We start from the raw sequence: 55686 nt of genomic DNA, 5'->3' as shown, positions 1-55686 counted from the left end.
TGGCCGATGGATCACCTACGTGCGCGCTTTATAGCGTCACCACGTCGCTCGCACCCAGCGCCACCCGATCGGCTCGACCAGCAGTACTCCGCCGGCCCGGGACACGCCGTGCTGCGCCTCGGGCAGACCGCCGCACCGCCCATGTGCGCCTCTCCGGAAGTCCCGGAGTCGTGCGCGGCGGCGCACCGCCCGTAAGCCTGCCCGCCGACCCGTGAAAGACCTCCCGTGCCGCCACTGCCCGCTCGCCGCGCCCTCGCCGTCGGTCTCCTCGCTCTGACCGCCGCGATATCGGGCTGCACTCCCGGTCCGTCCTCGCTCGCCGCCGCGCCGGTCAACAAGCGCGGCACGGTGCAGGCCGCCCAGGACGGTGCGAGCGGGGTCCGGGTCATGCAGATAGTGGCCCACCCGGACGACGACCTGTACTTCATGAACCCCGAGCTCCAGCAGTCCATAGACGCCAACGACCAGCTCGTCAGCGTCTACGTGACCAGCGGCGAGGCCGAGGGCGTCAACAAGGTTCCCGGCCGCAAGGCCCCCAAGCCCAATGTCGCCGACTACGCCGGTGCCCGCCGACAGGGCCTGCGCCAGGCGTACGCGCTGATGGCGACCGGTGACACCAAGGCGCCCTGGACGCGGCAGGCCACCGCGCTGCCCGACGGCACGCCCGTAGAGGTGGACGCCCTCAGCAACCACCCCGGCATACGGCTCGTCTTCCTCGGCGTGGCCCAGCACGCGGCGCTCCCCGGCCGGGCCGCCAACCGTGATCTTCAGCGGCTGTGGAACGACCCCCGGATCCTCACGCGGACGCTGGTCGGCACCGGCTCCCCCGTCCAGGCGTCGCACAAGGTGAGCCGCGGCGGGCTGATAGACGCGCTGACGTACCTCCTGAACAGCTACCGGCCCACGCTCGTGCGCACCATGGACCCGGACCCGGACATGCAGATCCGCGACGCCAAGCACCGCGCCCACCACGACCAGCGCGGCTACTCCGACCACCCCGACCACACGGCCACGGCGCTGTTCACCTACGCCGCGCTCCAGCGCTACCGCGCCCCGCACGCCGTCACCGCCTTCCGCGGCTACTACAACGAGCGCTGGCCGCAGGCCCTGCCCGCGCAGCTGGTCCGCCACAAGGCCGACGTCCTCAACGCCTACGGGGGCTCGCCCAAGGGGTGCGACGCCAAGCTGTTCGGCGGCTGCGGCGACTACGACGTCGGCCGCGACCGCTCGTACGGCACCGGCTGGCTCCAGCGCACCTCGCTGCGCTACCCGACCGCCGCCCCGCAGCTGCGGCAGGCCCCCGACGGGCGGCTCACCGCGTTCGCCGTCCTCGGCGGGCAGGCCGCGATGTGGCAGGAGACCGCACGCGGCAGCGGACAGTGGACGGCCCCCAAGCTGCTGCCCGGCACGGGACTGCTGCCGGGGCTGACGGCCTCGCTGACGAAGGACGGCCGCTGGCAGCTGTTCGCCGAGCGCGTCGTCGCCCTCGGCCCCGGCCCGGGGAACAACCGCCGCGAGATCGTCACCACGGAACAGCCGCGCAAGGGCGCGCAGTTCCGCGCCTGGTCCTCGCTGGGCGCCCCCGACCGCGACCCCGACCACGGCCGCCGGGTCGGCGGCCCCGTCGTGACCCGCGGCGCCGACGGCACCACCTGGCTGTTCGTACGCAACTGGGCCAAGGCCGTCTCCGTACGCAAGCAGGCGCCCAACGGCACCTGGAGCGACTGGACGAACCTGGGCGGCGGCGAGGTCCAGGAAGGGCTGAGCGCCGTCACCGACGCCAAGGGAGCCGTGCACGTCTTCGGCGCCGGCCACCTCACCGTGCACCACTGGGCGCAGCAGGGTCCGAACGGGCCGCTCGTCCTCGTCCCCACCGGCCTGCCCGCCCCGGCCGACCCGCCGACCGCGCTGGCGCGGCCCGACGGTTCGCTCCTGCTCGCCTACCGCGAGGCCAGGACCGCCCGTCTGCTCGTGCGCGCCCTCCCGGCCGGCGGCGGTGCGTGGCGCGACGAACACATCGACCTGGGCAGCCGCGGCTACGGCCCGCTCGCCCTGCACTCCATACCCGGCGGGGTGCTGCTGGCCGCCCGCAACAACGACGGCGGTACGAGCCTGGCCACCCTCGGCACCGGCCGCGCCCCGCAGTGGAGCACCGTCCCCGGCGCCGTGGTCGGCGCGGCGTCCCTGGCGACGGACGCCGCCAACCGCCCGGTCCTGGCCCGCCTGGCCCCGGACGCGACGCTCCACACGTCCGCGTACGCGGTGGACGACCACCGGCTCTGAGGGGCGGGGTGGGTGGCGGGCATCCCTCGGGCATCAGCCCGCGTGACCGCCGCCCGTGAGCACCGGCCCCGATGACCACCGGCCCACGGGCACCGGCGTGGCCGCCCGTGAGCATCAGCCCGGGTGACCACCGCCCCGAGACCTCCCGGGTCCCCGGCTCCCCGGTTCCCCGGACGGCGCCCCGGCCCCCACCCGCCCCGTCGCGCGGCCCGCGCATGGGGCAGCACTGCGGCGCCTGGTCAGGGAACGGCCTGGAGCACGGCCCTCACGCGCCCAACACCCGCCCGCGGGGCCCCCGTTCGCTCCACGAAGCCGCAAGCCCGGCACCCCCACGGCGTACGCGCCCGGCGCCTCACGCGGCCCACGCACCCGGCACCTCCATGAGGCGCGAACCCGGGACCGGACGACCGGGACCGGGTAATCGCGGATTTTCCCTTTTGTGCGCGCGGCGCAGGATTGCTTCCGCCGCCCCGGCCACCGCCGCCGCCATCCGCAAGGAGCACATCCTGTGGGACTCACCGGATTCGATCTGCACGCTCTCGCGCACCCGCTGTTCTACGACTCGCCCGAGCGCGTCGGCGACGCGGAGAGCCGGTGGGCCGCGCCCGGGACCGGCGACGGCCGCCTCACCACGGGGCACGACGTCTGGACCCGGGTCACCTACGGCAGGCCGCTGCCCGCCCAGGGCTGGAAGGTGCACGTCTCGGCGACGCCGGACAACGCCCAGCGGATCCTCGACCTGACCGCGGCGATCTGTGCCGGACGGCGGACGGACTTCAAGTACCTGCGCAGCCGCGCGCTGCTGGGCGCGTTCGGCTCCAAGTACGCGCACCGGGGTTCGGCGGGCAAGTTCCTGGCCCTGTACCCCACCGACGAGGCCGACCTGAAGGACCTGCTGGGCGAACTGGCACGGGCCCTGGACGGGTTCGAGGGCCCGTACGTCCTGTCGGACCTGCGCTGGAACGACACCAGCCCCGTCTTCCTGCGGTACGGAGGGTTCGCCGAGCGGTGGACCACCGGCGGGGACGGCAGGCCCGTCATGGCGATCGCCGCGCCCGACGGCACGCTCGTGCCCGACCGGCGCACCGCCGCCTTCGAGATACCCGACTGGGTCGACGTGCCGGTGTTCGTCTCCGAGCGCATCAAGGAGTTCGCCCGGACCACCCATGTGGACATGCCGTACACGGACGTGGAACCGCTGCAGTTCTCCAACGGCGGCGGTGTGTACCTGGCCACCGATCCCGCCACCGGGGACAAGGTGGTGCTGAAGGAGGCGCGCCCGCTCGCCGGCACCGACGGGCTGGGCGAGGACGCCGTCACCCGGCTGCGGCGCGAACACGACGTGCTCGCCGCCCTCGCCCCCACCGGCGTCGTGCCCCGGGTGTACGGCTACCACGTGCTGTGGGAGCACCACTTCCTGGCCCAGGAGTACGTGGAGGGCCAGACCCTGACCGAAGCCGTCCTCTCCCGCCACCCGCTGCGCAGGCCCGACGCCGCCGCCGAGGACCTGCGGGCCCACACCGCATGGGCGCTGGACATCGCCGGACAGGTCGAGCGGGCACTGGCCGCGGTCCACACCCGGGGGTACGTCTTCGGTGACGTCCACAGCAACAACGTCCTCGTGCGCCCCGACGGCCGCATCACGCTGATCGACGCCGAGGCCGCGTACCGCAGGGGAGAGGCCCGTACGGGGCTGCACGGCGCGGCGGGGTTCGCCGCGCCGCGGCACACCCGCGGAACCGACGTCGACACCCACGCCCTGAACGCGCTGAAGCTGAACCTGTTCGCGCCGCTGCTCGCCCTGTGCCCGCTGGACGCGGACAAGCCCGCGCAACTCGCCGCATGGGCCCACCGGCACTTCCCCCTGCCAGACGGCTACGCGCACCGGGCCGCACGGCATCTGGCCAGGGCCCGCGGCCACGAGGCACGGCCGCACCCGCTCGCCGACGTGCCGCCCGAGGACCGCGCACGGCTGATCGCCACCGCCATCGCCGCGTCGGCGACGCCGGACCGCGACGACCGGCTCTTCCCCGGCTCACCCGGCAGCACCGCGCCCGGCGGCGGCACCGGCGTCCAGTACGGCGCCGCGGGCGTCCTCTACGCCCTGCACGCCACCGGCCAACCCGTCGACGGCGCGTGGACCGACTGGCTCCTGCGGGCCGTCGAGCGGCCCCCGCGCGCCGGCACCAGCGGCCTGTTCGACGGGCTGCACGGCACCGCCACCGTCCTCGACCTCCTCGGCCACCACGACGCCGCCGACGCGCTCCTCGCCCGGGCCGTCCGCCAACGGCCGCACGGGCTCGGCCTGTTGACGGGGCTGCCCGGCGCCGGGCTCTCCCTGATCGGCTTCCACACCCGCCGCGGGGAGCCCGGACACCTCGACGCCGCACGGGACATCGCCGCCTCCGTCGCCGCCGACCTCACCGACCGCCTCCCCCAAGGGTCCGGCCCGACCGCCGGAAGCGCGGGCGCCGCCCTCTTCCTGACCAGCCTGTACGGGGTCACGGGCGAGGCGCACCTGCTCGACCTCGCGGCCCGGGCCCTGCGCTCCGACGTACACAACGCCGGGCTCCTGGCGGCGGACGGCACCCCGGGGTCCGTCTCCTTCGCCACGGGCGCCTGCGGCACCGCCCGCGCGCTGCGCGCCTTTCTCACCCACCGCCACGACGACGAACTCGCCGCAGCGCTCGACCGGTGCCGTGCCGCCGCGCGGACCCCACTGGCGATCGCACCCGGGTTCCTCAACGGGCTGGCGGGCCAGACCTACACCCTGGCCCGCCTGAACGACCCCGCCGACCGCGACGCCGTCACCGAGCGGACCGGCGACCTGTGGCGCTATGCCGTTCCCTGCCACGACGGCGCCGCCTTCCCCGGCGACAACCTCATGCGCCTGTCCATGGACTTCGCGAGCGGCAGCGCGGGCGTCCTCCTCTCCCTGGAGAGCTCCCGCCTGGGTGTGGACCTGCTGGCCCCGCTGCTCGCCGGCTGAGGCCGCCCGCCCCCCATCGAGGCTTCCCGGGCCGATCCGCGTCCCGGGCCACCCCGCCACATCCGAAAGGAGGTACCAGCTGATGGAGATCCTCAAGCTCCAGGCCCTGGAGGCAGCGGTCGACGTCGACGAAGACCATGCTGCCGTCCATCACACGACCAGCGCCGTCACGGTCACGACCGTCGTCACCATCATCTGATCCGTCCCACCGATCCGAACAGGGGGAACGCCGTGGAAATCCTCAAGCTCCAGGCCATGGACGCCAAGGCCGAGACCGAGGAGAGCTACGCGGCCGGTACCGGCGTGAGCACCGTCGTCACCGTGACGACCATCTCCACCATCATCTGAACCGCGGCTGTGAACCACAGCGGAAAGGAAGGAATTCCGTGGAAATCCTCAAGCTCCAGGCCATGGACGCCAAGGCCGAGACCGAGGAGGACCCCGCCGTCGTCCTCGGCGTGACCATCACCACCACCCCTCCCACCAGCACCGCCGTCTGAACAGGAGAACGCTCATGGAAATCCTCAAGCTGCAGGCCATGGACGCCAAGGCCGAGACCGAGAACAACGCGATCCCCACCACCATCACGCTGACGACGGTCACCACCTCGTCGACCGCCATCTGACGCGGCGCGATCCGATCCGGTGCGGGGTCCGCCATGCCCGGTCGTCGCCGGGCCCGGGCGGACCCCCGTACCGGGGAGGCGGAGTCGGAGGAGCGCCGAGGAGCAACAGGAGTCAGGAACCCATCCATGAACGGGCAGAAGAGCTATTTCACGGGCACGCACCGCGTATGCCCGCCGGAGCGGACCTGGGAGCGGATCGCCCCGCTGCTCCCCGCCTTCGGCATCACCCGTGTCGCCGACATCACCTGGCTGGACGACATCGGCATACCGGTGTACCAGGCGATCCGCCCCAACGGCCGTTATCTCTCGGTCTATCAGGGAAAAGGGCTCGACCGGATATCGGCGAAGGTCTCCGGCGCGATGGAGGCGATCGAACGCTGGCACGGCGAGCACCTCGATGTGCGCCCCGACCGGGTGGCGACCGCGCGGGAGGTCTCCCCCGAGCTGGGCTACCGGCTGGACGAGCTCACCCTGCACCCGCGCCACTGCCTCGATCCCACGAGCCGCGTCGCCCTGCGCCGGGCGCGGCGGCTGAGCGACGGGGCGGACACGTTCGTACCGCTGGACAGCCTCACCATCGACCTGCGGGTCGCCGACCGCTGGCAGCCGCCGGTGTTCCGGGGCACCACCAACGGGCTGGCGAGCGGCAACACCCGGGACGAGGCGACCCTGCACGCCCTGTACGAAGTGATCGAGCGGGACACCCTGGCCCGGCTCGGAACGGACCCCTGGTCGGTCGTGGACCCCGAAACGGTGCACGGCCACAGCCGCGACCTGCTCGACCGGTACCGCGCGGCGGGGGTGAAGGTGGTCATCGGCGCCCTGCCCTCGCCGCTGGGCGTCCCCGCCTTCAGCGCCACGGTCTGGAACGAGAGCTTCCCCTCGCCCCGCAACGGCTTCGGCTGCCATCTGGACCGGGACGTCGCACTGTGCCGGGCCCTCACCGAAGCCGCGCAGGTACGCGTCTCCTACATCGCCGGATCACGCGACGACCTCCAGGAGCACGAGTACCGGGACATCCGGCGCGCCATGGCGGGACCCGGCGGGCCGACGGTGGTCGAACCCGCCGCCGGGCCCGGTGAGCACATGGCGCTCGTCGACTTCGAGAAGGTCGAGTCGCGCGCCGTCGTCGACCTGCGCCAAGAGATCGACGAGCTCTGCGCGAGAGTCCTCGACGCCACCGGCCGCTCCCCGCTCGTCGTCGACCACACCCGTGCGGACCTGGGGATTCCCGTGGTCCATGTCCTCTGCCCCGGCCTGACCTTCCCCCTGTGAGCGAGACCGCCATGACGCAGCTCCACCTGTTCCTCGGCCCCACCCTCCCGGACGTCACCGGCCTTCCGGGGATCCGGATCCTGCCGCCCGTCGCCGCCGAGGACCTGCTCCGGCTGCCCTTGCGGGAAGGGGACGTCGTCGGGATCGTCGACGGCTACTTCCACCAGCAACGGCCGGTGCGGCACAAGGAGATCCTCGCCGTCATGGCACGCGGGGTACGGGTGCTCGGCTCCTCCAGCATGGGCGCGCTGCGGGCCGCCGAACTCGACGCGTACGGGATGCGGGGCGTGGGGGACGTCTACGAGGACTACCGCGCGGGGCGCATCGACGCCGACGACGAGGTGGCCCTGCGGCACGGTCCGCCCGAGAGCGGCTACCGGGCGATGTCCGAGCCGCTGGTCAACATGCGGGCGACGCTGGCGGCGGCGGTGCGCGAGGGGGTGTGCGACGGCGCGGGAGCACAGCTGATCGTCAAGGCCCTCGCAGCCGTCCCGTACGCGCGCCGCGACTACCGGATGCTGCCCGAACTGGCCGACCGCGTCGGCATGTCGCGCCAGGACCTCGCCGGGCTCGGCGCGTACTGCGCGCGCCACGCCGTGGACGTCAAACGGGCCGACGCGCTCAGGCTGATCGACCTCATGCGCGAACCGGCGCCGACGCTCCCGCGCCCACAGGTGAACCGCACCACGCACCTCGTCACCTGGGAGCTCGCCGCCAGGCGGCCCCACCGCCCCGGGGACACGGCCGCCTCCGCCTCCGGCCCGGGCGACCTGGAGGCCCTGCGGGTGCTGCAGCTGTTCGCGGCCGACTACCCCGCCCTCCTGCGACGGGAGCGGCTGCGCTGGATCGCCCGGGAGTGCGCCGGGTCGTGCGGGCCGTCCGCCGCGGCAGAGGACCCGGCGGCGACCGCGCTCGCGCACGGCGTGCACCGGGGCGTCTACCGCCTCGACGGCGACCGGCCCGGCGACCTCGGCTTCCTGGACCGCTGGCTCGCCCCGGACGAGCTGACCCGCAGCACCCGGCAGGAGAAGCTGGAGCGGTTCCTCACCCGCAGCTTCCGCACCGCCCCCGGCGTCCTCCCGGACGGGCCGCTCCTCGACCGCTTCCAGCAGACCCCGGGATTCGCGTACGCGGCGGAGATCGCCCAGGCGTCGTACGAGGTGGAGGTGGAGCGGACCCGCCGGGATCCCGCGTACTCCTGCGCCCAGCTGTCACCGGCCCCGATCATGCGGCTGCTGACCGGCCTGTGGGGCAGCACGGAGGCGGACGCGGACTTCCACGCCCTGGACCGGGGCTTCGACTCCCTCCGGGACGCCGCCGAAGCCGCCCGGCCGTTCTACCTCCTCGTCGCCTGCGGCCCCGATCTCGCGAAGCTGTGCGAGCTGGAACGACCGGGCCCGACCGCTCAACTCCCTTGATCTGATTGCCCGTTCGGGCAACCACACGCGGTCCGAACGGGCAACCCGCCTGTGACAGAACGAAGACGTGGCGGACGACCCCCTGTGACTCGGTGCGAGATACAAATACTTCAGACCGCACGCACAGAGCCACTTCTGGGGGAACACCGTGACGTACACCCGCACCGCCGCACTCGCCGCCATCGGCCTCGCCGCCGCCCTCTCGCTCACCGCCTGCGGCGGCGACGACTCCGGCTCCGGGTCCGGCTCCGCGAAGGACACGTCCGCCAACGGCACCCCCGCCGCCCCGGCGGCCGACGGCGGCGCGCAGTCGCAGGGCGGCGCGGGCTCCGGGGGCGCGCAGGCGGGCGACGGTACGACAGGATCCGGCGGGAACGGCGGGGCCCAGGCCGCCTCCAACGGTTCGGCGAAGACCACGGGCAAGGGCCAGTCCGGCGGCAAGGTCACCTTCTGCAAGACGGCGAACCTGGCCATCTCCGCCCGGTACGCCGCGGCCGGCAAGACCGAGGGCAGGATCAACGTCACCATGGTCAACCGGGGTGCGGCCACCTGCTCGGCCACCGGTTTCGCGGGCGTCGACATCAAGGACGCCGACCACACCTCGAACCCCGTCGAGCGCGGCAGCGCCCAGCCGCGCATCACCACCCTGAAGCCCGGCGAGGCCGCCGTCTTCGACCTCGCCTACACGATCGACCCGAGCGGCAAGAGCCTCGCGTCCCCGACCAACATCCTGGTCACGCCCCCGAACGAGACCCACACCGCGAACCTGAAGTGGCCCTCGGGCGCGGGCGCGATCAAGGGCGCCTACACCGACGTGCAGGTCTACCCCACCCACACCGCGGAGTAGCGGTGCCCGCGGGCACGGGACCCACCGTGTGCGCGGCCGACCGCCGACCGCCCCCGGCCAACCTCCGTCAGCCCGCGGCCCGCTCCGCGGGGAAGTCGGCGCCGAGAGTGACCTCCCGCCACTCCTCGAAGCCCGACTTGAGGGTGTCGAGCTTGGCGGTGGCGAGGTCGTACGCGGCCCGGCCCAGCAGCAGGCGCAGCGGCGGGCGTTCGTGGGTGACCGCGCCGATGACGGCCCGCGCGGCCCGCTCCGGGTCCCCGGGCTGGTGGCCGTAGGTGGCCAGGGTGCCGGTACGGCGGGCGCCCGCGGTGGACGCGTAGTCGCCGATGGTGGTGGCGGACTGGCGCATGGAGGGCCCGGACCAGTTCGTGCGGAAGGCCGCGGGCTCGACGATCGTCACCTTGATGCCCAGCGGGGCGACCTCGGCGGCGAGCGCCTCCGAGAGCCCTTCCACCGCGAACTTGGTCGCGTGGTAGTAGCCGGTGGCGCCGAAGCCGAGCAGCCCGCCGAGCGAGGAGACGTTCACGATGTGGCCGGCGCGGCGGTCCCGCATGCCCGGCAGGACGGCCTTGGTGGTGTCGGCCAGGCCGAAGACGTTGGCGTCGAACAGCGCGCGCACCTCGTCGTCCTCGCCCTCCTCGACGGCGGCCAGATACCCGTGACCGGCGTTGTTGACCAGGACGTCGATCCGCCCGAGGACGGTCTGTGCCCGGGTGACCGCGGCGGCGATCTGCCGGGGGTCGGTGACGTCGAGGGGCAGGGCGAGGGCGCGTTCGCCGTGGCCGCGGACCAGGTCGGCGACGGCGCGCGGGTCCCGGGCGGTGACCACCGCCCGCCAGCCGCGCTCCAGCACGGCACCGGCCAGCGCCCGGCCCAGGCCGGAGGAGCAGCCGGTGATGAACCAGACGGGCAGATCGGCGGATCCGTCGGCGGACCGTTCGGCGGCGGGGTCGGCCGACCGGTCGGCGAACTGGTCGGCGGACTGGTCGACAGGCGTGCCGGTGTCAGGGGCAGGGGTGCTCATACGAGGTGTGTCCTTCGGTCGGGATGCCGGGCGAACCGGCGAACGGCGAATCAGCGGAGAGGGGCCCACCAGAAGGGGCCTCAGCGGAGGGGGCTCAGTGGGGGCCTCAGCTGGAAGGGTCGTCCGTGAACGGGAAATCGGCGTAGGGCGCGTCGGCGAGCAGGTTCAGCGACCGCTCGGCGGCGGTGCCGGGCTCGGCGCGGTAGACGACGAGGTGCTGGCCGGGCGCACTGTTGACGGAGAAGGTCTCGAAGCCGAGGGTGAGGTCGCCGGCCAGCCGGTGGTGGAAGCGCTTGGCCGAGGCCGTCTTGGCCCGGACCTCGTGGCGCGCCCACATACGGGCGAAGTCGGGGCTGCGCACGGCCAGTTCACCCACCAGCTCCCGCAGCCGCTGGTCGTCCGGAGCGGGGTTGGCGGCCCGGAGCGCGGCCACGCACCCCTGGGCGACGACGGGCCAGTCCCGGTAGAAGTCGCGGGCGGCCGGGTTGAGGAACATCGCCGTGATCAGGCTGGTGTCGCTGCCGAGCCACGAGAAGAGGGCCTCGCCGAGGGAGTTCACGGCGAGCAGGTCGAGGTGGCGGCCGTAGAGCAGGGCCGGGGTGTCCGCCCACGCGTCCAGCAGGGCCACCAGCTGCGGACCCGCGTACTCCCTGGCGGGCCCGGAACGCCCGGGGTGCGGCGGATCGACCAGTCCGCGCAGATAGGCGGCCTCCTCGTCGCCCAGCAGCAGGGCGCCCGCGAGGGCCCGCAGGACCTGCGGCGAGGGATTGCGCTCGCGCCCCTGCTCCAGCCGTACGTAGTAGTCGGTGCTCACCCCCGCGAGCACCGCGATCTCCTCGCGCCGCAGCCCGGGGGTACGGCGCGCCCCCGCGGGCATCGCGTGGTCCTCGGGCCGCACCAACGCGCGCCGGGCCCGCAGGAACTCACTCAGCCGGTTCGTGTGCATGCGTATCAACGTAGGCGCGGACGGCCCGGGGCGGGTGGCCGTGGCACACCCACCCGGCGGGGGTCCGGTCGAGCACCCCCTGCGGGCAAATCACCCGATTGCCTCTCATTACCCCCGTAACCACCCGAGGGAAGTGGCGTTAGAGGTCACGCTGATACGTGTGTGCGGGGGCCGCCCGCACCTTTCGGGCGTGTGGTGGAAGGGGATTGCTGGTGCGAGGAAGCCTTGTCGCCGGTGGGGCCGCTGTGGTTGCCGGAGTCCTGCTGGCGCTGACCGGTCCGGCCGTCGCCGCCGGATCCGGGGCCGTGACCGCCGACACCGTCGGGACCGTGGCCCCGGACGGGACCGTCACCCTCTCCGGCACCTACCGCTGCACCCTCACGGCCCCCGGCCCGGTCTTCATCTCCAGCAGCGTCCGGGTCGGCAACGTCCGGTACGGCATCGGCGGGACGGCGGCCAACTGCGACGGCGCCGAGCACACCTGGACCAACCACGACAGGCCGGGCTTCGGGGGCCGCGTGACGCCCGGCCCGGCCGAGGTCGACGCCACCCTCGTCCAGCTGGACGGCCGCGGCGGCCTGCCCCTGCCGTCCGTCGTCGCCTCCGACCGCCACGACGTCGACCTGCGGTCCACGGCCGGGTAGCCGGTAGCCCGACGAGACGTCCTCCCCCTGGCTCGGGCATTCCTGCGGGTCCGTGTGGGTCACGGGCTCACACCAGGCCCCGCCCCCGCAGTTCCGTCACGTACCTGCCGATCAGGGCCTGTGACAGGTGGGGGATGGTGTGTTCGCCGTCCGGGGACGCCGCCCGCACCGCCGCGCGGAAGCGGGGCGACGGGAGGGCGGAGCCGTTGTGGGGCTGTTCCGGGGTGGTGAAGGCGTGCAGCAACGGGAGCAGTGAGTGCTGCTTCTGGCGGTCGGGCAGGCTCTTCAGGGCTGTTTCGAAGCGGGTGAGCCACTCGGTGTGGTCCTCCACCCTCGTCAGGGGGTGGCCCGTCGCCGCCAGCCAGTCGACGACCGTGTCCAGCGAGATGCCGTCCTCGTGCGGGTTGACCACGTTGTACGTCCGGAAGCCCTCCCGCACGGCGTCGCCCAGCGCGGTGACGGCCCAGGCGGTGAAGTCCACGGGGAGCGCGTCGTAGTGTGCGGCGGCGCTGTGTGCGGCGGCCTCTGCGGTGTCTTGGGCGTAGAAGCTGCCGGGGGCGATCCCGGTGGCCAGGAGGCTCAGCACGAGGCGGGTGAAGACGTCGGAGACGTTGAGCTGACCGGTGTGGCGCGGGTGCGCGAGGATCAGGTTCGAGCGCAGGACGGTGACCGGCAGGCCGAACGTGTCGTGCGCCTCGCGCAGCAGCACCTCGCCGGCCCATTTGGCCGCCGCGTAACCGTCGGCGTACTCGCCCCGGAGGTCGCGCGTCGCGCAGGCGGTGCGGATGTCGGCGGACTCGTCGGCCGCCGCCGCGTTGCCGAAGACGACGGCGACCGTCGACAGGTAGGTGAACTGCTTGATCCGGGAGGTGACCGCGAGCCGGATCAGCTCGGCCGTTCCCCGTACGTTGGGGCCGAACAACTGGCCGTACGGCAGGACGTGGTTGACCTGGGCCGCCGGGTGGACGATCAGGTCCACGGTGTCGGCCAGCCGCCGCCAGGTCGCCGCGTCGAGCCCGAGGTCCGGTTCCCCGATGTCGCCGGGGACCACCTGGAGGCGTCCGGCGGCGGCCCTGCGGTAGCGCTCGACGAGTTCCGGGTCGCCGCTGTCGAAGGCCGCGTCGAGCCGGGCCCGGGCCGCCTCGGCCGACGCGCCGCGCACGACGCACACCAGCGTGCCGTCGCGCTCGGCCAGCCGCTCCAGCCACTCCAGGCACAGGAAGCGGCCGAGGTAGCCGTTGGCGCCGGTCAGCAGGACGGTCCTGGCCCCGGGCAGCGGACCGGCCGGCCGCTCGGCGGCCCGCGCGAGGGCCTCCGCGCCGAGGAACGCGTCCAGCCGCAGATCGCCCGCGTCGAGCCGGGTCGAGCCGGGGCCGTGCACGCTGTCGGCGGTGGGGCGGCGGTGCTCCTGGGCGAGCGCCCGCTCGATGTGCGCGGCCACTTCCCGCAGCGTGTTGACCGGACTGATGACGACGTCCACGGGCACGTCGACGTGGAAGACCTCCTTCAGCGTCTGTGAGAACGTCAGCGCGGTGAGGCTGTCACCGCCGTGTTCCAGGAAGCGCGTGCCGGGCTCCACGGCCGCGTCCTCCTGCCCGAGGAGCGCCCGGACCGTGCGCAGCACGGTGTCCAGGACCGGCCGGCCGGGGTCGCCGCCGGTGCGGCGCAGGGCCCGCAGTTCGGTGGCCTCGCGGTCGGCCAGCTCGGCGTACAGCGCTTCGAGTCGCTCGCCGTACCGCTTGGTCAGGGCCGGTCGCAGCGGCTTGCGCACGGCGGAGAGCAGGCCGTTCTCCTGGCTGAACGGCTCGGTCTCCACCAGGACGTCCCGGGGCACCTCGTACGCGTCGAGCCCCGCCTCGGCCGCGAGGCCCCGCAGGGATTCGCGCAGCAGCGTCCGTACGCGCCGGACGTCCCCGTCGGCGCCGTCGAGGACGTCCCGCGTGGGGACGACGACGGCGAGCAGATGGGCGCGGGCGCTGTTGCCGTACAGGAAGACCTGCCGGACGCCCGGAGCGGCGTGGAAGAGCGCCTCCAGGCGGGAGACCGTCACGAACTCGCCCTGCGACAGCTTGAGTACGTTCGCGCGGCGGTCCACGTACCTAAGCTCGCCGGGGCCGACGCGGGCCATGATGTCGCCCGTACGGTAGTAGCCGTCCTCGTCGAAGACCTCGGCGGTGGCGTCCGGGCGCCGGAAGTAGCCCGGAACGAGCCGCTCGGACCGGACCAGCAGCTCGCCCCTGGGGTACGGGGAGTCGGTGGCGAAGTAGCCCAGCTCGGGCACGTCGGCCAGCTTGTGGCCGGTCACCGGCGGGGACAGGACGCGGCCGTCGAGGAAGACGATCCCGGCCTCCGTCGATCCGTACCCGTCGAGCAGCCGGACGTGCAGACAGCTCTCGACGAACGCCGTCGTCTCCGCGCTCAGCGGGGCGGAGGCGTTCACGGCCCACAGGAGCCGGCCGCCCATGATCTTTTCGCGCAGGTGGTGGCGGATGTGGTGGTCGGTGGTGGGTGCGGGGGCGGGGTGGGCCGCGGCGCCGGGGTCGGGCGCGGGCCTTGGGTCGGCCGCGGGCTCGGCGCCTGCGTCGGCCGCGGGCCCGGTCGCGTACGTGCCCGTCTCCTCACCGCGTGACACCTCGTCCCGGTAGTGGCGCAGGAGCAGGTCGGCGATGCGGGGCACCATGACGAGCTCGGTGGGGCGCACCAGCGCGAGGTCGTCGAAGAGCGTCGACAGGTCGCCGGACGCCACGAAACAGGCCAGGCCGCCCTTGGCGAGCGTCCCGAACAGCACGCCCCTGCCCATCATGTGACTGAGCGGCAGATAGTTCAGGACGATGGCGGGCCGCGCGGCCTGACCGGGTACGAAGTCGACCCAGAACTGCCGGACCACCCGCTCGGTGTACATGGCGCCCTTGGGGCTGCCCGTGCTGCCGGAGGTGTAGATGAGTGTGCTGAGGGTGTCGGCCGCCGATCCCTCGGGGACGCGCGGGGCCGGGGGCAGGGTCCGCCCGCGCCCGACGACCGACGCCAGGGTTTCCAGGGTCACGCCCCTTCCCCGTACGGCGAGTTGGCGGCGTACGGAGTCCAGGGCCTCCTGGCGGGCGGTGGCTTCGGCGTGGTGGCCGATCACGATGATCCTGGCCAGGGAGGGGGTGCGTGCCGCGAGGTCGAGCGCGACTTCCAGGTGGTCGGGATCGACCGCGAGCAGCCGCGGCGCGGTCTGCTCGACGAGGGGGGCCAGGTGTGCGGCGGAGGCACCGGCCGGCAGGGGCACGGACACCGCGCCGGAGCGGACGCAGGCCAGGTCCACCATGGTGTATTCGGCGCCCGGACGGCCGAGGACGGCGACGAAGTCACCCGGCCGGAGCGGGTGTTCGGGGTGGTGCAGCCACTCGGAGGCCACGGCGCCGACGCGTTCCCAGAGCTCGCCGTAGGTGAGGGTGTCGAACCGCTCCAGGAGCCGCAGCGCGGTCCGGCCCGTGTCCGGATCGGTCACCGCCTCCGTCGCCCGCTCGCCCAGAGCGGGGCGGTCCGCGTACGCCTCCATCACCGTGGCGACGAGAGCGGCGAGCGGCAGCCCGGGCCGCCGGATCGCGGCCGAGACGTCCTCCAGGGGCGCGGTGTCGCGGAACTGCGCGTCGGTGGCGTACAGGTGGGCGGTTCGTACGGCGGTACGTGCGTCGAGTTCGTCGGCGGGGAGGGGGAGTTCGTCGGTGGGGAGGGGGAGGGGTAAGCGGGACATGGGTGGGCTCCTTCGGGGCGGAGGGGGTGTGCCCGTGGGCGGCCGGGGGGTGCGGTCGCCGGGGGCGCCTTGCGGGCGGGGCAGTGGGTGAGCCGGTCAGTGGGCCGCCGGGTCCACGGGCGGCCGGGGCGACGGGCTGCCGGGTCCACGGGCGGCCGGGGCGACGGGCTGCCGGGTCCACGGGCGGCCGGTCAGCAGGCGACCGCGTCAGTGGTCCCCGCTCTCGTACTCGCCGGTGAGCCGGACGATCGCCGCCGCCGCGCCCCGCGCCTCCCCCGCGTCGCGGGCCTCGATCGCGTCGACTAGCCGCCGGTGCAGCCGGGCGTGGTCCTCCGCGTGGGCGGCGTCCCAGGTCATGCCGCCCGGGGACGAGGTGAGCGCCGTACCGAGGTAGTCGTACACCTCGACCAGCAGGTCGTTCCCGCTCGCGCGGACCACGGCCCGGTGGAACAGCGCGTCCACGTTCGTGGCCGCGGCGGTGTCCTCACCGGCCGCAGCCGCGTCGGCGTCGGCCAGCAGCTCCCGCATCTGCCGCAACTGCGCCTCGTCGCGGCGCAGTGCCGCGGCTCCCGAGGCGTACTCCTCCAGCACGGTCCGCAGCTCCAGCACCTTGTCGCGCTCGACGGAACTCGCCCGGCGGACCATCACCGACTGGAGCTCGCTCGACGAGCGGACATAGGTGCCGTCCCCGGCCCGGGGTTCCAGCAGCCCGAGGTGGACGAGCGCGCCGACGGCTTCCCGCAGGGTGCTGCGCCCGACGCCGAGCTCCTCGATGAGGACCTGCTCCGAGGGGATCCGCGTCCCCACCGGCCAGCCCCCCGCCTCGATGTGCGAGCGGAGGCTGTCGACGAGCTGAGCGGACAGACTGGCGGTCCGTCGCGGTGCGTTGATGGGCTTCATGGCACCACCGTACACAAACATCAGACGTTTGAACATCAGATCTGATGAGAGAAACTAAGGCATGCCTAAGCGGCGGCACGACCGCCCGGCGAGCGGCGACACGGCCAACCGGTGGGCGGCGACACGGCCAGCCGGTGGACGAAGATCTCCCGGCGGGAGTCCCGGCGCACCGAGCCCGAGCCGTCCCACGGCGCGGCACCCGGTCAATTGATCCGTTGATCTGTTGATCCGTGAGGGTGAATCCCGCCCCGAAGGAACGATCATGTGAGCCGAATGTCCGGCCGGGCATGGTCTGCTGATGCCCGATCACGACATTCCTTACATCCTCGAACTGGGGTAGACATGCGCATTCGGACGTCCATCGCCGCCCTTGCCCTGGCCTCGGCCGCAGCCCTCTCCGGCGCCGGTGTCGCCGTGGCCGACGCCGGTGCGGACGGCGTCGCGGCGGGCTCGCCCGGCGTTCTCTCCGGCAACGTGGTGCAGATTCCGATCCACGTGCCGATCAACCTCTGCGGCAACAGCGTGAACGTCATCGGCCTGCTCAACCCGGCCGTCGGCAACACCTGCATCAACAAGTAGCCAGCCGCCGGCGAAGGCCGTGGCCCGCGCCGGTGGATGTCGACGACGGCATCCACCGGCGCGTACGCCACGGCCTTCGCCGTGCCCGCCGACGGCTGCCGATGGCTGCCGACGACTGCCGACGACTGCCGACGACTGCCGACGATCGCACTCAGCGTGTCGTCACTCCAACTCCTGGCGCAGCGTCGCGGCGATACGCGTGAGCGCGGCCTCCAGGCTGCGGCGCTGGGCGGCGCTGAGGGGGTCGAACACGAGCCGTTTCACCTGCGCCACGTGTTTCGGCGCGCTGTCGGCCAGCTTCCGCCGGCCGGTGTCGGTCAGGGTCGCGAGGGTGTACCGGCCGTCGCCGGGGTCGGGGCGGCGGGTGGCCCAGTCGCGGGCCTCGAAGCGGTCCATCAGCTTCGACAGGCGCGGCTGGGTGCTGTCGCAGACCCGCGCCAGATCGCTCAGCCGCATCGTGGCGTCGTCCGCCATGGACAGCCGGGCCAGCACTCCGTACTCGAAGTTGGAGATGCCCGCGTCCCGCTGCAACTGGCGGTCGAGGGCCGCCGGGAGGGCGATGACGACGGTGAGGAGCTCCTGCCACAGGGCCTGCTGGTCGTCGTCGAGCCAGGGTGACTGGGTGTTCATGAGCCTCATCATACTTGCCCAGGCAACCTGAATCACTTGCCTGGGCAAGTGATTGTGGGTTAGCTTCTCACTTGCCCAGGCAAGTGAAGGAGCTGATGTCCATGCCCACCGCCCACAGCCCGGCCGCCCCGAACGAGCCGTCCTCCCCGAACGGCCCGGCCTCCCCGAACGGCCCGGCCTCCCCGAACGGCCTGACCTCCCCCTACCCGTTACGCGGACCGGCCGCCGCGTACGACGACCTCCTGGCCCGCGTCCTGCCCGAGGCGCGCGAGCAGCGGGTGTGGACTCCCTCCGACGGCCCCATGCCCAGCCTCTTCGTCAGCCACGGGGCCCCGTTCACCCTCGACGACCCGCAGTGGCTCGCCGAGCTCCACGACTGGGCCCGGTCGATGCCCAAACCCCGGGCCATCGTCGTCGTCTCGGCCCACTGGGAACACGCGCCGGCCGCGATGTCCGGGGCCGCGGCGGGCACCCCCCTGCACTACGACTTCAGCGGCTTCCACCCCCGCTACAAGACCCTCCCGTACGCCACCCCCGACGCCACCGGCCTGGCGCGGCGCCTGACGGGAGTGCTGGGGCGCACGCCGGTGCACGAGTTCACCGACCGGGGCCTCGACCACGGCGCCTTCATCCCGCTCATGGCGATGTACCCGGCGGCCGACGTGCCCGTCGTACAGCTGTCGATGCCCGGCCTCGACCCCACCGCGCTGCTCCGGCTCGGAGCGCGGCTGCGGCCCCTGCGCGACGAGGGCGTACTCGTCCTCGGCTCCGGCTTCATGACGCACAGCTTCGACGTCTTCCACGAGCCGGAACTCGCCGCCCACACCACTGCCTTCGACGCGTGGGCCGTCGACGCCCTGGGCCGCGGTGACGCGGACGCCCTGGCCGACTACCGCGACAAGGCGCCCGGCGCCGCGGTCGCCCACCCGACGGCCGACCACTTCGTCCCGCTGCTGCTCACCGTGGGCGCCGCCGACGACCCCGCGAGCGCGGTGAGCGCCATCGACCGCATGGTGATGGGCAATTCCACCCGTTCCGTGCGACTGACCTGACGGCCTCGACGCACCTCACCCACACACCCACGCCACCCCACGCACCCACGCACCCACCCACCCACCCACCCACCCACCCACCAGATCCGCCCACCCACCGGCGGCATCCGCACCCCCCGAAGGAAGTGCCATGAAGGCCATACGTTTCCACGAGTTCGGCACCAGCGAGGTCCTGCGCCACGAGGAGGTCGACCGCCCGGTTCCCGGCGCCGGGCAGGTGCTGGTGCGCGTGGCGGCCACGTCGTTCAACCCGGTCGACGACCACATCCGCGCGGGTGTGCTGGCCGAGATGATCCCGGTCGCCCTCCCGTACGTACCGGGGATCGACCTGGCGGGAACCGTGGCCGAACTCGGTCCGGGCACAAAGGACTTGGCGGTCGGCGACGAGGTGGTGGCGATGCTGCCCCTCGACTCCGCCGGAGCCGCCGCCGAGTACGTGCTCGCCCCCGCCGATTCGCTGGCCCCGGCGCCCCGGTCGATCGCGCTGACCGATGCGGCGGCGCTGCCCCTGACGGGCCTGGCGGCCTGGCAGACGGTGTTCGAGCTCGCCGAGCTGAAGCCCGGCCAGCGCGTCCTGGTCAACGGGGCGGGCGGCGCGGTGGGCAGCCTCGTGGTGCAGCTCGCCGTCGGCGCCGGAGCCCAGGTGACCGCGGTGGACGGACCGCAGCACGCCGATCGCCTGCGGACCTACGGCGTGGATCGCGTCGTCGCCCCCCTCACCCTCACCGAGGGCCCGGCCGCCCTGGGCGGCCCCTTCGACGCCGTGGTCAACCACGTACGCGTCTCCCCCGAGGACCTCGCGCGGCTGACGCACTACGTCACCGACGGCGGGGTCGCCGCGAGCACGGCGGGCCCGATCCCCGAGGACACCGCACGCAAGGTGCGCAGCGCCGGCCTGTGGGTGCGCGGCGACCGCGGCCAACTGACCGAGCTGGTCACCAAGGTGGACGCCGACGAACTCCACCTCCACATCGCGGCCCACCGCCCCCTGTCCGAACTGCCCACGGTCCACGCGGACGCGAGCGCGGGACGCCTGCCGGGGAAGACGGTGGTGCTGGTTTCCTGATTCCGGGGGGGGGTGACACGGGTTGGGCGGCCTCGGGGATGGCCGCCCCACCTTGATTCCTTCCCGTGCTGCTTGAGAACGGAGGCGCCGGTACACCGAGCAATCATTGCCAGAAATCGCGTGCGCCGACTCTCACCAGGACCGGTCTCACCAGGACCGATCGACAAGTAGGGGCCAGGCGATCGTGCGGGCCCGTTCGTAGAGGTCGCGGGCTGCGGTGTTCTTCAGGTGGGGGCGGATCAGGCTGAACATGGTCCTGATGCGTTCGTCGGCGCGGCCGGACTGGACCATGGGGTAGTCGTCGAGTGCCTGGTGCCAGGTCGCGCAGGCCGCTTCCAGGTGGCCGACCTCCATTTGGCGTTCGGCGAGGGTGGCACGGTGGCGGACGCGAGCACGCCGGTAGATGCCGTAGCGCAGCTGGTCGGAGTGCTGCATGGCCTCGATGGCGCCGTGCACGTCGCCGAGTTCGTAACGGACCTGGCTGACGTGGTAGTTCAGCGACGAAGGGTCGTAGGAGCCGAATGCCTTGCTGCGCGATTCGGCGCGGTCCATGGCGGCTTCCGCTTCGTACATGTACCGGAGGGCGTTGGTGCGGTCGCCGGTCTGCGCCGAGGTGTGTGCCTGCTGTCCGGCGAGGAAGGCCCGCATCCGGGGCCCGGCCTTGGGGGAGGCGGCGGCTGCGGCATCGGCCAGTTCCATCGCCTTGGCCCCGTGCCCCAGGTCCACGGCCTGCACGCTCATGCCCCGCAGCGTCGTGCAGTACGTCAGGTGGTCCTCGGCGGCGCCCGCCAGTTCCAGGGCTTTGACGTAGTAGCGCTGGGCGGGCCCGTGCAGGCCCTCGTCCACGGCCATGTAGCCGGTGAGGTACAGCAGGTCCGAAGCCGCCGACAGCATGGCTTGCCGGACGTTCTCCGGGGCGTCGGCCCGCAGGTACGCAGCCACAGTGTTGACCATGAACGAGGCCGCCATGGGCCGTGCGTGGCGGCCGCCGAACTGGTCGTCCAGCTCCGAGACGCGTTCGGTCATGGCGACCACCATGTCCACCTCGTTCATACCGATCCGCGAGGCACGGCCGCTCTGGACGGCTTCGGCGCGGCCGATGACATCGGGCCAGCCGGGGATGGTGAGCGCGACGGAGAAGAGGCCGGCGCCAAGGACGCTTCTGCGTGACGGGTCCATGTCGAGCCTCCCCAGGTCGATCATCCCTTCCACGGTATCCGTGGCGGTGGGGGAATGACCGGAGGGGAGCGGCAGGCCCGCTTCAGCGTGGGTGACCGGGCGCCCGAGCCGCCGCGACAAGGCTTCGAGGACGCATGCGCGAACCGCTGGGCGCGGCATGGCGCCGTCGAGCCAGTGGCTCACCGCGGATTCCTCGTAGCGCAGCGGGGTGCCGGCCTCCGTGCCGACACGGTTCACGGCCCGCGCGAACTGGCGTTGCGTCCAGCGGGTTTCGGCGAGCAACCGGGCCAGAGCCGCGTTCGGCGTGCGCGTCGCCATGGCCATCAACTCCCCGCGTTCTCAAGGACTTTCAAGGCTTTCAAGTCCCCACGTTGCGGCAACGGTACCGCCGTGTGTGGTCACGCGGTTGCGCAGAGGAAGCAGAGACCGCAACGGAAACGGAGCTGGGGCACCGTGGACACGCACAGCGAAGCGCGACGCATCGGGGCGCAACTCGCCGAGGAGCTGCACCTGGCCTTGCTGGCCCGGGGCTTCTACCTCCCGGTGGGTGCGGCTGCCCCGATAGGGGGACGGGCGTACGTGGACGTGGAGCCGGTCCGGGACGACGTGGTGCATCGGCTGATCGAGGTCCTCGGGCCTCCCCCACTGACCATGCCGGATGCCGGAGATCCGTGGGCCGTCGCGGAGGAGGCGTTGAAGGATCTACGGCGAGCACTCTGCACCGCCAACATCACCCTCCCTTCCCTGGGGATCGATGAGCCTTGCGGGGCCAACCAGACGGTCCTGGTCGAATTGGGCAACGCCCACCCGGCCGTTGTCCGGCAGCTCGCGCAGACCATCGCCAAGGGGGCGGAGCGGTGAGCGCGAGGCCGTGGCTCGCCCTGAACTACGTGATCACACCGAGGCGGGTCGTCCGCTGGTTGTGCGGCCATGCCGCACAACTCGCGGACCTCATGGACCCCCACCCAGTCACCGATTGGTGCCTTGCCGAAGCACTGGGCCAGGTGTCGCCGAACGTACGCACACCCCATGAGCCCCCGCCCGCCTGCCCCGTATGACGGCGGTCGGCAGCCGGGCGGGTCCACCGATGCACCCAACCGAAGGAGAGTGCAGCAGTGTCCGTAACGCTAGTACGACCGGTCCCAGAACGGGTCGCGGAGCGAGCCCGGCAGATCCTGGCGACCGTCGAGGCCGACCCGGAGTACGACCGGCTGCGCACCGCGTGCGCGAAGTACGACGAGGACTGGACCAGCTTCCTGGGCTACGCCCTCGTCGACGAGTTCGACATCGCGCACGACACCGAGCCCCTGTTCCCCGAGGCCATGCGCGCCATGGCGATCAAGTCGGCCGTCTATGAGATGACCGAGGGCGACGAGGAGGCCGCGGAAGTCCCCGTGGCGATCCCGGTGGACGAGATGATCCACGCGCTCGCCGCGCAGTTCACCGTCCTGTCCCGCATCCAGGACCGGACCGGGGTCAAGTTCGTCCACGCCACCGACCGCGAGGCCATCGGCGCGTGGGACCACGGCGACTACACCCACCAGGTCTACCGGGCCGCGTGGGGACCGCTGAACGAGCGGTACTGGTTCGGCAAGGACGAGACCGCCAAGCGCAGGGCTGTCGTCATGGCGCCGGGCGCTGCGCTGTGCATCACCTCGTACAGATACGTATCGAGGGCAGCCGGGCTGTCCGGCAGTTCCAGCTCCACCGTGAACGGGATGCCGTCGGTCTTGTACCGGCCCGGCGGCAGCCCCACCTTGTGCGGGTGCACGCACACCGGGACGCCGGCCGCTGTGTACCGGTGGCCGTCGACGGGATTGAACGGGGCCTCCGCACACGGCCGCTCGAACACGTCGAACTCACCGAGCGGGAAACGGCGCGAGGGGCAGATGCCGCACGACGGGTGCTCGCCACCGGTGACGAAAGCGTCAGCCATGCGCGGCAGCGTAACGTCGTTTCGCCGCACGGAATGAGCGCCTGGACCGAGCGCGCCGAAGCTGACCGGCGGTGCCCCGCGGACCAGGGGCGGACCGGGGGAAGCCGGGAGCAGCGAGGAGGCTGCGAACCTGCGTGCACCCATGTCGTGGGGCCCTTCCCGTACCCCTGAGTCCGGGCAGCACACTGCGGGTGGGCATCGCGCGGCCACGGACCGGGGCCGTTGTGGCCGGGACGGAAAGGAACCGCTCGGGCCCCTTTCCGACCACGGCGCACCATGCCCACCGCCCCCAAGTCACAACACCCGCACAGGATCTCGCGAACCCCGGCAGCGCGGGGCAAAAGTCCCGAGTCCGCCGGAATGCCGGGCCGGGCTCGCCACGATGGGGGTATGAGCCATGGGCATGAGGGGTTGGGCGGGGCGCGGCCACTGGTCGTGCGGCTTCCGGTGGAGCCGGTCGAGGCGGTGGCGGAGGCGGACGCCGTCGACGCGGTGCTGCGGGCGGGCGGCTTCGCGGTGCGCGGCCCGGTGTTCGGGGTGGCCGCGCAGGACGGTCCCCGGTGGCGGGTGGTGGGCGCGGTGGCCGCGGCCGATCCGCAGGAGGCCCGCGACAGCCTGAACTCGCTGTTCTGGAGCCGGGCCAAGAACGACCCCATGGACCGGACGGAGCGCCGCGCGCTGCTGGAGGCGGTCGCCCTGCTGGAGCGCGAGCGCGTCGGCGAACTCACCGTCCTCGGGACCCGCTACCGCGTCATACGCGTGGAGGAGTACGCGGGCGCCGGCCCCGAGGGCATAGAACTGCCGCGGCCGAGCGACCCGGAGCCCGCCGTGCCCGACTGGGACTCCCGCACCACCAAACCGCAGACCGACGACGGCCTGGTCCTGGACCCGGACGCCCCGATCACCCCGGCCCAGGCCGCCGAACGGCTGGCCCTGCGCGAACTCGTCTACTCCGGCGCCCGCTTCCCCGACGACGTACGGGAGGACTCGCGCCGGGCCCGCGACGCGCACCCGGACGTGGTGCTGATGCCCGCGACGTTCACCGTGGTGGAACGCAACAGCGCGGGGTGGCAGCCGGCCGGCATCCCGCACCCCAGCGCGCACGACGCCCGCAGGGCGCTGGCGCGTTCCCTGCTGCGCTTCGAGCCCTACCGGCACGGCCTCCTGGAGGACGTACGCGCCGACGCCCGCGCCACGCTCGCCGCCGGGAACTGCGATGCCCGCACGGCGACGGCGCTGGCCGCGTACGTGGCGGGCGCCGACCGGCTCCGCGCCGCACCGGTCAACGAGCTGGAGGTCCTGGGCCGCGTCTACCGCATCGCCCGCACGCGCCGCATGGTGCGCTGGGGCCCCGAGGGCCCGGAGGGCCCCCGCCCCTCCGACCCGGCGGGCAACGAACCCTTCGCGATCCACGTACCGCTCGACGAGGACGGCAACATGCTGCCTTCCCCGTCTCCGTCGCCGTCTCCGTCGTCCGGGGCCGGTACGGAGACGCCGCCGCTCTGATCCGGCCGGTGGACCGGCGCCCCCTCTGGCCCGGCCCGGTGCGACTCGGGGGTACGCAGGTACGGGGCACGGCTCATCGCATCGGAGGCCGACCCGGCGAACGGGTCAGGGCGTGTCCGCCGCCCCTTCTTCGGGGCCCTGCGGGTCCTCCGGGGCCGCCTCGGTGCGCCACAGGTGGAGTGCGTCGGCGGTGCGGAGTCCTTCGGTGACTTCATGGCGTTCGGCGTCGGTGAGGTCGAGGGCGTTCAGTCGGCGCAGCCACTCCTCGACGCCGTCGGGCTCCTCCAGGGAGGTGGCGAGCTCGACGAGGTGGGCGAGGGCGCGGGCCACGTCCAGGGGCGGGGCGGTGTCCCCGTACCTGCGCATCGCCGTGGTGATCACGCGCAGGGCGGTGCGGTCGTCGCTCTTGAACTCGGCGTGGATACGGGCGTTGTCGAGCGCCTTGGCCAGGCCCGTGAGGCTCTTGGAGCCGCCGTACTCCAGCTCGGCGGGCTCGTCCCGCTGGATGAAGATGACCGTGTTCCCGGACGGGTCGACGAGGGTGAACCGGCTCGCCCCGGGCCTGTACCGGGTGATGCGCGGCCTGCCCTTGGCCAGGACCTTGCCGTAGGCGGCGCGCAGGGCCCGGGTGAACTCCGCGTGGTACGGCGCGACCGCGTCGACCAGGACCAGGCAGGCGCCGGCGTCCTCCCGGCCCGGGTCGATGTTCTTCGGCGGCGTCCCGAAGTGCAGCGCGAAGCCGCTCCACTCCAGCGCCAGATAGACATAGGGCCGGGTCTGCTGGTGGGTGACCTTGAAACCCAGCGCCTGGTAGAACTCCAGCGTCTCCTCCACCGACACGCACGGCAGCACCGGCACCGTCGTCTCGTTCGCCCGCACCGTCGCTTCTGCCACGCTCGACACCTCTTCCGGTCCCTGCCCCGCTTCGGACCGCCGAGCCTGCCGCAGAACCGGTCCCGCCGCCTATGGCGCTTTTACCTCGCCCTTATCGGCGCAGGCCAGGAGGGAGAGCCCGTCCGCCCGGCCCCGGCGCGGCCGGTACGCGACTCCGGGCCCCAGTCGCTTCAGTCGCTGCACGGAACGGCACGACCCCGCCCGGCCGTCGACGCCCCCGGGCTCCGGGTGTGCCCGCACCGTCCCGCGCTGTCCTCACGGCTGAGCGAACCGTCGGCTCACTCAGGCTGACCGAACCGACCGCTCACTCAACAGAGTCCAGCGCTGGGGCAATGGTGGCGAAGGCCCGGTCGGTCAGTTCGGCGGGATCCTCGGCGCCGTCGCTGCCGCTCCACCGTCGCAGCACGGCGTCGAAGGCGTTGAGCGCCATCCCGGCGGCCAGCTGCGGGTACAGATCGGTGCCGGGGTCGCGCCCCAGGCGCTGCGCCAACTCCGCTGCCAGGTCGTCGCGCCACTGGTCCTGGCGCTCCAGGAAGCGTGCGCGCAGGGCGGGGGTGCGCAGGATCAGCTGAACCACGCGCAGTGCCCGGTCGGAATGGTCGGCGCAGGCGGCCATGGAGACCCAGACGGTGTGCCGCAGGGCCTCGGAAGGCTGCTCCTCTACGGGACGGGACGCCAGCGCGGCGCGCATGCCGGTGCCCATGTCGGCCAGGAACTGGACGACCACGTCCTCCTTGGAGGCGAAGTACCGGAAGAACGTTCGCTTGGACACGCCGGCGGTGGCCGCGATCTCGTCAATGGTGACCGCGTCGAACCCCCTCAGCGCCAGGAGCTGCAGCGCCGCTTCGCTCAGCTCGTTGGAGACGAGCTGGCGTTTGCGCTGGGCCATGGTGACTTCAGGGTGGGGGCTCACCGGGCCATCCTATCGCCATGCCATCCATGGCACTCGGTAACCACTTGACACCAAGTGCCATCGAAGGCAACGTGTGCCGCATGAGGAAGAACCAGCGCTGGACCGCCGATCGGATCCCGGACCAGGCCGAGCGGGTGTGTGTCGTCACCGGAGCCAACAGCGGCCTCGGCCTCGCGACCACCCGGGCACTCGCGCGCAAGGGCGGGCACGTGATCCTCGCGGTACGCGACGAGGAGAAGGGCCACCGGGCCGCCGCAGAGATCACCGCCGAGCAGCCCGGCGCCGCCCTTGAGGTGCGCCGCCTCGACCTCGCCGACCTCGATTCGGTCCGGGCCTTCGCCGATCAGCTGCACGCCGACCATCCGCGGCTGGACGTGCTCGTCAACAACGCCGGCCTGATGGCGCCGCCCCGCTCACTGAGCGCCCAGGGCCACGAGTCGCAGTTCGCCTGCAACCACCTCGGCCACTTCGCGCTCACCGGCCTCCTGCTCGACCTGCTGACCGACGGCGACAACCCCCGCGTGGTCACGGTGAGTTCGACCAACCACCGGCAGGGGCACCTCCACTTCGACGACCTCGCCGGCGAGCGCACGTACTCGCCCATGGGGTTCTACAACCAGTCGAAGTTCGCCAACGCCGTCTTCGGACTGGAGCTCCACCGGCGGCTGACCGCGGCCGGCAGCCCGGTGCGCAGCGTGCTCGCCCACCCCGGATACACCGCCACCAACCTCCAGACGAGCGCACCGGTCGCCCTGGTGAAGGTGCTGTTCGGCCGCATCCTCGCCCCGCTCGCCCAGCGCCCGGAGCAGGGTGCGCTGCCCCAGCTGTACGCGGCCACCGCCCCGGACGCGCGGGGCGGTGAGTTCATCGGGCCGGACGGCTTCGCCGAGCTGCGCGGCGGCCCGACGCGGGTGCAGCCGTCCACCGCCGCGGCCGACCCCCGGACCGGCCACCGCCTGTGGGAACTCTCGGAACAACTCACCGACGTACGGTTCCGGCTTCCGGCCGCTCTCTGACGAACCGGCCGCGGCGGCCTCAGCCCCGTACAGCCCTCGTCACCCCGAACCGGCATCGGCGTTGCCGACAGCCCGCAGCCGCACCCGACCTACGCCGTGATCCGCCGGCCGACTGTGTTTCGGGCCTGGGCGTGACCCTGTTCGAGACCCGTCAGGCTGCTCACAACCGCTTTGACCGGCCACCGCGTTGCACGGCCGCCCCGACCGACGTATTCGGCCGCGCAGCACGAGGCGTCCGGCCGCGCCGCACACGCCGACCAGCGTCCCGGCCCTCACCACTCCCTCGTCGCGATCAGCTCCTCCACATCCGCGTCCGCGAACCCGTACGCCGACGCCACGAACCAGAAGTCCTCGGCGATCTCCTCGCGCGCCACCGTCTCCATCTCGCTCCCGGCCGCCTCGAACTCCGCCTCCAGCAGGTTGAACTCCTCCGTCGCGGCCTGCGTCAGTACGTACAGCGCCGCCAGGTCCGACGGCCGCTCGGCCTCGATGCGCTCGCAGAGCCGTATCAGGATCGCCCTGCCCAGGTCGACGACGTGGTCGGGGTAGTAGTCGGAGGCGTACAGCGGTCGCAGAAACGCACGTTCCGCCGCCTGCTGGTTGGTGATCGGCATGGTTGTCCCCATCCCCGTGGAAGCCCCGAGATCCTCGTGGAAGAACCGCGAAGCACTGACACACCGATCATGCGGCACCCCACTGACAACGCCCCGTGCGCCGGGCGGACGGCATCGTTAGTCCGGTTGAGTGGGTCCTGGCCGCAAAGGACGCTTGCGCGGGCCGAAAGCCGGGCCCGGTGTGGTGTTCTGCGGGTTACCAACGTGAATGACCACGACGTTCGTTGAACTGGGGTAGCCATGCGCATGCAGACCGTCCTCTCCACTGTCGCCCTGGCCTCGGCCGGAGTTCTCGCCGGTGCGGGTGCCGCCGCGGCCGACGCCGACGCCCAGGGCGCTGCCGCCCACTCCCCCGGCGTCCTCTCGGGCAACATGGCCCAGGTTCCCGTGCACGTTCCGGTGAACGTCTGCGGCAACACCGCCAACCTCGGCGGCGCGCTGAACCCGGCCTTCGGGAACACCTGCGTCAACAACTGACCAGCAGCCGCGCAGGCCGTGGCCCGACCCGTGTACGGGGGCGGGCCACGGCCTGCGGCATTCCCGTGCGCGAGCACGTCCCCCCGCCCCCGTGCGTACGTGGGAGAGCAGGTCCGCGTACGTACGCGTACACGTCCGCGCAGCCCACCCCACCCCCCAGCGCCGCCCCGGACCCTCCCGCCGGGCGGGCGGCGCCCCGGCGCGTTGCACGGGCGTGCGTGACGGACGGGGAGCCGGAGCGTTAGCTAGGCATGATCGATGTGAAGCACGTCCTCGCAGCCGTTGTCCTCGCGGGAGCGGCCCTGTCCGCGACCACCGCCACCGCGCAGGCCGCGGTCGGGCCGAACCCCTCGGCCGGAGGCGACCTCGTCGGCGGCCTCCTCAACGGCCTGCCCACCGGCCCCGTCGCCTCCAACCTCACCGGCGGCCTGCCCCTCGGCGGCTGACCCGGCCCGCCTCCCGCCGTTCCCGGCCCTTGGGGCCACCCGCCCCAAGGCGCCACCGGGATGGTCCCCCGCCCCCACTCCCCCCCCCTCAAGCCACCAGCAGACGAAGGCCGAGATCGGCCGCGTCGAGGGCGGCGAGGCCGCGGTTGCGTTCGGCCCAGCGGCCGGAGTCGAGGTCGGCGCGGAGGTCGCGTACCGCCCGCTGCTCGGCCTCCGGTCCGACCCGCGTCCACACCGACATCGCGCGGCGGACGCGGTCTTCCAGATACGCGTCCGGGCGCGCATCGGGATTGCCCAAGAGCGGTCGAGGTGGGTCGCGGTGGATCTGCCCGCGTCTCAGACCAGTTGGGACTAGTGGGGAGGGGCGGCAGCGGTGGTTGCCCCGTTCAGCAACCTCCTGCCGAGCCGCGTCGGGGCGTGGTGGACCGATTGGCCGTTGCGGAGGGTGGCTATCAGGCCGGCGTCGCGCAGGACGGAGGCGTGGCGGGAGGCGGCGGCGGGGGAGATTCCCAGGGTGGTCGCGAGTTGGCCGGTGGTGAGGGCCGGGGTCCGCACCACCGCGAGCAGGGCCGCCGCCCTCGTCGCCCCCAGGACCGACACCAGCGCACGGGCCGGGGTGTCGGCGTCGGGTGCGGTGGAGTCGTCCGGGGCGGTCGCGGTGGTCCGGCAGCGGGTGGCCGTTCCCGACTCGCCCGGCGGATCGATCCGTACGCGCGCACTCGCGCCGCCATGGACCCGCAATCCCAAAGTCCGCCCCACGAACGCCTCTTCGGGGTCGACGGGCCCGCCCCGGCGCGGCTCGCCCTCGTGCCAGGAGACGCCCGGCAGCGGCAGCAGGTTCAGTACGTCGTCGAGGCGCGCCGCCGCCCCCGGTCGCGGTCCGGGCGACGGCGTCCGCCCCGGCCGTGTCCGCTCGCGGTCGTCCCTCGTCAAACTGACCCTTGTCACCCTGGCATCCCCCGTGCGTCGGTGAGTTGGCCGCACAACATTTGCATCCTTGCGCAAAAGTCTATCCACGCGGATACCGGGCGGTCGATCGTTGAACCGCGCCTTTCGCACCTCCGGTCATGACCGGCCGGCTCACCGCCGGGCCTTCCCCTCGTCCGGGAGGGACGCGTACGCGGGGCGTCGCACAACGGGGGCGCCCGCCCTCGCCCGCCCCGTACCCATCCACAGCGGGCGAGGGCGGGGCGGATGCCAGGTCCACACCGGTTGCCGCACCACGCATCCCGCCCCGCGATCCCCCTAACTCCCCACCCCCACACCCCCACGCCTTCCGCTCCCCACGTCCGAGACAGGAGCTCGCACGCCATGGAGACCTCCCGAGCCGTCGGCGCGCCCGGCGTCTCCGCCGCGCAGGAGGCAGCCCCCGTCTCCTCACCCCCCTGCCCTTGACCTCAACCATGCTGGAGGTACGACGATGATCCACATGACCACGGAAACCTCGGCCCCCACGGCCGACATCGAAGCGATCCACCAGCTCCTCGCCACGGTCGAGCACTCTCAGCAGAACAAGGACCCCGAGGAGTTCCTCGGGCTCTTCCACCCGGACGCGGTCTGGACGACGGCCCGCGGCAAAGTCCTCATCGGGTTCGACGCGATCGCCGCGTTCACCCGCAAGGTCCTCCCCGCCGCCAACTGGGACGGCAAGGTCACCTACGAGGTGGCCCACATCCTCTTCATCCGCCCGGACGTGGCGGCGGTCAAGGTCCGCCAGCGCTATCTGACCCCGGGCGAGGAGAGCGAGGGCGCGCCGCTGTACGTGGTGTCGAAGCAGGCCGACGGCCGCTGGCTGCTGACCGCCTGCCAGAACACGGGGGTCGTGGCCGAGTAGCGGAGTACGGGGTGGCGCCGTACGCAGCGGCCGAGGCCGTGTGCGCCCTCAGCGCACGGCATGCCCGTACTCGGCGACGAGCCCGCCCAGCTCCGGCTCCCCGAACACCGCCCTCAACTCCCGGAAGGCGACCGTCTTGTCGGCGCCGAAGCGGGAGACCTTGGCGGCGTAGCTGTCCGCGGTGAGGAACGTGGGCGGTGTGGTCTTGCTGTGGAACTTGTCCGCGTACATGACCAACCGCTCCTCGACCGTCCGCGCGAGGTAGTCGCCGGGCGGCAGCGGCAGGCGCTGGTGCTCGATGTCGTGCCTGGTCAGTCCTACCCCGGTGTGGCAGGAGCAGAACCGGCACAACGACTCGGGCCAGCCTTCCTCGGCGAGGAGCCCGTGGCCGAGCACCCCGTGGCGTAGGTAATTGGCTTGGTCCAGGCGGCCGTTGTCGTCGTAGAGGCGGTAGACGCCGATGTCGTGCAGCAGACATCCGGCCCGTACGAGCGCACGGTCCACCCCCGCTGCCATTTCCGGGCCCGTCTCCTCCCAGCGGTCCAGCAGCCCTTCGGCGATCCGCCACACGATCTCGCAGTGGGTCCAGACGAGCGCGAACGCCTCCCGGGAGGGGGCGTGCTTCTCGTGCAGCGCGCGGATGTCCTCCGGCGAGGGTACGGTCACGGCTGCTCCGCCCGCCCCTCGGCCCGCTGACCCGCCCGCTCGCCCGTCTCCTCCACGTGCGCGGCGCCGGTGCGGGAACGGCGGCGGCCCATCACCGCGCACCCCACCGTCACCAGGCCGATGGCGATGACCTTGGCGGCGCCGTAGTACCCGGTCGGAGGCTCGTCCGGGGTGCCGGGCAGCCGGAGGAAGACCCATATCGCCGCGAGAGCGCCGAACGCGATGAGCGCGACGGCTCCCCACGTCCCGAGGTCCGCCCACCAGGGCTCCAGGGCGTGACCGGTATGCCCCGGCTCGCCACCTCCCTGCTGCCCGGCGCGCTCCTTCTGCGCGGCTCGCTCCTCCTGCTCGGTTCGCTCCGTCGGCTCGGCGTCCTCGTGCGGCACGTTCTGTTCTCCTGGGCGGTCGGTGGGCGCTCGCGTGGGAAGACGCGGGACCGGTACGGCAAGTTCACCAGGTCGGGCGTTCCTCACCAACGCCGGGTCCCGGGCCGAGTGCTCGCCGCGCGGGCGAGGGGAGCGTGGTGAAGGGCGCCGCTGTGACTGGGTGGGGTCCGCCCATGGACCCCCGGCACCCCCCCCGGTCCCCCCCCCGGCACCCCGGCACCCCGGTCCCCCCGGTACGGGGCCGTTCTGGGATGGGCCGGACCCGGGCCCGGGAGTTTATGCGCGGGCCGTGTCGATCACGTGGAGGCCGGACAGGCCGCACGCGTCCGGGACGTCGGGGCTCTTGTGGTGGCGGGCGATCCGCTGGCGGCCGTCCACCCACACCCCCTGGTGGCACCCGGGGCAGCGCAGGGCCAGGACCTGACCGGACCACGCGTCACGGGTGATCCGGTGGCAGTACCCGAGGCCGTGGCGGCTCGGGCCGATCACCATGAACCGGCTCACCACTCCGCCCGCGGCCGTTCGTGTTCCTCGGCGGTCTCCGGCTCCGGCCGGGGACCGCCCGCGCGCCGGGGCGGGTCCTGATGGGTCGTCAGCACCACGCAGGCCATGTCCTCCACGCTGCGCGCGAACAGGGTGTGCCCGGTCCCGGCCGTGTGCTCGATGATCGCGACACCTCCGTCGTCCAGGTCACTGGTCGCGTCCAGTTCCCAGGAGCAGCCGTCACCGGACATGCAGCGGGCCGTGAGGGTCACCTCGCTGTCCGGGTGCCGCAGGAGCCGGTGGACCACTCCACGCGGAGTGCGCCACACGCTCACCGCACCGCCTCCCCGCCGGGCCATGTCCGGTGGTCGGGATGGCGGACGAGCTCCCCCGCCGCCCGCCGCACCCGCCCGTGCTCCCGCTCCTGGCGCGCCGCCTCCCGCTCCGCGCACCATGCCGCGCACAGTTCGCAGTCGGCGGCGCCGGCCGAGCCCACGTCGTACGCGGGATCCGGTCCGCTCACGGGCCCCGAGCCGTGCTCCGGTCCCGTGAACGGCGGCCCCACCGACCACGCCCACATCACCCCCGCCCCCGCACCGGGGTGTCCAGCACCCGGGCCCGCATCAGCTCGTGGCGGGTCGGGCGGCGCAGGGACTGCGGCGCCGTCGCCCACTGCGTCCCCCCGCCGGGCGGACGCAGATACACGCTCCCCTCGTACCGTTCCTCCACCACCCCGACCCGATCGCCATTCGCGGTGTCCACCACATACTCCGGGCTCTGCATGACAGCCGTCCCTCGTCAGGGGTCATAACCCCCCGACCGTAGGCCGGAATTCGGGCGCGGCCAGGGACAGCCCGTCCCCGGGTCCCAAGGGGGACAGGCCGTCCCCCTTGGGACCCGGGCGGGCACCGTCAGGCGGCGACCGCCGTGATGTCGTCGGCCAGGCGGTGGGCCGTATGCGACAGGACGCCGGTCGTGGTGCGCGCCAGGTCGGCCGCCAGCGCGCGGCCGGAGGGGACGTAGCGCACCGCCTCCGGCGACGTCTCGTAGGCCAGGCGCAGATAGGTCAGCGCCCCCGATGTCTCACGCCGTTGGTACTCGGCTTTCGCCGCGTCCAGGAACAGTCTGCTGCGCCGCTCGGTCGAAGGGATCGCGTCCGGCTGCGTACGCGCCAGTGTCTGCACTGCCGCGCCGGGCGTGTGCAGTTCGGCCGAGATGCTCACCGCGTGGACGGCCACGTTGCCGGGGCCGAACATCGTCCACGGATGCACGTAGGAACCCAGTTGCTTCGCGGTGCGGTCGGCCTCGTCGTGCCAGCGCCACGCGTCGCCCTCCCGGCGCTCCTGGGCAGCGGTGACCGCCGCGTGCAGACACAGGCTCCCGAAGGTCGCGCGCAGCCGGTCCGAGCCGCTCTCCAGTTGCGGGCGCAGCGTGTCGGCGGCCTCCCCCACCATGCGCAGGGCCTCCTCCGTGTGGCCCGTCACCCGCAGGCCGTTGCCCACGATCCACGCCGCCCCGGCCAGGGCCACCGGATCGTCGGCCTGTTCGGCCGCCATACGCGCCCGGTCCACGATCACCCAGTACAACTCCGGCTCCACCGTGTGCGCGGCGTACTGCTGCGCCAGGGCGTACGTCTCCGCCAGGGCGACCGCCGCCCGGCGTTTCTCCGCCCCCTCGGACGCGCGCACGGTGGCGTGCCCCGCCGCGATCAGGCCCGGCAGCACAGCGGCCGTGGCAGTGCGCTGGTGACGGACGGTATGCCAGACCTCCCACGACTGGCGCACCCGCCCGGCGAGCTCGCCCACATCCTCCGCAGTACCGGAAACCGTCGCGAACAGCGGGGCATGGACCGCCGCCCGCAGAGCGACCGCACCCGGATGCGACATACGGCCGCCGACATCGATCGGGATCGACATCTCGGCCACGCCGGTCAGCTCGCTGATGTCCGTGCAGCCCAGCACGTGCCCCAGCCGCATCATCATCGCGAGCGTACGCACCGAGCGCTCGCCCCGCTCCGCCTTCTTCACCCAGTCCTCGGTGCGGGCCACCAGACCACCCAGCGCGGCACGCGTCAGCCCCCGCCGCTCCCGCAGCACCCGCAGCAAATCGCCGTCGACCGTCAACTGACCATGCTCATCGGGCATTTCAGGCCCCCTTCACCAGGGATATATCCCCAGCCTAGACCCGCTTCGCGCCCCCGTCCGCCCGGCGTGCAGGGATGGACCGACCCGTGAAGCGGCACGGTCCGCTGCGTGGGCCCGCATGCGCACGCGACGCCCGGCCACCGCCTACGCATGCCCCCAGGTGGCGTGCCCCCGTACCTGCTCGCGCGTGAGGTCCTCCAGGGCCAGATCCTGCTCCTGCCCGCCCCCCTATAGGAGTGCTATGGTCCATCTATGGCCAACACCACGATCCAGGTGACGAAGCAGACTCGCGACCATCTGGCCGAGCTCGCCGAGGAACGCGGGCTGAGCATCGGACAGCTCGTCGACGTCCTCGCCGCTGCGGAGCCCACCGCCGCGCAGCGCGCCGAGCAGGTGGCGGCGGCACGGGCGCACGCCCGTCAGGTCGTCGGCGTCGACATCAGCGATGAGGAGTTCGCGACGCTCGACGTGCTGGGGAATCTGCGGCGCATCGCGGCGGAGAAGGTTCTGGCCATGCCCGGCAGGGACGCCGCGTGATCATCCTGGACACCAGCGCCGTCGTCGCCATGGCAGCGGGGCACAAGGTGCTCAACGCGCTCGCGGTCAACGTCACCGCGTCCGGCGACCGGCTCCTCGTGCCGGCGCTGTGTCTGGCCCAGGCCGAGGCCACCCAGCCGCACGCCGCCCAGGCCGTCCTCGGATATCCGTGCACCGACGTCGAAACACTCGGACAGATCGACGCCCCCGCTGTGGGCGCGATGTTCCGCGACGGCTACGGAGGGATGGACACCTGCCACGCCCTCTACACCGCACTGCGCCGCACCGGCACCGGCGGCATGCCGATCCTCCTGACCGCCAACGAGGACCAGTACCCCCCGGGCATCCTCGCCATCGGCATCGACACACCCGGCATGCTCGGCTTCCACTGACCCCCGCATCGACCCGCACCAACCGCGTCCCGCTCGCCCCGGCTCCAGGGTCCCGAAGCCGAACAACGCCCCCGGCCCACTTCGGCACACCTCACGCCTCCGCGTGCCCCAGGACCAGGAATCGCGTGCCCTCCAACCGCCGCACCTGGTCCACCAACCGGTTGCTGAACAACCGTCTCGCCGACCCTTCCCCGTACCGGTCCATGTGGTCGAGCACCACCCGGTGGTCCTTCAGCCCCCGTACCCGCCAGCCACGCACCTGCTCGCGCGTGAGGTCCTCCAGGGCCAGTTCCTGTTCCTGCTCGTGCTCCGGGGCGGGTTCGGCGCGGGGGCGCGGGGGCATCGGCGCCGCAGGGGGTGCCGCCGCCCCTGTGCGCGCCTTCGCCGTCGCCGCCCGCCGCTCGCGGATCTCGGCCCACCCGCGTTCGCGGATCCACGCCCGCGCCGTCACCTCCGCGTGCAACTGCCGCTCCGTCGCCGTGCGGCGTTCGCCCTGTGAGGCGTGTGGCATCTTCGCCTCGATCGTGGTCGCGACCGTACGGCGCTGGGCGCGGCGGTCCGCCTGTCTCTCCTCGCAGCGCGGGCAGCCCCGCCCCGAGTCGAGCAGCGTCCCGTCGTCGCACCGCACATCGCCGCACCCCTGACGCTGCGGCAGGCCCCGGCCCATCAGCCAGCCCGCCGGGTCCTGGATCGGTCCGCCCAGTCGCAGCTGGTCCTCCAGGCGTCGGGCCAGCCGGGCCGCGAGGACCTGCGGTGCATCCGTCCGGCCCGCGAAGCCCGTCACCCGCGCCAGCTCACTCCGGGTCGCGGTTTCCACGCGTCTGCGGGTGGCCGGGCGTTCCAGGCGGGCCCAGAGCAGGTCCACCGGGGCCAGGGCCGCCCGTAGGTCCTGCGGCGGGGCGGGCACCCTCCCGCGCTGCCGCCCGGCCCGCGCCGCAGAGCCACTCGTCGGGCCATGGCCCGGCCCTCCGCTGATCGACGCCGGGGACCTCCTCGGCTGTTCCCCGCGCAGCGGGCCCTCGTCCTCGCGCACGGGCGCGCGGTCCGGCAGACCGCGGTTCCCACCACGGCCTTCGCCGGAAAAGCCAACGGAGAGCGAGAGGGGACCAACGGCAGCAACCGCAGAAGCGTGACTGGTGTGAAAGTGTGCGGCATCGGTGAGGTCTGGCGGACCGGACCCCTCCTCTTCCTTCCCCGCTCCTGCGGCCCTCGCCCCAGCCGCCGCACGGGCCACCGGAGTTACCGCCTCCTCCTGCCCCTCATGATCTCCGGGTGCACTGTCGGCGAGGTCGGGGAACCCCGCTTCGTTCGCCTCGCCCGCCTCCCGGCCCCGTACGCCTGGTACGCCATGGGCCCGCGCCACCGGCAGCAGCCGCACCCGGCTGCGGGCGTTCAGACCGGACGCCGTCGCCCGCCGCTCCACCGCCAGCACACCCCGCTCCTGGAGCCGGGACAGCACCTTCGCCCCCGCCGCCGGTGAGCAGTCCAGCAGCCGTCCGGCCGTCGCCGCCGGGCGGCCCCGTCCGGTGTCCACGCCGCCGGGGCAGAGCCGCAGCCAGCCCTGGGAGTTGGCGGACAGCACCAGCAGGAGCAGGGCGAGCCGGTCGGTCGCCGCGCCGCGTCCCGTACGGTCCGCGAGCATGCCCGCCGGGATCGTCCGGCCGTCCTTGTGCTCCCAGCCCGGCGCGAACAGCACCTCGGTCAGCTTCAGCAGCACGATCAGCTCCACCCGCGACAGCGCCAGGGCGTGGCGGCGGTCCCCGCCGTGCTGCGCCCGGTACATCGGGATCACCCAGCACTCCAGACCGGTCACCCGCCCGGTCGCGCTCGTCGTCTCCTTCGTGCCCAGTACGCCGCGTTCGCGCAGCTCCGGCAGTACCTGGTGGGCGACGCGGGACAGCTTCAGGCCCAGCCACCGGCCGAGCTCCTTCGCGGTGATCCGGGTGCCGTAGTCGGCGGCCACCCTGGCCTTCGCCATCAGCACCACGGCCGCCAGGCGCGCCGGGTCGCCCGCGCCCTTCAGCGCCGGGTCCGTCACCAGCGCCCGTACGGCCGCGAGCAGCCGGGTGCGCATGGTCTCCGTCAGCCGGAGCGGGTTGCCCAGTTCGAGCGGGGCGGCCGGGCCGGGCTGCGCCGGGGCGGGCCGCGGGGGACGGCGCGGGGAGCACCTGACCTGCGAAATCGCGACTACCTCCGGCTCAGAAGGCGGGTACGGCGAAGCGGCTCGTGGCGCTTCGTCTGCTGGAGCGGGGAGTTGAGGCGTTCGCACGGCTGCCGACTGTGCGTACGTCATGCGTACGGCTCCTCAAGAGGTCCCGGGGGCCGGTCCCGGGGAAAGGGGACGGCCCCGCACGGGACGGGTGGTTCACGGTGGTGCACACCTGGGGCCGGGGCGGCCCGCGACACCCCGCCGCACTCGGTGCCCTTGGGCCGGGCGATCGCGGGGGTGTATCCGCGCGGGTGTATATCCGCGCAGGTGTGTTCGCGCGGGTGTGTTCGCGCACTTCTCTACGGGCAACGCCCTACCGGACGCCGGGACTTGGCGGTACGGCACGGCACGGCACGGCACGGCACAGGCCCCGGTGCCGGCGGCGTGTGCCTGCCGGCACCGGGGCCTGTGGGCTGGTTGGTCCCGCGGGCGGCTGGTCATTCCGCCCGCGGGACGCGTCCTGCGAAGTGTGTGCCGCTCTGGTGCCGGCTCAGCCTCCCCAGGAAGTGTCGGTGGAGCACTTCGGCTGGGAGTTGGGGCCTCCCAGCTGCACGTTGGTCGCCTCGGCGTGGGCGGCGACCAGCATGACGGCGCCGCCGCCGGAGTGCTTGCAGTCTCCGGCCGAGGCCGGTGTGGCCAGTGCGGTCAGCGCGGCCAACGGGACGAGAGCGGCGGCGATGGCGGCGGTGGCTCGGGCAATGCGCTTGAGCATGAGATCCCCCCGGGTCTGTACGTCGTCCTCTGGGCGACGACGCGTGTGCGTTGTGTGATGCCAACGTTGCCCGAGGTGGCGGTGTGACGCGAGGTGTCTGCCCCCTCACTATCTTGCGTGGCCGCAAGATGGCGGGGTGCATATCGGCACAAGGCAGGGAAGAGCCGGAAAAAACTCCTCGCCGGGACGGCTGGACGGCTGGACACCCGCATGTCCACGCGTCCGCCGCACCCGGCGAGATGAAGGAACGGGGCGGCGCGCCCCGGGCGGTCGGCCCCTGGCGGTCGGCCCCGCGACAGTCAGCACGGCGACCGGCGACCCTGCGACGACCCGCCCTGCGACAGTCGGCCCGACAACGGTCAGCCCGGCGACGCTCCGCCCGTCGGCGGCTCCAACAGGTCCGTCGCCGTCCGGCCGGTCCGCGTCATCGCGCCGGCCCCGGCACCGCCCTCGGCGCCGACGCCCTGACCGCCGATGTCCTCGGCGCCGAAGCCCTCACCACCGCCGTCACCTCCCTCGTACGGCCCCAACCGGGTCAGCAGCAGTTCCGCGCCCGCGGTGAGTTCGGCCTGCCAGCTCCAGCCCGGCGGGACGTACAGCACCTCGTTGGAGCGCAGGCGGCAGCGGAAGGACTCCTCCGCCTCTCCGTCCGCCCGCGCGTCCCCGTCCGCGGGCGGGGCGGACTCGGTGCGCAGGCGCCAGGAGCCCGCCCCCGTCTCCTGGTGCACCAGGAGGTGTCCGGGCGAGGCGTCGGCGTGCGGCCGGGTGCCCTGTTCGGCCGCGCGGTGGCTCTCGATGGCCACCGGCAGCGCCGTCAGCTCCGCCAGTACGCGGGCCTCTGCGTCGAGGGCGGCGGTGGCGTCCGGTCCGTCGTGGGCCGGGCGGTCGTGCTCGGGCCACAACAGGCCCGGCCCCTGATCCTGGTAGAGGTGGAGGAACTGGAGCAGTTCCCGCACATGGGCCGGGGCCCGCTGGTCTGCCGATGACGCGCTGTACATGGGTCCCCCGTGCCGGTGTGCGGCCCGCTCGCGCCCAGGCGGTCCTGGGCGTGTCGTGTCCGTCCCCGCGAGCATGCCGCACCGCGGGCCGCCGGGACAGTCACGAAGAATCGTTGTCTTCGCGCTCCTGCCCACCGCTCCCGTACTCACTCACGGCTCTCGCCGACCGCGCGGGACCCACCCGGCGCGGCCGTGGTTCCCCCAGCCGTCCGGGGTGGAGGACGTCAGGGAGCGGCCGGCGGTTCCGTCGGGGCGGGGTCGTCCAGGAGCCCCTGGGCGGCGGCGCGGACACCGGCCTGGAACCGGCTCTCGGCGCCCAGCTCCTCCATGATGTCGGCGATGTGGCGGCGGGCGGTGCGCAGCGACATGCCCAGGCGGCGGGCGATGGCCTCGTCCTTGAGTCCGGCGGCGAGCAGCCGGATGACGGTGTCGTGGATCTCGCGGGCGACCGTCTCCAGCTGCTGGCCGACGGCGGCGGTGAAGGGGGTCGCCCGGTCCCAGGTCTGCTCGAAGACCTCGCACAGGTAGGCGACGGTGGACGGCTCCCGGATGACGACGGCTCCCCAACTGCCGTCCTGTACGGGGATGAAGGCGAGCTCGCGGTCGAAGGCGATCATCCGGCCGAACAGCTCGTGCGCGGTGCGGTACTCGCCGCCCAGCGCCGAGGCGGCCGCCACGTACGCCTGGCTGGGGCCGTTAAAGCGGGCGGTGTGGTGGTAGAGGGTGCGCATGCGGACGCCGCGTTTGAGGATGGCCTGGTCGCGGATCAGGGCCTCCTGCATCGCCTCGGGGACGCGGGAGCCGCCGCCGGGCTGGCTGGCGATGATCTCCTCGCGGCAGCGCTCGGACGCCTGGTTGAGGGCGCCGCGCACGTCCTGCACGTTCTCCAGGAGCTCCAGCGCCTCCGAGGAGGAGCGCCGCTGGTTGTAGAACGGCATGAAGCGGTGCAAGTCCTGCTGGAGTTCGGCCAGTTGCCGCTGCTGCTCGCGGATGTGGGCCTCGACGGGGGCCGCGACCTGGGCGGAGGCGGTCTCGGGCGACACCGCGAAGAAGACGGCCGGATCGTCCGGGTCGGTGTGCAGCAGGCGCAGCCGCAGCAGCCGCTCGACGCTGTCGGCGGTCTCCTCCTGGCTCAGCCCGGTGGCCGCGGCGATCGCCGGCACGTCCCCCGACCGCCGCTCCAGCACCCCCACGTAGACGGCTATGTCGGAGTCCCGCAGCCCCTGCGCATCACCCGACGCGTTGTTCTGTCTCAATGTCTTGCCCTCGCCGATGCCGACCGGCTCTCCGGCGAGCCGTGTGAATACACAGCGCTCAGCATAGGCCGAGGGGGTGACGAACCCCATGAAGCGGCGGTGTCCGGCGTGTGGCCCGGCCGGGGCGTCCGGATGCCGCCCCGGCCGGCGCCCCCGGACTGCACTGATCACGGCGATTGCCGGATTTGCCCCTCGTTCTCTTTGCTGCCATGCAGTTTGGTGACGGGTGGAACCCATGGTGCGCGCGTGGTGGCGGCGGCCAAGCTGGAGGCGTTCCGGGGCGAGACGTTCACCGTCAAGACCAGTGGGGATTCGTGATCCGGGGCCCGCACACCATCGACATCCATCCACCGGAGACCGGTCATGACCGACCCCGTCCCCCTCCAGACGCCGTTGACCGCACGCGAGAAGGAGGTCCTCGGCCACCTCGCCCAGGGCCTCACCGACCGCGAGATAGCCCGCCGTATGGCGCTCAGCCCCCATACCGTCGACACCTATCTGCGCCGCCTGCGGCGCAAGACCGGCACCAGCAACCGGGTGCAGCTCGCCGTCCTGGCGCCGGCACTGTTACCCGCCCCCCTGCACCACCCCGCTCGCTGAGCGGGGTGGCCGCACCCCTTCGAAGGCAGGAGAACACCATGACCCGCCCCTCCCTGACCGTACGGCTCGTCCGGGCCGCGGTGCTGACGGCCGCCTGCGCCCTTCCCGTCCTCGCGGTGACGGCGCGGCCCGCCGCGCCCGCCGCCGTCACGACCGTCGAGGCCGCCGAGAACGGCGCCCAGAACCACTGTCCCCAGCCGCCGGGCCTGCCGCGCACCAAGTGCGACGACACCTCCTGGGGCGGCTGACCCGGGGCAGCGCCCGCACCGCACCGCAGAGATGGCCCGAGACCGGACGACACGTGGAGGAACGATGCAATTCCATGTTCTGGGACCGCTGGCGGTCGTCCGGAACGGCGCGGGACTTCCCCTGGGAAGTACCAAACAGCAGGCGCTGCTGGCCTGTCTGCTGCTGCGCGCCAACCAGCCGACGCCCATGGCGGACCTCGTCGACGCGCTGTGGGGCATGGCGCCGCCCGCCTCCGCCGTCAAGAACGTCCAGCTGTACGTCAGCCGGCTGCGCCGCACCCTGGGCCCCGGCGGCGAGGAGCGCATCCGCACCGCGCACGGCGGCTACAGCCTGGCCGTCGGCCCCGGTGAGCTCGATCTCGACCGGTGCCGGGCGCTGGCGGCGGAGGCCCAGCTGGCCCGCCGCTCCGGGGCCCCCGAGCGGGCGCGCACCCTGCTGCGCGAGGCGCTCGGGCTGTGGCGGGGCGGTCCGCTGCCCCGGCTGGCGGGCACGGTGTGGCTGGAGGGCGAGATCCGCTCCCTGGAGGAGATGCGCCTCATGCTGCACGAGGACTACTTCCAGGTGCTCCTGGACACCGGGCGCCACCGCGAGGCGGTGCCGGAGCTGAAGCGGATGGTGATCGCCCATCCGATGCAGGAACGTTTCCGCTTCCAGCTCATGCTGGCGCTGAGCCGCGCCGGGGACCGCTCCGCCGCCCTGGCCGTCTACCGCAGCGGCTACCAGCTGCTGGTCAACACCCTGGGCATCGAGCCCTGCCGGGAGCTGCGCAACCTGCACGACAGCATCCTGGCCGACACCGCGGTGACCAGTCCCCGGCCGCTGCGCCGCGCACCGGGCCCGCTCGCCGCCGGGGCCCAGCGCGCCGTCCCCGTCGCCCTGTGACCACACCGCACGGGTGACACCGCACACCGCACTTCTTCGGGAGCAGAGATGGAACTGCGCGTCTTCACCGAGCCGCAGGAAGGCGCCACGTACGACACCCTGCTGAGGCTCGCCCGGGCCGCCGAGGAGCTGGGCTTCGCCGCGTTCTTCCGGTCCGACCACTATCTGCGCATGGGGGGCGGGGACGGGCTGCCGGGCCCGACCGACGCCTGGACGACGCTGGCGGGGCTGGCCCGCGAGACCCGGCGCATCCGGCTGGGCACCCTGATGAGCGCCGCCACGTTCCGGCTGCCGGGCGTGCTCGCCGTCCAGGTGGCGCAGGTGGACCAGATGTCCGGCGGACGGGTCGAACTGGGCCTGGGCGCCGGGTGGTACGAGCGGGAGCACACCGCGTACGGCATCCCCTTCCCGCGCGAGCGGGTCGCCCGCCTGGCGGAGCAGCTGGCCATCGTCACCGGGCTGTGGAACACGCCCGCCGGCGAGGTCTTCCACTTCGAGGGCGCCCACTACCGGCTGGCGGACTCGCCCGCGCTGCCCAAGCCGCTCCAGCGGCCCCTGCCCGTGATCGTCGGCGGCCACGGCGCCGTCCGCACGCCGCGGCTGGCCGCCCGGTACGCGAGCGAGTTCAACGTCCCCTTCGCGTCCGCCGACGTCACGGCCGAGCGCTTCGCCCGGGTCCGCGAGGCCGTGGCGGAGTACGGGCGCCCGGCGGACGACCTGGTGTACTCGGCCGTGCAGATCGCCTGCGTCGGCGAGAGCGCCGCGCACGTGTCCCGGCGCGCGGCCGTCATCGCCCGCGGCACCCCCGGGGAACTGGCCGCCGGCGGCGCGCTGGTGGGGACCGTGGACCAGGTGGTCGACGCGATCGGCCGGTACGCCGAGGCCGGGGCCGCCCGGCTCTATCTGCACCTGGGCGACCTCACCGACCTCGACCACCTGGAGCTCATCGGGCAGCGGGTCCTGCCCCAGCTGCGCTGACGGCCGCCGGCCGGGGGCCGAGCGGGAAGCGGGCGAAGGACGTGATGCTCAGGACGGGCTCACGCACCACACCGCCCCGGTCCACCCGGCCCAGGACCCCGGCCTGCTGCAACTCCTCCAGCACCACCCGCAGATGCAGCAGCGCCAGCGGCGCGCCCAGACAGAAGTGCCGGCCCTTGCCGAAGGCGAGGTGGCGTCCGGCACCCGTACCGCTCGCGGTGACCGCGCCGCCCGCGCCGCTCCCGGTGACCGGGCAGGTGCCCGGCTGCCGGGGCGGGCCGGAGGTGTCGTGGCCCGCCGAGGCGAGCAGCAGCACGACCCGCTGGCCCGTGCGCAAGCGGTGGCCCCGGAAGTCGAAGTCGGCCTTCACCTCGCGCGGCGCGTAGTGGAAGGGCGGGTCCAGGCGCAGGGCGGTCGTGACGGTCTCCTCGGACCACGCGGGCAGGTCGTGGCCGCAGGGCGTGGCGGGCGGCGGCGGCCGGAGCGCGGCCACGCACGTGGCCGTCGCCATCGGTTCGATGCCGCCGGTGACCAGCTGCGCCACCATCGCGACCACGTCCGCCGCGCTCACGCCCTCCTCGTCGAGGGCGCGCGCCAGTTGGATGGCGACGGGCCCGGACGCGGCGGGCAGCAGCTCGCCGAGCACGAAGTCGGTCAGGCCCGCGACGGCGGGCGCGGCGGCGCGCGCGAGGCCGGCGTCCGCCCCGGAGTGCCCCAGATACGCGATGAGCCGGTCCGACCACTCCTCCAGGAGCGCGCCCGCCTCCTGGGCCGGGGCCCCGAGGAGGCGGGTGACGGTGCGTACCGCCGCGGGCCGCGCGAAGTCGGTGAGCAGGTCGCACGGCCCGTCCGGCAGGGCCGCGGCGAGCGCGCGGGCGTCCGCGCGGATGCCGTCGGCGAAGGGGGCGACGGCGCCGCGCGTCAGCGCGGGCTGGAGCAGCCGCCGCACCGCGGCCTGGGCCGGCCGGTCGGAGAAGACCGGCCAGCGCGCGAGGTGGTCCTCCACGGGCGCGATGACGGCGTGTTCGTCCTCGGGCAGCTCCTTCATCCACTCCGCGTCGTCGTGGGCGCCGAGCCGCCGCTCCAGCAGCAGCTCCGCGACGTCGTCGTACCGGCTGACGTACCAGGACCGCCTGGCAGGGTCCCAGTGGACGGGCGCGTGCTCGCGCAGCCGGGCGAAGAGCGGGTAGGGGTCGAGCCGGTGGGCGGGGGTGTCGACGGGCGGCAGCGTCGGCGCCGTCACCCGACCGCTCCCGCGCCCGCGTCGGCTCCGGCCCCGACTCCCGTTCCAGCGGCGGCTGTTGTGGGGGCGAGCCCGGACGCGGCTCCGGCCGCTTCGTACTCCAGGCTCTCCATGGCCTGGCAGTCCGTCCAGCAGACCGCGCAGTTGCCCTTGCCGATGCGTTCGCGGGCCTGCTGGGCCTGGAGTCCGGTCCAGATCGGCAGGATGTCGAGGTCGGTGTCGCGGATGTTGCCGACGACGTCCTCGGTCATGGTGACGCAGGGGGCGACGCCGCCGTAGGGATCGATCCACATCGAGGCGAACAGCGCGTAGCACGGCAGGATCAGCCGGTCCGGCTCGCGCACGCTCTGCGGTATTTTCTCGATGAACGGCAGGGTCCGCCGGAAGGCGTACTTGTCGCAGAGCCGCTGCACCGCCGCGGTGATCTTCTCGCGGTGCGCGACCGTGTTCTCCTTCGCGTAGTAGTGACCGGAGGCCACGGGCCGGAAATTGAAGTCGTCCGGCTCCCGGATCAGGCCGGTTCCCAGCGCGTGCTCCATCAGGGGTTCGAGTTCGTCGACGTTCGCGTCCATGATGGTGAAGCTGATCTGCTGGCTCAGCTGCGGGTATTTCTCGCGCAGGGCGACGAGTCCGCGCAGCAGCTTCTCGGCGCGCGCGAATCCGTTCTTCACCCCGCGGATTTCCGCATAGGTGTCGGAGAAGCCGTCGAGGGAAACACTGACGACGAACAGCGAGTCCTTCGGCGCCCCTTCCAGGATGCGCTCGACTTCCGTCAGGATGCGCCGGGGCTGGAGGGCGTTGGTGGTCACCGCGACGAATCCGGTGCGCCCCAGGACATGGCCCAGCAGCTCGGTCACGCCCTCCTTCAGGAAGGGCTCGCCGCCGGTCACGTCGATCGACCGCACCCCGTGGTCGATGGCGAGGTCGGCCACGCGCAGCCATTCGGCGCCCGTCAGTTCCTGCCGGTAGAGGGCCTTGTCGTCGCGGTAGATCTCCCAGATCGAGCACATCGTGCAGCGCGAGTTGCAGAGGTTCGTGATCTGCATGCTGAGCCGGCGGGGCGAGGCCCCCGGCTGAAGGGATTGCCGACGCTTCCATATGTCCAGCGCGAGGGGGTCAGTCATGGCGGCCACCGTAGTGGCCGCCGGTATATTTCTGGCACACGCGAACGCCGGTATATTTCCGGCACATTGTCAAGGGCAGCGCGTTGACATTCACCGGGCCGGGCGGCCAAGAATGATCCAGGCCGAGCCGCATCCGCTCCGCCCCGTCCCCACCCCCCTGCCTGGAGGCACCCGTGCACGTCAATGTCGTTGAAATGGCGCCGTCCGCCGACTTCGAAATAGTCGAGCGAAAGGGCATCGGGCACCCGGACTCCCTTTCGGACGGGCTGGCCGAGGCTCTTTCGGTGGCGTATTCCCAGTACACGCTGAAGGAGTTCGGCGCGGTACTGCACCACAACTTCGACAAGGTCGGCCTGCTCGGCGGTCGCAGCGAGGTGGACTTCGGCAGCGGGCGGATGACCTCCCCGATCCGCGTCCTCATCAACGGCCGCACCTCGGACCGGTTCGGCGACCGCGACATCCCCGTCGAGCAGCTGATCGTCGAGACCACCCGCGAGTTCCTCGGCGCCCGCCTCCCCAAGATCGACCCGGCGAACGACCTCACGTTCCTGTGGAACCTGAGCAGCGGCAGCAGCCCCGGCCAGGTGGACGCGAGCTCGGACGAGACGGCCTACCGGCGCCACTGGTTCGCCCCCCGTGACCTGTCCGACCTGCGCGAGCTCTCCCACCTGGTCTGCAACGACACCTCGATCGGCTCCGCGTACGCGCCGTTCAGCCCGCTGGAGGCGTTCGTGCTCCAGGTCGAGGACGAGCTGCACCGGGTGCACGCGCTGCCGTGGCTGGGCACCGACATCAAGGTCCTGGCGGTGCGCAACGGCCTGTCGGCGGACATCACCATGTGCCTGCCGCAGATCGCCGACGAGGTCCCGGACCTCGCCGCCTACCTCGCCAACGTCCAGACAGCGCGCGGCATCATCACCGAGCTGGCCGAGCGGATGCTGCCGGGCCACGCGATCACCCTGCACACCAACACCCGGGACAACCCGGAGATCCCCGAGCTCTACCTCACCGCGACCGGCTCGTCGATCGAGAGCGGCGACGAGGGTCTGGTCGGCCGGGGCAACCGCCCCAACGGGCTCATCGCGACCACCCGCCCGTACTCGATGGAGGGCGCCTGCGGCAAGAACCCGGTCTACCACACCGGCAAGGTCTACTCGGTGGCCGCCCAGCGCATCGCCGACGACCTCGCCGCCACCTTCGGCACGGCGTTCCGCGTGTGGGTGATCGGCCAGGCGGGCCGCGGTCTGGACGACCCGTGGCAGGTCATGGTCGGCCATGAGGGTCCGGTCGACGCCGCGCTGGTGGAGGCCGCGGTCAAGTCCTCCATGGCCAACGTGTCGTCGATCACCGGGGACTTCCTGAACGCCTCGGTCCGGCTGTACTAGGGGACCGCGGTGACGCTTACGAGAACGGCCGCTCCCTCCGCGGTGCTGGAGAGCTGGCTCCTTGACCGTCCGCAGCTGCGCACCGGACCGCACGCCGGCGGGGTGCTGGGCGGCACGGGCGACGACACCGCCACCGCGTACGCCTATCCCGAGATCACCGGCTACTACCTCACCTGGCTGGCCTTCCTGGAGACCACCCGGGACGCCCCGGACACCGGGGCCGTCGAGGAGCGCCGTGCGGCGGCCGTCACCTGGCTGGCGGAGCAGCTGGCCGCGCCGGGCGGGCCGCGCACCCGCAGCTTCCTGGGCGCGGGCGACGGCACCGACTGGCGCAACTCCGCCCTGTTCAGCTTCGACCTGGGCATGGTCTACCGCGGGGCCTGCGCCACCGGTACGGGCGGGGGCCCGGCGGACGGTACGGCCGCCCACCGGCTCAGGGAGCGGACCGGCGCCGCCCTCGACGGCCTGCGGGATCCCGACGGCGCCTGGGCGGCCTGTGTGCCGCTGCCGGGACGGGCGGCGCCGCCCGCGCGCTGGTCCACCGTGCCGGGGCCCCATCTGCTCAAGGTGGCCGGCGGAGTCCTGGCGCTCACCCCGGCCGACGAGATGCCGTCCGTGCGGAGCGCGGCCCGGGCCACCCTGGCCCGGCACGCCACCGGCCTGGCGGCGGACCTTCCCGCGATGAGCCATCCCGCCCTGTACGCCCTGGAGGGGCTGCTGCAGGCCGAGGCGGGCGGGCACCGCGAGCACCACGGCGAACTCGTCGCGGCCTACCGGCTCCTGAGCGACCGGGCCGCCGACGGCGTCCTGCGCGAGGAGCACGGGCGCCCCGGCAGCCAGGTGCGCACCGACGTCCTGGCCCAGCTGCTGCGGATCGGCTGCGTCCTGGCGGGCCGCGACGAGCTGGACGCCGCGGGGGCCGAGCAGCTCGACGCGGTCGCCGCGGCCCTGGTGGAGCACATCGGGGAGGACGGCGGACTGCCGTTCACCCGCGCGGAGTCGGGCAGCCTCCACAACACGTGGTGCGCCATGTTCGCCCACCAGGCGCTCGCCTTCCACGACCGGCTGACGGCGGGTCGCGCCATCCCCGACAGCTGGATCCGCCTGCTCGTCTGACACCCGCCGCGCGGTGTCCAGGACGGGCCGAACCCAAGCGTGAGGAGCATCATGCGACGGCGTGTCGCCGTGGTCATCGGCACCCGCCCGGAGGCCATCAAGATGGCCCCGGTCATACAGGAGCTCGCCGCCGACGGCCGGTTCGATCCGCTCGTGGTGTCCACCGGGCAGCACACGGACATGCTGGACCAGGTGCTCGACGAGTTCGGCATCGCGCCCGACGTCGACCTCGCGGTGCGGCGCGGCGGGCAGACGCTCGCCGAGCTGACCGGGGCCGTCATCAGCGGTCTGGACGCGGTGTTCGAACGGGCCGCGCCGCACGCGGTCCTGGCGCACGGCGACACCACGACCGCGCTGGGAGCGGGCCTGGCCGCCTTCTACCGCGCGATCCCCCTCGCCCACGTCGAGGCCGGGCTGCGCTCCGCCGACAAGTGGGCGCCGTACCCGGAGGAGGTCAACCGCCGCACGCTCGCCCTGCTCGCCGACCTCCATCTGGCGCCCACCGCGCGCGCCCGGCAGAACCTGCTGGCCGAGGGCGTCCGGGCGGACGCGGTCGTCGTCACGGGCAACACCGTGGTGGACGCGATGCACGGCATGGTGCGCCGGGCCCGCGGCTGGGCCGATCCCGCGCTCGCCGTGCTGGACCAGGACCCGCGGCGGGTGCTGCTGTTCACCTGCCACCGGCGCGAGGCGTGGGGACCGGCCATGGAGGGCGTCGCCCGGGCCGTGCGCGACGCCGCCGACCGCCACCCGGACATGCTGGTGGTGGCCGGTGTCCACGCCAACCCGGTGGTGCGCGCCGCGCTGCTGCCGGCCCTCGGGCGGCGCGACAACGTGGTGCTGACCGGGCCCCAGCCGTACTCCACCTTCCTGAAGCTGATCCAGCGCGCCCATCTGGTGCTGACGGACTCCGGCGGGATCCAGGAGGAGTGCGTCGGCCTGGGCACGCCCGCCCTCGTCCTGCGCGAGGTGACGGAGCGTCAGGAGGCGGTCGCCGCCGGGGGGATCGAGGTGGTCGGCACCGATCCCGCGCGCATCCACCGGGCCGTCGACGCCCTGTGGAGCGATGCCGCCCGCCATGGGGCCATGGCCTCGGCGGACAACCCGTACGGCGACGGCCGCGCGGCCGGGCGCTGTGTGCGGGCGCTGGCCCGGCTGCTGGAGTCGCACACCGCGCGGACCGCGGGTCCCGCGCCGCTGCCCGAAGGCGTACTGCGGTGAGCGCGCCCCACGACGCCATCGTGGTGGGCTCCGGGGCGGCGGGCGGCTGGGCCGCCAAGACGCTGGCCGAGCACGGCATCCGGGTCCTGGTCCTGGAGGCCGGACCGCTCCTCGCGGGCGACCAGCGCGTCGACCGGGCCGCGCACAGCGGAGCGCGCCAGCCGGTGCAGTCGCGGTGCTCGGCCTACGAGCCGGGCAACAGCCATCTGTTCGTGGACGACCTCGACCACCCGTACCAGACCCCGCAGGACACCCCGTTCCACTGGTTCCGCGGCCGTCAGACGGGCGGGCGGCTCCCGCTGTGGGCGGGGGTCTGCCTGCGGCTCTCTGACCGGGAGTTCAGCGGCGAGACGGGCCGGCACCTGGGCGCGGACCACCGCTCCTGGCCGATCCGCCACGCCGAACTGGCCCCCTACTACGCCCGGGTCGAGTCGTTCATGCGGGTGTCCGGCGGCGGGGAGCACTCCCCCGGCGTCCCGGCCCCCGCCGCCGCCCGCGCCCGCGAGCAGACCCGCGGCGAGCGCCGGCTGGCCGCGGCCGTCGCCGCCCGCTGGCCCGGACGGCAGCTGCTGGGCGGGCGCGTCGCCGACGCCCCGGCCGACGCCGTCCTCAGCCGGGCGCTGCGCACCGGCCGGGTCACGCTGCGCACCGACGCGGTCGTCTCCCACCTGGAGACGGACAGCCGCGGCGGACGGGCCACCGGCGTCGTCTTCGTGGACCGGCGCACCGGTGCCACGCACCGGGAGCGGGCGGCGACCGTGGTGCTCGCCGCCTCCGCGATCGAGTCGGTGCGCATCCTGCTCAACTCCCGCTCCCGCCACCACCGCGACGGCCTCGGCGGCAACCACGGGCAGCTCGGCCGGTACTTCTTCGACCACGTGGCGGGCGCCTCGGTGAGCGGGGTGGTCCCCGGCCTCGACGTCCGCCCGGTCCCGCGCCCCGACCCCGGCTTCGTGCCGGTCTGCCACATCCCGGACTTCCGCGACGGCGAACGGGGCTTCCCCGGCGGCTACGGCATCACCGTCTTCGCCCCCGAGGTGCTGCCCCTGAGCCGCGCCAGCGCCGCCTGGGCGCTGGAGCACGACGCCGCCCCCTTCCGCATGTGGGCGAGCGGCGAGGTGCTGCCCGGCCGGGACAACCGCGTCACCCTGGCGGACGAGAGCGACGCCTTCGGCATCCCGCAGGCCCGTGTCCGGCTCGCCTACGGGAGCGCCGAGCAGGCCATGGCGGCCCACCAGGCGGCCGAGATGCGGGCCATGGCGGACGCCGCCGGGTTCACCGTGCACGAGGTGGGCGACCGGCCGGCGACGCCCGGCACCTCGGTGCACGAGATGGGCGGCGCCGCCATGGGCACGACGGCCCGCGACTCCGTGGTGGACCGCGCGGGCCGGCTGTGGGAGGCCCCCAACGTCGTGGTCGCCGACGCCGCCTGCTTCACCACCGGCGGCTGGCAGAACCCGACCCTGACCATCATGGCGCTCGCCGCCCGCGCGGGCGACCGGCTCGCGCGCGCGGCCGGAGCCGGCGAACCGGAGTGCGAAACCACATGAAAGTGCTGCTGATCAGCGACGTCGACGAGGAGAGCGGGCGGGGCCCGGTGACCCGGCTGGCCCGGGTGCTGCCCGAGCTCACCCGCCGGGCGGAGGTGGTGCTCGTCGCGCTCGGCCCGCCCGACGCGCTCTGCCGGGGCGCCATCGACCGCAGCGGCGTACGGGTCCACCCGCAGGAGTTCTCGATGCGGGGCTGGCGCGTTCGGGAACTGCCCGCGCTCGTCCGCGCGATCGAGGGGAGCGTGCGCGAGGAGCAGCCCGACCTCGTGGTGCTCTACCGCGAGATCTGGGACCTGATGCACGGCCTGGCCCCCGTGCTGCGCCGGCTCGGCGTCCCGTTCCTGGTGATGCCGCACTCGGTGCCCTTCCTCGACGCCATGCCGCGGCCGACCCGCTCCTTCGCCTGGGACGTGGGGCGGCGGCTGCTGAGCGAACGCCGGGGCCACGCCCTGCGCTACCTGGTGGGCCACGTCCACCAGGCGCGCCTGATGCGGACGCTGCCGCGCGTCGTCATCAACGAGACCGTCGACTTCTACCTGCACCGCTACTTCCCCACGGCGCCCACCGTCCGCGCGATCCCGGGATACGCCGTCGACCTGCCGTACATCACCTCGGCCCGGTCCGCCACGAAGGAGTACGACGTGGCGTTCATGGCCAAACTGACCAAGGGCAAGGGCCTGTTCGACGCCCTGAAGGTGCTGCGCCGGCTGCGGGCCACCCGGCCGCAGGCCCGTATGGTCGTGATCGGCTCCTTCGAGGGGCCGCGGGCCGAGCGCGCCTTCTGGGCGGCCGTCGACCGGTACGGACTGCGCGACGCGATCCATCTGGCGGGCTGGCTGACCGGGCGGGAGAAGTACGAAGTCCTCAGCTCGGCCAAGGTGTTCTGCTACCCCTCGCGGTCCGCCGACACCTTCTCGCTGTGCCTGCTGGAGGCGCTGGCGTGCGGGCTGCCCGCCGTCTGCTACGACGTTCCCTTCGCCCGCGCCGTGTACGGCGGCTCGCAGGCGGTGCGGCGCGTGCCGTACGGCGCCACGCGCGCCATGGCCGCCGCGCTGGAGGGCCTTCTGGCCAGCTCAGAGGAGCAATACAGCGCTGCGGCCGAGGCGTTCGCCAGCCGATACTGTTCATGGAGTTCCGTGGCCGACGCGGAGATCGCCGCCTACCGGGACTTCCTTGACAGGGCTGCTGCCGGACGCGGCCCAACGACCCACCAGAACATGAGGGCTGACCATGCTTGATGCACACTTCATCCTGCAGCACCCCGAGGAAGTGGCGGAGAACTGCGCGCGGCGCGGCTATGCCGTGGACATCGAGGAGATAACCCGGCTCGACCGCGAGCGGCGCGAGGGCATCCAGCGCCTGGACGCCACCCGGCACCGCATCACCGCGCTCGGGCGGGAGTGGAAGGACGCCACCGACCAGGACGCCCACCGGCGCGAGGCGGCCTCCCTCAAGGAGCTCCGGGCCGAGCAGGAAGCCCTGTTGGAGGACGTGGAGAAGCAGCTGCGCCACCACCTGGAGCGGCTGCCCAACATGCTCGACCCGCGGGTCCCGGTCGGCGGCGAGGAGAAGAACACCGTCGTGCGCACCGTCGGGGAGCCGGCCGCGCTGCCGTTCACCCCGCGCTCCCACGAGGAGATCGGCCGCCTCACCGGCACCATCGACATCCCGCGCGGGGTCAACGTGGCGGGCTCCCGCTTCTACCTGCTGATGAACGAGGCCGTCCAGCTGCGCCAGGCGCTCACCGACGTGTTCGTCAAGCGCACCCGGGCGCAGGGCTTCGACCTGGTCTCCCCGCCGTACCTGGCGCGCCGCGAGACGCTGTTCGCCTCCGGCTACCTCCCCTTCCAGGGCGAGGACAGCTTCGCGGTCGCCGACAGCGACCTGTCCCTCATCGGCACCAGCGAGCAGTCCCTGCTGGGCATGCACGTCGGGGAGACCCTGACGCAGCTGCCGCTGATGTACCTCGGCGACTCGATGTGCTTCCGCACCGAGGCGGGCAGCTACGGGCGCGACACCGCGGGCATCCTGCGGGTCCACCAGTTCTACAAGCTGGAGCAGTTCATCTACTGCCACCCCGACGAGAGCGAGCACTACCACCAGCTGTGCCTGGACAACGAGGAATGGCTGATGCAGGAGCTCGGCGTCCCGTACCAGGTCGTGCTGACCGGCTCCAAGGACCTGGGCGCGCCGGGGCGCATGAAGTACGACACCGAGGCGTGGCTGCCGTCCCAGGGGCGCTACCGCGAGATGACGTCCAACACCAACATGGGTGACTTCCAGGCCCGGCGCGGCGGCATCCGCTACAAGATCGACGGCGAGAAGGGCCACCCGCACACCATCTCCGCGACGGGCTTCTGCGACCGGCTGATCATCGCGATCCTGGAGAACTTCCAGCAGGAGGACGGCTCCGTGCGGGTGCCCGAGCTCCTCGTGCCGTACCTGGGCACCGAGGTCATCCCGGTGCGCACCGGCGAGCGGCGACGACCCGCGGTGACCCGCTCATGACGGACGCTCCCGGGGACCGCTTCGTCGCGGTGCTGGCCTCCTACCTGCTCGCCCGCGGCTGGTTCCGGGGCAGGTGCGCCCCGTGCGGGCGCACCTACTTCAGCAAGGAGGCCCGCACCTGCGGAAGCCCCTGGTGCCCCGGCTCCGGCGCCGCCGCCACGGCGCGCCGGAGCCCGGCCCGGCCCCAGCACCGGTCGGTGGCGGCCCAGTGGCGGCGGCTGCGCGGCACGTTCGAACGCCGGGGTCTGACCCCGTTCGCCCTGTCCGACCTGGACCGGACCGCCGTCGACACCGATCTGGTCGTCTCGGCGCTGCAGTACCTCGACCCCGTGGTGCACGCGGCGGCGCCCGCGCCGCGCGGCATCCGCGTCCTGGCCCAGCCGTGCGTGCGCTGGCAGTACCAGCCCGAGGCCGGCCGCCAGCAGGGCGTCTCCACCTCGTTCGTGAACCTCTCCTCCCTGGAGGTGGGGGGCCCGCGGCTGGTCGAGGAGGTCGCCACCCACCTCGACCACTGGCTGGAGGGGCTGTCGGCGATGGGCATCCACGCCCGGGAGGTGGTGGTCGCGCTCACCGACGAGGAGTGCGCGTACGGCCCCTACCGGGGCTGCCGGGCCGATCTGAACTGCGCCGGGGTCGAGATCGGCGAGATCAACTGGTACCACCACGTGGAGAACGCGGCCGACCCCGCCATGTCGGTGATCGACTTCGGGTTCTCCTTCGAGCGGATCGCCTGGGTCGCCGCCCGGCCGGACGACTACCACGCGCTGCTGTCCCCCATCTTCGTACCCCCCGGCACCGAGGGCGCGGTGCTCAACGACCGCATCCGCACGCTCGCCCTGCTGAGCCTGTTCGGTCTCACCCCCGGCAGCCGGGGCGCCCGGCGCCGGCTGCGCAACGTCGCCGACGAGCTGGCCGTGCCGTTCCTGCGCGGGGTCAATCTGCACGGCTGCCTGGAGCACGCGGGCCGGTTCTGGCGGCAGTTCGTCCCGGCGGACGCGCTGCACCCCGACGGGCTGCGGGCGGCGGGCGAGGCGGTGGAGCGGCAGGCCATAGCGCGCCTGGCCACGGCGCTGGAGCTGCCCGCGCCACCGGGCAACCTCGCCTTCGCCGAGGCCGCCGACTTCCTGAGCGCGCGCTCCGGCGCCCCGGGCGCGGTCCCGCGGGCCGTCGCGGCACTCGCCACCGCTGCCTGAGAGACGGCCGGCCACCACAGAAAAGAAATACCAAAAGCGCGGCAGACCCCTGGTCTGCCGCGCTTTTTCTTATGCCCGCACCAGGAATTCACGGCCTTTTTCGCACGACTCTTGAGCACCCTGCGGCGAATTGTTCCCGCCAGCGGCCCCCCACAGACACCCATCTCGCCGGCGAGACGTGCCGACGGGCAGGAAATCCCTGGTCAGCGAAGTACTCTGAGGCCCCCAAAGGGCCGCCAACCCCCTATTTCCTGTTCCGTGATGCCGGATTCATGGTATCTCCGGAGCGGTTTTCCGGGGTTTTCGAGGCCGATTCAGAATTTCTCGCCGTCCGGCCTTGATCGAGCGAGAAGCGGCCCCTAAAGTTGAATTCAGCAAAGGGAAAACAAGCCCTTCGCACCAGTTATCGAAAGGAATAATCATGACCGAGAACCAGGTTGACATCGCCGCTCTGACCGACGAGGAGCTGGACGACATCGTTGGCGGCACGCAGTTCGTCGCCCTCGGCTGCATCTGATCCGCCTCGCGCTGATCCGATAGAGCAGTTCCCGGTGGGCGGGCCGGCAACGCCCGGCCCGCCCACCGGTGTTCGCCGACGAGGACAGAGCCCGACAAGGACAGTCAGGATGACCAGCAGACCGCGCTTCCGCTCCGAGGCCCTGGAACACCGTCATCGCCAGGACGGCCTGGGCCCCGTGCTCGGCCACGAACCTCCACCCGCGCGACCGGACGGCGTCCGCGAACGCGCCCGCGCACTGCGCGAGCGGGTGCGCCGGCACGCCGGGCGCCGCGTCCCGGTGTGCTTCCAGACCCAGGTCAGCGACTGCGGCCCGGCCTCCCTGGTGATGACGCTGCGCCACCACGGCGTCGAGGTCCAGCTCGAAGAAGTACGCGCGCGGGCCGACTCCGGCCGCAACGGCGCGTCGGCGCGCACCCTCCTGGAGGTCGCGCGCGGATTCGGGCTCCAGGGCCGCGGGGTGCGCACGGACCTGGACGGTCTGGCGAAGCTGTCCGCCGGGGCC

54 protein-coding genes and 1 pseudogene (1 of these 55 only partly in view) are annotated in these 55686 nt (G+C 73.1%); 31 read left to right on the top strand and 24 right to left on the bottom strand.

The features are described from left to right. Positions 1-225 precede the first annotated feature (225 nt). The 6 genes from AB5J87_RS38735 to AB5J87_RS38710 all read left to right on the top strand — a co-directional run bounded on the left by AB5J87_RS38735 (position 226) and on the right by AB5J87_RS38710 (position 9437). Positions 226-2283, top strand: a complete 2058-nt coding sequence (locus AB5J87_RS38735; RefSeq protein ID WP_369384019.1) for a PIG-L family deacetylase — start codon at positions 226-228, stop codon at positions 2281-2283. Positions 2284-2791: 508 nt separating this feature from the next. Then, positions 2792-5272, top strand: a complete 2481-nt coding sequence (gene lanKC / locus AB5J87_RS38730; protein WP_369384018.1) for a class III lanthionine synthetase LanKC — start codon at positions 2792-2794, stop codon at positions 5270-5272. A 514-nt stretch (positions 5273-5786) separates the two neighbouring features. Beyond that, entirely contained in the window at positions 5787-5897 is a 111-nt protein-coding gene (locus tag AB5J87_RS38725) for a class III lanthipeptide (protein ID WP_369384017.1), read from the top strand. Between the two features lie 126 nt (positions 5898-6023). Next, positions 6024-7172, top strand: a complete 1149-nt coding sequence (locus tag AB5J87_RS38720) for a YcaO-like family protein (protein ID WP_369384016.1) — start codon at positions 6024-6026, stop codon at positions 7170-7172. Beyond that, a complete protein-coding gene (locus AB5J87_RS38715; protein WP_369384015.1) occupies positions 7169-8590 on the top strand; it encodes a TfuA-like protein in 1422 nt (473 codons plus the stop codon). The genes AB5J87_RS38720 and AB5J87_RS38715 overlap by 4 nt, the downstream gene beginning before the upstream one ends. A gap of 148 nt (positions 8591-8738) precedes the next feature. Then, the gene (locus AB5J87_RS38710; RefSeq protein ID WP_369384014.1) at positions 8739-9437 is read left to right on the top strand and encodes a DUF4232 domain-containing protein; all 699 of its coding nucleotides are present in this window, start codon (positions 8739-8741) and stop codon (positions 9435-9437) included. A 67-nt stretch (positions 9438-9504) separates the two neighbouring features. Here the strand turns inward: AB5J87_RS38710 and AB5J87_RS38705 are convergent, their stop codons facing one another. Then, positions 9505-10461 (bottom strand): oxidoreductase, encoded by a 957-nt coding sequence (locus tag AB5J87_RS38705; RefSeq protein ID WP_369384013.1) that lies wholly within the window; start codon positions 10459-10461, stop codon positions 9505-9507. 106 nt (positions 10462-10567) lie between these two features. Then, positions 10568-11407 carry a helix-turn-helix domain-containing protein gene (locus tag AB5J87_RS38700; RefSeq protein ID WP_369384012.1) on the bottom strand — a complete coding sequence of 280 codons (840 nt, stop codon included), beginning with the start codon at positions 11405-11407 and terminating at the stop codon, positions 10568-10570. A gap of 245 nt (positions 11408-11652) precedes the next feature. On the opposite strand from AB5J87_RS38700, the gene AB5J87_RS38695 reads away from it, so the two are divergent. Next, a complete protein-coding gene (locus tag AB5J87_RS38695; RefSeq protein WP_369384011.1) occupies positions 11653-12051 on the top strand; it encodes a DUF6299 family protein in 399 nt (132 codons plus the stop codon). 67 nt (positions 12052-12118) lie between these two features. On the opposite strand, the gene AB5J87_RS38690 is transcribed toward AB5J87_RS38695, so the two are convergent. Together AB5J87_RS38690 and AB5J87_RS38685 are read right to left on the bottom strand one after the other, a co-directional pair. Then, the gene (locus AB5J87_RS38690) at positions 12119-15790 is read right to left on the bottom strand and encodes a thioester reductase domain-containing protein (RefSeq protein WP_369384010.1); all 3672 of its coding nucleotides are present in this window, start codon (positions 15788-15790) and stop codon (positions 12119-12121) included. 207 nt (positions 15791-15997) lie between these two features. After that, on the bottom strand, positions 15998-16690 hold the full coding sequence (locus AB5J87_RS38685; protein WP_369384009.1) for a FadR/GntR family transcriptional regulator: 693 nt from the start codon (positions 16688-16690) through the stop codon (positions 15998-16000). A gap of 342 nt (positions 16691-17032) precedes the next feature. Between AB5J87_RS38685 and AB5J87_RS38680 the strand changes: the two genes are divergently transcribed. Further along, on the top strand, positions 17033-17269 hold the full coding sequence (locus AB5J87_RS38680) for a chaplin (RefSeq protein WP_369384008.1): 237 nt from the start codon (positions 17033-17035) through the stop codon (positions 17267-17269). A gap of 162 nt (positions 17270-17431) precedes the next feature. Here the strand turns inward: AB5J87_RS38680 and AB5J87_RS38675 are convergent, their stop codons facing one another. Continuing rightward, complete coding sequence (locus AB5J87_RS38675) at positions 17432-17899, bottom strand: MarR family winged helix-turn-helix transcriptional regulator (protein WP_369384007.1); 468 nt, start codon at positions 17897-17899, stop codon at positions 17432-17434. A gap of 101 nt (positions 17900-18000) precedes the next feature. Here AB5J87_RS38675 and AB5J87_RS38670 point away from each other — a divergent pair, with 101 nt between their 5' ends. Next, positions 18001-18951 (top strand): dioxygenase, encoded by a 951-nt coding sequence (locus tag AB5J87_RS38670; protein WP_369384006.1) that lies wholly within the window; start codon positions 18001-18003, stop codon positions 18949-18951. Between the two features lie 130 nt (positions 18952-19081). After that, positions 19082-20017 carry an NADP-dependent oxidoreductase gene (locus tag AB5J87_RS38665; protein ID WP_369384005.1) on the top strand — a complete coding sequence of 312 codons (936 nt, stop codon included), beginning with the start codon at positions 19082-19084 and terminating at the stop codon, positions 20015-20017. 147 nt (positions 20018-20164) lie between these two features. Here AB5J87_RS38665 and AB5J87_RS38660 read toward each other — a convergent pair whose 3' ends face one another. Continuing rightward, positions 20165-21514: a tetratricopeptide repeat protein gene (locus tag AB5J87_RS38660; protein WP_369384004.1), complete on the bottom strand. Its 1350-nt coding sequence runs from the start codon at positions 21512-21514 to the stop codon at positions 20165-20167. Positions 21515-21649: 135 nt separating this feature from the next. Between AB5J87_RS38660 and AB5J87_RS38655 the strand changes: the two genes are divergently transcribed. From AB5J87_RS38655 to AB5J87_RS38645, 3 genes are all read left to right on the top strand, one after another. Then, complete coding sequence (locus AB5J87_RS38655; protein ID WP_369384003.1) at positions 21650-22057, top strand: hypothetical protein; 408 nt, start codon at positions 21650-21652, stop codon at positions 22055-22057. A gap of 254 nt (positions 22058-22311) precedes the next feature. Next, positions 22312-23169 carry a hypothetical protein gene (locus AB5J87_RS38650; RefSeq protein ID WP_369384002.1) on the top strand — a complete coding sequence of 286 codons (858 nt, stop codon included), beginning with the start codon at positions 22312-22314 and terminating at the stop codon, positions 23167-23169. A gap of 353 nt (positions 23170-23522) precedes the next feature. Continuing rightward, the gene (locus tag AB5J87_RS38645; RefSeq protein ID WP_369384001.1) at positions 23523-24638 is read left to right on the top strand and encodes a DUF5954 family protein; all 1116 of its coding nucleotides are present in this window, start codon (positions 23523-23525) and stop codon (positions 24636-24638) included. 105 nt (positions 24639-24743) lie between these two features. Here AB5J87_RS38645 and AB5J87_RS38640 read toward each other — a convergent pair whose 3' ends face one another. Then, positions 24744-25532 carry a glyoxalase gene (locus AB5J87_RS38640; protein WP_369384000.1) on the bottom strand — a complete coding sequence of 263 codons (789 nt, stop codon included), beginning with the start codon at positions 25530-25532 and terminating at the stop codon, positions 24744-24746. A 304-nt stretch (positions 25533-25836) separates the two neighbouring features. Next, entirely contained in the window at positions 25837-26421 is a 585-nt protein-coding gene (locus AB5J87_RS38635; protein ID WP_369384195.1) for a TetR family transcriptional regulator, read from the bottom strand. 104 nt (positions 26422-26525) lie between these two features. Between AB5J87_RS38635 and AB5J87_RS38630 the strand changes: the two genes are divergently transcribed. After that, positions 26526-27461 (top strand): oxidoreductase, encoded by a 936-nt coding sequence (locus tag AB5J87_RS38630; protein ID WP_369383999.1) that lies wholly within the window; start codon positions 26526-26528, stop codon positions 27459-27461. A gap of 272 nt (positions 27462-27733) precedes the next feature. Here the strand turns inward: AB5J87_RS38630 and AB5J87_RS38625 are convergent, their stop codons facing one another. After that, on the bottom strand, positions 27734-28075 hold the full coding sequence (locus AB5J87_RS38625) for a DUF5713 family protein (protein ID WP_369383998.1): 342 nt from the start codon (positions 28073-28075) through the stop codon (positions 27734-27736). A gap of 246 nt (positions 28076-28321) precedes the next feature. On the opposite strand from AB5J87_RS38625, the gene AB5J87_RS38620 reads away from it, so the two are divergent. After that, entirely contained in the window at positions 28322-28552 is a 231-nt protein-coding gene (locus AB5J87_RS38620; RefSeq protein ID WP_369384194.1) for a chaplin, read from the top strand. Positions 28553-28803: 251 nt separating this feature from the next. Continuing rightward, on the top strand, positions 28804-28998 hold the full coding sequence (locus AB5J87_RS38615; protein WP_369383997.1) for a hypothetical protein: 195 nt from the start codon (positions 28804-28806) through the stop codon (positions 28996-28998). 88 nt (positions 28999-29086) lie between these two features. Here AB5J87_RS38615 and AB5J87_RS38610 read toward each other — a convergent pair. Together AB5J87_RS38610 and AB5J87_RS38605 are read right to left on the bottom strand one after the other, a co-directional pair. Then, positions 29087-29278 (bottom strand): annotated as a pseudogene (locus tag AB5J87_RS38610) (MerR family transcriptional regulator); the annotation flags it as partial. 71 nt (positions 29279-29349) lie between these two features. Then, the gene (locus AB5J87_RS38605; protein ID WP_369383996.1) at positions 29350-29931 is read right to left on the bottom strand and encodes an ArsR/SmtB family transcription factor; all 582 of its coding nucleotides are present in this window, start codon (positions 29929-29931) and stop codon (positions 29350-29352) included. 496 nt (positions 29932-30427) lie between these two features. Here AB5J87_RS38605 and AB5J87_RS38600 point away from each other — a divergent pair, with 496 nt between their 5' ends. Then, positions 30428-30832 (top strand): SgcJ/EcaC family oxidoreductase, encoded by a 405-nt coding sequence (locus AB5J87_RS38600; protein ID WP_369383995.1) that lies wholly within the window; start codon positions 30428-30430, stop codon positions 30830-30832. A gap of 48 nt (positions 30833-30880) precedes the next feature. Here the strand turns inward: AB5J87_RS38600 and AB5J87_RS38595 are convergent, their stop codons facing one another. From AB5J87_RS38595 to AB5J87_RS38565, 7 genes are all read right to left on the bottom strand, one after another. After that, positions 30881-31498: an HD domain-containing protein gene (locus AB5J87_RS38595; RefSeq protein ID WP_369383994.1), complete on the bottom strand. Its 618-nt coding sequence runs from the start codon at positions 31496-31498 to the stop codon at positions 30881-30883. After that, a complete protein-coding gene (locus AB5J87_RS38590; protein WP_369383993.1) occupies positions 31495-31884 on the bottom strand; it encodes a hypothetical protein in 390 nt (129 codons plus the stop codon). The genes AB5J87_RS38595 and AB5J87_RS38590 overlap by 4 nt, the downstream gene beginning before the upstream one ends. A gap of 276 nt (positions 31885-32160) precedes the next feature. Beyond that, complete coding sequence (locus AB5J87_RS38585; protein WP_369383992.1) at positions 32161-32388, bottom strand: hypothetical protein; 228 nt, start codon at positions 32386-32388, stop codon at positions 32161-32163. Further along, complete coding sequence (locus AB5J87_RS38580; RefSeq protein WP_369383991.1) at positions 32385-32702, bottom strand: hypothetical protein; 318 nt, start codon at positions 32700-32702, stop codon at positions 32385-32387. The genes AB5J87_RS38585 and AB5J87_RS38580 overlap by 4 nt, the downstream gene beginning before the upstream one ends. Beyond that, positions 32699-32890, bottom strand: coding sequence for a hypothetical protein (locus AB5J87_RS38575; RefSeq protein ID WP_369383990.1), 192 nt, complete (start codon positions 32888-32890; stop codon positions 32699-32701). Before AB5J87_RS38575 ends, AB5J87_RS38580 begins: the two co-directional genes overlap by 4 nt. A 56-nt stretch (positions 32891-32946) precedes the next feature. Then, a complete protein-coding gene (locus AB5J87_RS38570; RefSeq protein ID WP_369383989.1) occupies positions 32947-33150 on the bottom strand; it encodes a hypothetical protein in 204 nt (67 codons plus the stop codon). Positions 33151-33278: 128 nt separating this feature from the next. Beyond that, on the bottom strand, positions 33279-34511 hold the full coding sequence (locus AB5J87_RS38565; protein ID WP_369383988.1) for a multiprotein-bridging factor 1 family protein: 1233 nt from the start codon (positions 34509-34511) through the stop codon (positions 33279-33281). A gap of 252 nt (positions 34512-34763) precedes the next feature. On the opposite strand from AB5J87_RS38565, the gene AB5J87_RS38560 reads away from it, so the two are divergent. Together AB5J87_RS38560 and AB5J87_RS38555 are read left to right on the top strand one after the other, a co-directional pair. Beyond that, positions 34764-35048 carry a hypothetical protein gene (locus tag AB5J87_RS38560; protein ID WP_369383987.1) on the top strand — a complete coding sequence of 95 codons (285 nt, stop codon included), beginning with the start codon at positions 34764-34766 and terminating at the stop codon, positions 35046-35048. Next, positions 35045-35440 (top strand): hypothetical protein, encoded by a 396-nt coding sequence (locus tag AB5J87_RS38555; RefSeq protein WP_369383986.1) that lies wholly within the window; start codon positions 35045-35047, stop codon positions 35438-35440. The genes AB5J87_RS38560 and AB5J87_RS38555 overlap by 4 nt, the downstream gene beginning before the upstream one ends. 91 nt (positions 35441-35531) lie before the next feature. Here AB5J87_RS38555 and AB5J87_RS38550 read toward each other — a convergent pair whose 3' ends face one another. The 4 genes from AB5J87_RS38550 to AB5J87_RS38535 all read right to left on the bottom strand — a co-directional run bounded on the left by AB5J87_RS38550 (position 35532) and on the right by AB5J87_RS38535 (position 40705). Further along, positions 35532-37514, bottom strand: coding sequence for a hypothetical protein (locus tag AB5J87_RS38550; RefSeq protein ID WP_369383985.1), 1983 nt, complete (start codon positions 37512-37514; stop codon positions 35532-35534). A gap of 625 nt (positions 37515-38139) precedes the next feature. Then, positions 38140-38361: a hypothetical protein gene (locus AB5J87_RS38545; protein WP_369383984.1), complete on the bottom strand. Its 222-nt coding sequence runs from the start codon at positions 38359-38361 to the stop codon at positions 38140-38142. Between the two features lie 359 nt (positions 38362-38720). Next, the gene (locus AB5J87_RS38540) at positions 38721-39359 is read right to left on the bottom strand and encodes a hypothetical protein (RefSeq protein ID WP_369383983.1); all 639 of its coding nucleotides are present in this window, start codon (positions 39357-39359) and stop codon (positions 38721-38723) included. A 224-nt stretch (positions 39360-39583) separates the two neighbouring features. Beyond that, positions 39584-40705, bottom strand: coding sequence for a LuxR C-terminal-related transcriptional regulator (locus AB5J87_RS38535; RefSeq protein ID WP_369383982.1), 1122 nt, complete (start codon positions 40703-40705; stop codon positions 39584-39586). 273 nt (positions 40706-40978) lie between these two features. Between AB5J87_RS38535 and AB5J87_RS38530 the strand changes: the two genes are divergently transcribed. From AB5J87_RS38530 to AB5J87_RS38515, 4 genes are all read left to right on the top strand, one after another. Beyond that, complete coding sequence (locus AB5J87_RS38530; protein WP_369383981.1) at positions 40979-41215, top strand: response regulator transcription factor; 237 nt, start codon at positions 40979-40981, stop codon at positions 41213-41215. A gap of 38 nt (positions 41216-41253) precedes the next feature. Next, positions 41254-41463, top strand: a complete 210-nt coding sequence (locus AB5J87_RS38525) for a hypothetical protein (protein WP_369383980.1) — start codon at positions 41254-41256, stop codon at positions 41461-41463. Positions 41464-41527: 64 nt separating this feature from the next. After that, a complete protein-coding gene (locus tag AB5J87_RS38520) occupies positions 41528-42346 on the top strand; it encodes a BTAD domain-containing putative transcriptional regulator (RefSeq protein WP_369383979.1) in 819 nt (272 codons plus the stop codon). A gap of 48 nt (positions 42347-42394) precedes the next feature. Continuing rightward, the gene (locus AB5J87_RS38515; RefSeq protein ID WP_369383978.1) at positions 42395-43324 is read left to right on the top strand and encodes an LLM class F420-dependent oxidoreductase; all 930 of its coding nucleotides are present in this window, start codon (positions 42395-42397) and stop codon (positions 43322-43324) included. Here AB5J87_RS38515 and AB5J87_RS38510 read toward each other — a convergent pair. Then, complete coding sequence (locus AB5J87_RS38510; protein WP_369383977.1) at positions 43290-44567, bottom strand: cytochrome P450; 1278 nt, start codon at positions 44565-44567, stop codon at positions 43290-43292. The genes AB5J87_RS38515 and AB5J87_RS38510 overlap by 35 nt on opposite strands. Beyond that, positions 44564-45691, bottom strand: a complete 1128-nt coding sequence (locus tag AB5J87_RS38505) for a radical SAM/SPASM domain-containing protein (RefSeq protein ID WP_369383976.1) — start codon at positions 45689-45691, stop codon at positions 44564-44566. The genes AB5J87_RS38510 and AB5J87_RS38505 overlap by 4 nt, the downstream gene beginning before the upstream one ends. Before the next feature lie 194 nt (positions 45692-45885). Here AB5J87_RS38505 and AB5J87_RS38500 point away from each other — a divergent pair, with 194 nt between their 5' ends. The 8 genes from AB5J87_RS38500 to AB5J87_RS38465 all read left to right on the top strand — a co-directional run. After that, positions 45886-47076: a methionine adenosyltransferase gene (locus AB5J87_RS38500; RefSeq protein WP_369383975.1), complete on the top strand. Its 1191-nt coding sequence runs from the start codon at positions 45886-45888 to the stop codon at positions 47074-47076. A gap of 9 nt (positions 47077-47085) precedes the next feature. Further along, complete coding sequence (locus AB5J87_RS38495; RefSeq protein WP_369383974.1) at positions 47086-48192, top strand: hypothetical protein; 1107 nt, start codon at positions 47086-47088, stop codon at positions 48190-48192. Between the two features lie 51 nt (positions 48193-48243). Then, complete coding sequence (wecB, locus tag AB5J87_RS38490) at positions 48244-49413, top strand: non-hydrolyzing UDP-N-acetylglucosamine 2-epimerase (protein ID WP_369383973.1); 1170 nt, start codon at positions 48244-48246, stop codon at positions 49411-49413. Next, the gene (locus tag AB5J87_RS38485; RefSeq protein ID WP_369383972.1) at positions 49410-50963 is read left to right on the top strand and encodes a GMC oxidoreductase; all 1554 of its coding nucleotides are present in this window, start codon (positions 49410-49412) and stop codon (positions 50961-50963) included. The genes wecB and AB5J87_RS38485 overlap by 4 nt, the downstream gene beginning before the upstream one ends. Beyond that, positions 50960-52201: a glycosyltransferase family 4 protein gene (locus tag AB5J87_RS38480; protein WP_369383971.1), complete on the top strand. Its 1242-nt coding sequence runs from the start codon at positions 50960-50962 to the stop codon at positions 52199-52201. The genes AB5J87_RS38485 and AB5J87_RS38480 overlap by 4 nt, the downstream gene beginning before the upstream one ends. Next, entirely contained in the window at positions 52194-53471 is a 1278-nt protein-coding gene (gene serS, locus AB5J87_RS38475; protein WP_369383970.1) for a serine--tRNA ligase, read from the top strand. Before AB5J87_RS38480 ends, serS begins: the two co-directional genes overlap by 8 nt. Continuing rightward, positions 53468-54664, top strand: a complete 1197-nt coding sequence (locus AB5J87_RS38470; protein ID WP_369383969.1) for a hypothetical protein — start codon at positions 53468-53470, stop codon at positions 54662-54664. The genes serS and AB5J87_RS38470 overlap by 4 nt, the downstream gene beginning before the upstream one ends. A 626-nt stretch (positions 54665-55290) precedes the next feature. Beyond that, a protein-coding gene (locus AB5J87_RS38465) for a peptidase domain-containing ABC transporter (protein ID WP_369383968.1) crosses the window boundary here: on the top strand, positions 55291-55686 show its 5' end (the start). It continues 1893 nt past the right edge of the window; only the first 396 of its 2289 coding nucleotides appear in the window; its start codon is at positions 55291-55293; its stop codon lies off the right edge, out of view.

The sequence above is a fragment of the Streptomyces sp. cg36 genome (assembly GCF_041080675.1).
GTDB lineage: Bacteria > Actinomycetota > Actinomycetes > Streptomycetales > Streptomycetaceae > Streptomyces.
The sequence above is the reverse complement of the archived record's forward strand: the minus strand, read 5'-3'. Positions and strand labels throughout refer to the sequence as shown.

What these genes read in the sequence shown, in the direction of transcription:
- AB5J87_RS38725 (WP_369384017.1), top strand. Translation starts at nt 5,787, where the DNA reads ATGGAAATCCTCAAGCTGCAGGCCATGGACGCCAAGGCCGAGACCGAG.
- AB5J87_RS38720 (WP_369384016.1), top strand. Translation starts at nt 6,024, where the DNA reads ATGAACGGGCAGAAGAGCTATTTCACGGGCACGCACCGCGTATGCCCG.
- AB5J87_RS38705 (WP_369384013.1), bottom strand. Translation starts at nt 10,461, where the DNA reads ATGAGCACCCCTGCCCCTGACACCGGCACGCCTGTCGACCAGTCCGCC.
- AB5J87_RS38700 (WP_369384012.1), bottom strand. Translation starts at nt 11,407, where the DNA reads ATGCACACGAACCGGCTGAGTGAGTTCCTGCGGGCCCGGCGCGCGTTG.
- AB5J87_RS38690 (WP_369384010.1), bottom strand. Translation starts at nt 15,790, where the DNA reads ATGTCCCGCTTACCCCTCCCCCTCCCCACCGACGAACTCCCCCTCCCC.
- AB5J87_RS38685 (WP_369384009.1), bottom strand. Translation starts at nt 16,690, where the DNA reads ATGAAGCCCATCAACGCACCGCGACGGACCGCCAGTCTGTCCGCTCAG.
- AB5J87_RS38680 (WP_369384008.1), top strand. Translation starts at nt 17,033, where the DNA reads ATGCGCATTCGGACGTCCATCGCCGCCCTTGCCCTGGCCTCGGCCGCA.
- AB5J87_RS38675 (WP_369384007.1), bottom strand. Translation starts at nt 17,899, where the DNA reads ATGAACACCCAGTCACCCTGGCTCGACGACGACCAGCAGGCCCTGTGG.
- AB5J87_RS38670 (WP_369384006.1), top strand. Translation starts at nt 18,001, where the DNA reads ATGCCCACCGCCCACAGCCCGGCCGCCCCGAACGAGCCGTCCTCCCCG.
- AB5J87_RS38665 (WP_369384005.1), top strand. Translation starts at nt 19,082, where the DNA reads ATGAAGGCCATACGTTTCCACGAGTTCGGCACCAGCGAGGTCCTGCGC.
- AB5J87_RS38660 (WP_369384004.1), bottom strand. Translation starts at nt 21,514, where the DNA reads ATGGCGACGCGCACGCCGAACGCGGCTCTGGCCCGGTTGCTCGCCGAA.
- AB5J87_RS38645 (WP_369384001.1), top strand. Translation starts at nt 23,523, where the DNA reads ATGAGCCATGGGCATGAGGGGTTGGGCGGGGCGCGGCCACTGGTCGTG.
- AB5J87_RS38635 (WP_369384195.1), bottom strand. Translation starts at nt 26,421, where the DNA reads ATGGCCCAGCGCAAACGCCAGCTCGTCTCCAACGAGCTGAGCGAAGCG.
- AB5J87_RS38630 (WP_369383999.1), top strand. Translation starts at nt 26,526, where the DNA reads ATGAGGAAGAACCAGCGCTGGACCGCCGATCGGATCCCGGACCAGGCC.
- AB5J87_RS38625 (WP_369383998.1), bottom strand. Translation starts at nt 28,075, where the DNA reads ATGCCGATCACCAACCAGCAGGCGGCGGAACGTGCGTTTCTGCGACCG.
- AB5J87_RS38620 (WP_369384194.1), top strand. Translation starts at nt 28,322, where the DNA reads ATGCAGACCGTCCTCTCCACTGTCGCCCTGGCCTCGGCCGGAGTTCTC.
- AB5J87_RS38615 (WP_369383997.1), top strand. Translation starts at nt 28,804, where the DNA reads ATGATCGATGTGAAGCACGTCCTCGCAGCCGTTGTCCTCGCGGGAGCG.
- AB5J87_RS38600 (WP_369383995.1), top strand. Translation starts at nt 30,428, where the DNA reads ATGACCACGGAAACCTCGGCCCCCACGGCCGACATCGAAGCGATCCAC.
- AB5J87_RS38570 (WP_369383989.1), bottom strand. Translation starts at nt 33,150, where the DNA reads ATGCAGAGCCCGGAGTATGTGGTGGACACCGCGAATGGCGATCGGGTC.
- AB5J87_RS38565 (WP_369383988.1), bottom strand. Translation starts at nt 34,511, where the DNA reads ATGCCCGATGAGCATGGTCAGTTGACGGTCGACGGCGATTTGCTGCGG.
- AB5J87_RS38560 (WP_369383987.1), top strand. Translation starts at nt 34,764, where the DNA reads ATGGCCAACACCACGATCCAGGTGACGAAGCAGACTCGCGACCATCTG.
- AB5J87_RS38550 (WP_369383985.1), bottom strand. Translation starts at nt 37,514, where the DNA reads ATGCGCACCCGGCTGCTCGCGGCCGTACGGGCGCTGGTGACGGACCCG.
- AB5J87_RS38545 (WP_369383984.1), bottom strand. Translation starts at nt 38,361, where the DNA reads ATGCTCAAGCGCATTGCCCGAGCCACCGCCGCCATCGCCGCCGCTCTC.
- AB5J87_RS38540 (WP_369383983.1), bottom strand. Translation starts at nt 39,359, where the DNA reads ATGTACAGCGCGTCATCGGCAGACCAGCGGGCCCCGGCCCATGTGCGG.
- AB5J87_RS38535 (WP_369383982.1), bottom strand. Translation starts at nt 40,705, where the DNA reads ATGGGGTTCGTCACCCCCTCGGCCTATGCTGAGCGCTGTGTATTCACA.
- AB5J87_RS38530 (WP_369383981.1), top strand. Translation starts at nt 40,979, where the DNA reads ATGACCGACCCCGTCCCCCTCCAGACGCCGTTGACCGCACGCGAGAAG.
- AB5J87_RS38525 (WP_369383980.1), top strand. Translation starts at nt 41,254, where the DNA reads ATGACCCGCCCCTCCCTGACCGTACGGCTCGTCCGGGCCGCGGTGCTG.
- AB5J87_RS38520 (WP_369383979.1), top strand. Translation starts at nt 41,528, where the DNA reads ATGCAATTCCATGTTCTGGGACCGCTGGCGGTCGTCCGGAACGGCGCG.
- AB5J87_RS38515 (WP_369383978.1), top strand. Translation starts at nt 42,395, where the DNA reads ATGGAACTGCGCGTCTTCACCGAGCCGCAGGAAGGCGCCACGTACGAC.
- AB5J87_RS38505 (WP_369383976.1), bottom strand. Translation starts at nt 45,691, where the DNA reads ATGACTGACCCCCTCGCGCTGGACATATGGAAGCGTCGGCAATCCCTT.
- AB5J87_RS38500 (WP_369383975.1), top strand. Translation starts at nt 45,886, where the DNA reads ATGGCGCCGTCCGCCGACTTCGAAATAGTCGAGCGAAAGGGCATCGGG.
- wecB (WP_369383973.1), top strand. Translation starts at nt 48,244, where the DNA reads ATGCGACGGCGTGTCGCCGTGGTCATCGGCACCCGCCCGGAGGCCATC.
- AB5J87_RS38480 (WP_369383971.1), top strand. Translation starts at nt 50,960, where the DNA reads ATGAAAGTGCTGCTGATCAGCGACGTCGACGAGGAGAGCGGGCGGGGC.
- serS (WP_369383970.1), top strand. Translation starts at nt 52,194, where the DNA reads ATGCTTGATGCACACTTCATCCTGCAGCACCCCGAGGAAGTGGCGGAG.
- AB5J87_RS38470 (WP_369383969.1), top strand. Translation starts at nt 53,468, where the DNA reads ATGACGGACGCTCCCGGGGACCGCTTCGTCGCGGTGCTGGCCTCCTAC.